Consider the following 57,671-nt stretch of genomic DNA (forward strand, 5'->3'; position numbering starts at 1 on the left):
ACCCGCATGAAACCGCTTCCCCATCAAACGGCCCTGCATGTCAACCAGACAAACCAATACCGTATCAATCTCGCCAGACGAAACCTCAGCCTTCAAATGCTCAAATGTCAGTGTCGCGCTCACGATGCGCCCTCCCTGATCGTGATATCGTTCAGCGCCGGTTCAAGCAGCGCCAGTATGTCCCGGGACATGTTGGCAACCTGTATTTCATTGCCCAAAAGATCATTGCGTACCTCGATCATCACATTGGCCAGCCCCCGGCTCAGCGCATGGAGACGGAGCGAATGCGTTACACCGTCAGCGGGGCCATAGGGCTGATTGCGTTCCGTGCGGCGATGCGGGATCTGATCCATGTGATCCAGCATTGCATCGACCAGACGGCTGTCCTCGTCATGGAGAAGTCCAAGTTCAACCGCGCGCGGCTGCCCAAAATAGACTGGCGTGAAGGAGTGAATAGTCACAACGACTGTATCCGGACCGCGCGCATCCAGAACCTGTGCAACTGCCTGACAGTACGGGGCATACACTGCCTGGATGCGTGCATCGCGTTGCGATTGATCGAGGCCCACATTGCCCGGCACTTCGATCAGTTCTGATTTCTCGGGCATTGCGCTTGCCGCCTCGGGCGGACGGTTGCAATCATAGACCAATCGCGAGACGGTCGAGGCCACGACCGGAGCATCAAGCGCTGTCGACAGCGCCCGTGTCAGCGCCATTGCGCCCGGATCCCAAGCAGCATGGCTGACGCGCGCGGATGCGGACAATCCCAAGTCATCAAACTCTGACGGAATGCGGTTGCTTGCATGTTCACACAGCAGAACGACGCGCCCAACGCCCGCCTGGTTCAGGATTTCGACCGATCCGGTCATCCTTTGACCTCGGTATCCGCATCCTGTTCCATCTGCGGCATTTCTTCGATCAGACGCGTTTCAAGCAACTGCCCATTGCGATACAAGATCGGATAGGCAACCGCCGCGATATGGCTGTTGAATTCGCGAAAGGCGCGCAGGGTTTCGAGGTGGATGTCACTGGTTTCAAAGCTTTCTGCGCTGCCATGTTGCAAGCGTTTAAGGTGGCGTTTGCGACTGTCACGCTCGGCCCGCTTGATTTCGGTTTTTTCCAGGCTCAGCAGACGCGCGCTTTCCAGATCGTCCGAGATCAGCACGTTCGAGGCCAGTTTCAGGTTGGCCACAATCCCCTCGTGCATTTCGACCAGCTCTGACCAACCTTCTTTCGAGAACGCGGCCCCCTTTTTGCGCATGTCATCCGCCAATGCCGTCAGGCGTTTGGCCACCACGTCGCCCGCGGTTTCCAGGCGAATGGCATATTCCATTAGGTCCCGCGCAATCTTGGCATTTTCCTTGCCGAACGCATCAGCGGGGATAGCCGCCACATATTGCCGGATACCAGAAAGGCAATCGTTCACATCAGTATCCATGTCCCGAATGGCCCGGATCTGCTCCTTGTCACCACTGCGATAGAGCTCCAGCGCAGGCCGGAACATCGAGCCAACCATATCGCTCATCCGCAGAAGCTCGCGTTTGAGGTTAGACAGGGCCTGATTGGGTCTGCTGAGGGAGTCGAGATCAAGTGCGCTGATCGGTTGCCCGGGCTGCGCGCTGCTTTCAGGACTTTTCGGATCGGGCAGCAGTTTTTCGAATGGCGCGCACAGCATGCCGCAGAACGGCAGTGCCAGAACCAGAAGCGAGGCGTTGAAAATCAGATGTGCATTCACCAGCATCTGCCCGCCTTGCAGATCGCCCAATACTCCGGTTCGCAGCGCCAGGTTGGCAGCAAACAGCGAGACAATTGACCAACTGCCCCGCAGCGCCAGATTAGCGAAGGGAATGCGCCTTGCAGACAGGGCCATGCCGCGTGTCAGCCAAACCGGGATGAAGGCGGACCCGAAATTAGCACCCAACACCAGCGAGAGCCCGGCGGCAAACGGGATCGCCCCGATTTGCACCAGGGTCACACACATCAAGATCGCAGCGACCGAAGAATGCATGACAAAGGCCAGCGCTCCACCGACCAGGAACGCTGTGATGTAATCACGCGCAAGATACTCGGCGGTGGCGGGTAGAAAGGCGCTGTCACGGATCGGGTCCATCGCCTCGCGTAGAAAACGCAGTGAGATCAGGATGAATGCGACACCCATCAGAATACGGCCCAACTGGCGCGGTTTCTTGGCCTCTGTCTTGACGAACAGATAGCCGCCGACCGCAAGCAGTAGCGGCACCAACCAATCCAGTTTGAAGGACAGAACCTGAATGATCAGCGCCGAGCCGAGATCGCCACCCAGAACCATCGCGAGCCCGGTCGGAAAGGCCAACATCCCGCCCGCCGCAAATCCGGAGGTCAGCAATGCAACCGCGGCCGAGCTTTGCAAGACGACGGCCATTGTAAGCCCTACCATCGAGGCCTGCACATAGCTGCGCTGCCCCGTCATCACCCGCTGAAACGATGCACCATAGCTACGCTCGATGCCCGTGCGCACCATGCGCACAGCGTAGAGCAGCAGCATCGTTGCACCAGCCAGACTTATGAGGAAACTGACAATCGCCATTCCGTTATCCGTTCACCAGATCAAGCAGCTCGGAATGCAGTTGCGGCGTGGCCGCCGATATGACTCGGCCGTCGGAGTTCAGACCTAGCGGCTTACCCTCCCAATCGCTCATGATCCCGCCCGCAGCTTCAACTACGGCGGAAACCGGCAGATAGTCATAAGGCTGCAGATCATAATCGATGACCGCATCAACATGGCCCATCGCAAGCAGTGCATGCGGGTAGCAGTCATAGGCAAAGCGTCGGGTCTGTCCCGAATTCATCAACCGATCAAACAGGGCCGGATGATCCCGGTAAATCTTGTCGCCTTCGTTGACGAAAAAAACTGCGTCGCTCAATTGGCGTGTAACGCTGACCGAGACAGGCTTGCCATTCAGTGTGGCCCCTTGACCTTTCATGCCGATCAGAAATTCGTTCAGGGCAGGCATGCCGATGACCCCCAATCGGGGAACACCATTCGTGAGATATCCCAACAGGAACCCAAACAACGGATGCCCCGACAGGAATGACCGGGTGCCGTCAATGGGATCTACAATCCAGACATTCTGCCGATCCTGACCTTCGAACCCCTGCTCTTCGCCAAAGATACCGTCATCTGGAAAGTTCTCAGCCAAATATTGTCGCACAACGGCCTCGACACCCTTGTCCGCCTGTGTGACCGGGCTTTCGTCCGCCTTGAACTCAACCCCCAAACGTCCCCGAAAGTACCCGCGCGCAGCTTGCGCGGCGATATTGGCGATTTCGGCGGCGTGAATCGCGATATCTGACGTACCTTCGGGCGTTGCAACGGTATTTGGTGGGGTTAGCATCTGTTTTTGTCCCTCATTGCAATGCCTTAAGCAGTATTCAGAGACGCCGTCATGGTACAGGTAAACTGGATGACTAACGGATCGCCATTGCACATGGGTGTTCCGGTTGTATCGTCACTCTGCGATGCTGCATTACGCAACATCTTTTAAGCATCAACGTCACAAAACCCCACACAGCACAGCAACATTAACCCACAAAAAACAACTTATTCAACCAAATTATTCCGTTTTTGGTTGATTAGCGGTTTCGTTTGTGGATTTTTGAGCGGTGGGTATCGCCATTCCGAGGCAAAGCAGGCAATACCGCCGCGTAGTTTTGGCAGGAATACACGCGCAGGGCCAAAGATTCGGTTCAGCGATCAGGAGCACCGGGATATGACAGACAAACACAACGTCCTGTTTATCATTACCGACCAGATGCGGGCGGATTGTTTGTTTGGGGCATTGGAGGCCCATGTTGACCTGCCTCACATGCGCGCATTGATGGAGGACAGTGTTTCTTTCACGCGGCACTTTTCCGTTACCAACCCCTGCGGGCCATCGCGCGCCTCATTGCTGACCGGGCAATACGCGATGAACCACCGGTCGGTACGAAACGGCACGCCCCTGCGCCACGATGCACCGACCATCGCCAGCGAGATGCGCAAGGCAGGGTATCTGCCGATGCTGTTTGGATATACCGACACATCACAGGACCCGCGCGTGTTTGATGCAAAAGACCCGGCGCTCAGGTCATATGAATTCCACATGGCCGGTTTTCAGGAAATGCTGGAAATGCGTTTGGAGATGTCATTCCCATGGCGTTCTCATCTGAAAAACCGTGGATATGAGTTCGAAAACTATATTGACGTGTTCAAACCGGTCGCACCCAATGGCGGCCAGCCTGCACTGAATGACCCGGCCTTCTACGCAGCCGAGGATAGCGATACCGCCTTTCTAACCGATCGGTTTCTGGAAACCATGCCGGCGTATGCGGATGATGACAGGGGATGGTTTGCACATCTGACCTACATTCGCCCGCATCCACCGCTGGTAGCCCCGGCACCATATAACCGAATGTATGACCCTGCCTCGCTACCATTGCCATCGCGACTGCTAACCGCCGAGGCCGAAGAGGCGTTGCATCCGTTTTTCGCTCCGGCACGGGCCAACAGCACGGTTGCCGGGTTTGTTGAAGGTTTCCCGGACCTTGAACCGACGGACGAGGTAGTGCAGACGCTGCGTTCGATCTATCTGGGTCTTGCCACGGAGGTAGATCATCATATCGGCCGCGTGGTTTCGTTTTTGAAAGAGACAGGGCAGTACGACAACACTATGCTGGTGGTCACCGCAGATCATGGCGAGATGCTGGGGGATCGGCACAGTTGGGGTAAGATGTCGGTTTATGATGCGGCCTATCATACACCCTTGATCGTGCGCATGCCCGATGGAGCCCGTGGTAAACGGGTCGAGGCACCCACGGAATCGATTGATATCGTTCCGACGATTCTCGAATGGATCGGGCAGACAATACCGGATTCCATGAATGGGCATTCGCTGTTGCCCTTCCTTCAGAGTGAATCCTCAACCCCGGCTGACTGGCGCCGCTATTCATTCTCGGAGCTGGACTTCGCTGATCCGCTGAACCCAACCCGCTGGCAACGCGATCTGGAAACGGGGTTAGAGGACAGCTGCCTGAGCATCCTGCGCGACGACCGGTTTACATTGGTTGAGTTTGCGGCTGATCTTCCGCCCATGCTGTTTGACGGTGAAGGGCAGGGTGAGATGGAGAACGTGGCAGAACATCCTGAACACGCCGCCACATTGGCGCGCATGACACGCGACATGTTGCGTCACCGGATGCGGAAAATGGACAAGACCCTGTCAAACTGGATGATCACCCCGGATGGTCCGCGCCAACCGTGACGTTCCTATATGGCTGAGGATCGTCAACCACCCCAGGTTACAGTCATCAGCATATCCTCGAACTCTGCGGTGTCGAAAAACAGCACGATCTCACCCGTTGGGCCTGCGGGCAACGGAACCGTCGCCAACTGACCAACCGCCAGATCGCCCAGTTCCGGACGGCGGGTCAATGTGTCCTGAACCACACCTCCGTCGCTGGTATCAGAACGATCAGACACCGTGATTGTTGCCGGAGCAGCATCCAGACTGCTTTCAGCAAAAAGATCGCACCGTTTGAGCGTCGTGAGGCGACCAGCCGACCAATAGGGATAGTGCTCGGGTCGGAGTGTCAGCCGCAGCTCGTGACGCCCACCCGCAGCGGGTGTTTCGCGGCGGAAGCGCGCCCATTCCGTCGGGAACTCGTGCCGCAGTGAGAATAGCCGCACATTGCCCACAGTCCCGTCTGCCGCGATATCGGCTTTCAGATGATCAACCGCCGCATTACGCACGGGTCCACCGCCATCCCGCGCAGTGTAGCGCAGGTGCAAGACGACGTCCGAGATCGTGTCATAGTCGAACTGTTGCGGATCGCCCTGCGTTGGGTCCGCCGGCAGCTCTAGCCGCCATTCGCTGACTGCGCCCACATTCTCGAATGGTAAATAGCGATCATCAGGCATGCCCTCGAACTGACCGGTTTCCATTTGAGCCGCACTGAACACATTGCTTTCGGCGCTGTGAATATCGGCGAAACGGTCGTCTTCGGGGCCCGTGCGAACATAGCCATCCCCGATATCCGGTCGTTGCCGGATGCTGCTCTTGAGATGCACGAGTTTCGCGTGGGTCCCAATATAGGGCCCGGACAGGCAGGGCAGGCTGAGCGCAACACTCTTGATCCGGCGGAAATAGTGGCCCGGCCCATCCAGATCGAACTGCGCCTCGGGGATTTTGAAGGTACACCGACCCGTGCGTCGTAGGTTGACCAGGGCCAGTGGATCGATTTGCAGCAGGCTGACATGTTTGGTCAGCTCGTATTCGTTGCGGTTGTGTTCATGATACGCAAGCTCCATCCGCTTGACGTCCAGCAGCAGCGCTTCGCCGGAAAGAAGCCCCTTGCGACCGCCATCCCAATAGTTGAACTGCACCAGAGTTTTCTGATCCAGCTCGGGCCGCATCAGTTCGGCTTTCATGGTCTGCTCGGCACGCCGCGCAGTATCGAAGGCAAAGCGGTAGTACTCGTAATACAGCTTTGACAACTCGCCTTGCAGCCAGCCATAGAGCTCTTCGTTGGTGTATTTGTCCTGCAAGAAATCGCGGGTCCGCTCTGTTAGACGGATTGCCTTCTTCAAGTTCAGGTATTCGCGATGCTGCGCCTGTTCCGCGATCAACGATGTCAGAATCTGACGCCCGATCTGCATCACATCATGGGCCGCCAGATTGTGCTGCAATATCCATTCGTCGGCGCGGCGTTCATAGGCGGCAGCGCGAGCCGCCATCCCGGCCTGATCACGGTTCCAATCCGCGATCATCCCGGATACATCCCCCGCGATCCGCATGACCGAGGACAGCACGGTTCCTACCTTAAAGTCGATGGTGCCACCGAGGCCCCAATAATGCAGGTCCAGTTTCGGGTCGGGGATCGGGGTAAGCGTTGCCGAGATCGAGTGGAATACCGATTTGGCCAGCGTTGTGTCCCGGGCTATTGGCAGCAGGATGTTAAGTTCTTCATTCTCTTTTTTCGACAGGTGAAGGTCTCCGTCCCCGGTTTGGCCTGACGTCTGCGCGCCATCGCCATCGCCCGGACGCTCAAGATCGGGAAACTCCAGCCGCTGAACCGGCACGTCATATTGCGCAACAAGTGCTTCGTAGGCTTCGTCGAAATTGGCCTTTGTCAGGGTCTGACGGGTCAACTCAAGGGTCTCGGGCGCATTTGGATCAGCTTCCTGACCCAGCAGGCGCTTGTAATAGTTCAATCGCTCAAGCGCCGCGCCACGACTGCCTATCAGCGCTTGCGTCGCTGCTTCGGTGTTTTTCCATTGCAGGTAACGCAGATCGACTTGCAGTTTCTGCAAGCTGACTTCGTGCCCCTGCCGCAACAGGGCTAGCGCCTCGGCGTCGCGTTTCTCCAAGGCGGTCAGCAACGCCGACCCGATATTTCGGACCTCACCAGCCAATTCCGCCGCCTTCTCGATCAACACGCGCGAGCGGACGGGGCTGACCGGTTGATTTAAGCCTGACACGACCGAGCCGATATCCAGCCCAGCCGCCGCCGCCTTGACCAGCATTCCGGGATCGATCGGCGGGTCGAACAGGGCAAGCGGACGAACCTGCCCTTCGATATCCATACAGTTGCGGATTTTGAACAGCCGGTCGGCAACCGTATCCCAATAACCCAGCAGCTTTTCATTATGCGGGATGCAGAAATACAACGTGCGGGCCATACCGAATAACGGCGCAGCGCTGTCGCTGGTGCCCGCACCTGTTGGCGTTGTGAAATTGAAGGGGAACGCGCCTTCAAGCTCGACCAATGCATTGCCCATCGGATCAAGCCCTTGCGCCCGAAGCTGCGCAAAGGTGCGTGGCGTGGTTGTTCCACCCGCAGGTGACCGCTGCGGCTTGTCGCCCAACAAGTTCGAGGCGAGCACATAGATCTGCAGCGCTTCCATGATGGCTTCGCGCGTGAATTGCTGGAACAGGTTGTCACCCCAGGCAATCAGATTGTCGAGGTACTTCATCACCACGTGCATCATGAATGAAATCGTCCGTGTGCGCGCGACTGCAAAGGGCTGAAATGGGGTGTTTCGCACCGCTTCATACCCATTTAGGATCGCTTCTTTCTCGGCCAGCTCCGCGTCGGTGCATTCGTCGTTTGGTTTGCTGAGCAGGGTCAACAACGTATCGATGGATTGGGCTTCGCCCTCGCGAAAGGCAAGGAAACGCCAATAGCGTGTGGGCACCGGTACATCGGGGTCATTCTCGGTCGGATCGAAAATCAGATGGAACCAGCGTTGCGCTTCGGCGAAACGTTGGGTCTTGGACAAGTGCACCGCAATGGTCAGCGGCACATGGAACATCAGTTCCCAATTGTAGTTGGCATAAGGCCCACCCATCCGCGTGTCGATTTCCTTCGGGAACGAATGGATGTCGATCTTGTCGGTTTCCTGCGGGGAATAGAGGGAATTGAAGAATGACTTGCGCAAGCTTTTGTGAAACTCCGGGGACAACATCCCGGGCACACCCTGTATGTTCAGACGCTCGATCAACTCCGATACAAAGGGGTGGAAGAAGTTTTCAAACGTGTAGTCCCAGTGTTTTTCATAGCTGATAAGCTTGATCTTCTGGGGGCCGAAAATGTCCTGATCAAGCAGGTGATGATAGCCGTAAGTGCTGATCTTGCTGGTATCCATGATCAAAGTCCTTTCCGGATCAAGTGCGACGCATGCGGACGGTGCTGCCCATCGGGCCGATGTCGCGGTCGCCAAAGCGGACCGTGCCACCGGTGCCCAGCGCTGTATGGACAAAGGCGTCTTCGGTCACGAATGCACGAAGAGTGCTCAGGTCGGCGCTGCCAAAGCCGGGGATTGCAGTCACCCGTTCAATCCGGTCGGGCTGCTCGGCAAGCGGCTCGAATGCCAGCACCATGGTATCGATTGTCGGGTCAACCTCGGCCACGCGGCCAAAATCAAGCCAAGTCACAACTTCAACGATCCGCTGTTTCGTGGACACGTAGAACACATGTCGCGGGTCGGCATAGAAGAACGGCGACTCCCAGGCTTCTCCATTGGTCGGGTGATGCGGCTGTGTGGCCTGATCGGGCGCCTTATTGGACAGCAACCGATGCGTGATCCCGTCATTGGAATAGATCGCTGTAAGGCGGTTTGACCCGGTCGACGTAATACGTTTCGGCAAGAAATGCGGCGCCTTCTTGGGTGAGCGCGTATCGGGTGTGCTAAACGTGTTGTACATAAAGAACGAAACGCCCAGCCAATCCTTGTACGAGATCGATATCCGCATCCCGTTGGTCCATGGGAATGAAGACAGGCGGATGCCCTTACGGAAATTGCGCATCTCTCGGGCTGGCACGTTTTCGCGCAGCAACAGGGGCTCATCAGGATCCGAACTGCGCGGCGGTTGCCACACGCCATCCACCCGTTCGGTCCAGTTCAGCATGACCTTGACGTCAAAGGTGGGTTCATCAACATCCATCAACGATGACGCCTCAACCTCGGCCAGCGGGCCTGATCCCGCGTTGGGTGTTCCTTGTGCCGTGTTTTCCGGCATCATCTTGATCCAGAACAGGAACAGACGATTGTTCCAGACCAGCGGCATGACCGGATTATCCTCGATATCCAGCGGGATTTTCTCCCACGCGCTCCACGAGCCGTAGGCACGGGTTCGGTGGTAATAACTGCGCTTGGCCCCGGCGGTCCGCCCGATGACGTGCAGCACATCGTCTGCTGCACCCGGATCGCCCTCGATCTGGTAGAGGCCGCATACTTCCAGCTTGGCGACCTCTTCCAGTTTCTGCAGATACCCGATCAGCGAGGTGGCTGCGCGTTCCTCGGTGATGTCACCCTGCAACAATTCACTCATCGCCTCACGGAAGAAGGGTGACTGGTCGTCGCGCAATTCCGGCTCCATCCAGTTTTCAGGGTACAGGAAGATTTTCCTGTTTGCCTCCCACACGCGATAGCGTTTCATCCATTCCCAGTGTTTCGACCTGAGGCTGGATGCAGCCACACGGGGTTCAAGGTTCATCAGGCAGCGCTCGGTAAAGATCTGTACCGAGGACAATGCGTGGCGAACCCGCGAAGTGAGCATGCACGGCTCCATCTGCACGTCCATCAGGAAGTATTCGAACAACTTTTCGGGCGTGTTGATATGCGCCGCATCCGGACGCCCGCGCAGATCGTGCAGGATATGCGCCACCAATGCATCACGCTGGCGCTTGCGCAGGCGGTCATTGATCGGTTGCAGGATTTTGAGCCAGTCATCCGGGCTGTAACGCGCACGAAGGGCGGCGCGGAAATTCCGCACAATGGGTCCGGTTGGGGCGGGTGTTGCGGCAGCGATAAGCGCTGTCGCCGGAATCCCAAGTGCCGTCAGCCATTCGGCGATGTCATGAAGCCGCTCCAGAACGGCCAGATCGCCAATATCGGCTGGGGTGAGTCCGAAATGTACCAACAGGGCGGCGATATCCACGGGATCCCAGCGCGTGACTTGGAACAACTCAGCCTCGGCGTCGGCTATGGCGAATGCTGGATTCTCGGCTATCGAGACCAGCCGGGCATTTTCAGGGGCATAAGCCGCCTTTAATCGCGCCATGCGCAGGTGTGCCGTTAGCACCCCCATCAGCGCGGCAGAGGTCGGATCATCAGGTGTGCCGGTGACGGGCAGGCTGTTTGGCCAGGCCGCACCCGCAATCTGCAAATCGCCATGTGTCGTCAGGTGCAAGACCTCAGCGACGTCAAGTTTCAGCGTTTCGGACAACCTGGCAATGCGGCGCGTGCGCAGGAAGGCCGCGCCCAGATGCGATACCGGATCAGCCGGGTAGAGATGCGAAGCGCCGATGACCTCAGTTCCTCGGCCCGGTGCACTCCAACGCAACGCCAGTCGGTCGGTCACATTGGCCACGCCCAGCGCGATTTCGACCAAAGTGCCTGCGCGAAGCTCGATCGCGTTGGTGTTTGACCATATGCCGCCCGCCTCGGTCAGAGGAACAGGTTCGCCTGCGATGCTGAGTGTCACGGTCGCGCCCGCATCAGCTTCGACAGCAATGTTGAAGAATCCGTTTTCAGGCGCTTCCAGATATCCCCGTAACCGGATCGAAATCGAAGAACCTGGTGTGGTTTGATTGTCTGGCAGCACTGTTCCAGTGGAGGCAAAATCAATCGCGCCAGATATGGTTTCGACCCGCGCAGGCGGTGCAGTGTGGGCCGGACCATCGCTGATTTCAGCACTCAGACCCCCGGATTCGAGCATCAGGGCATCCTCAAGCGCGGAGCTGGCCGGATCAGTCACCGCATGCAGAACCTCGGCCTTTTCGAACAGGACGGCTGCCAGATCAGCCTCAACCTCGATCGCGGTACCCAGAAGCTGCAGCGCCACCTGGCGTTTCCGTCTTGAGATCAGCTGCGGCAGGATTCCTTCAAGCAGGGCACGATAGGCCTCGGCCTTTGACGCAGTTGAGCTGCGGTATGCGTCGTGAAGCGGGAGCAGCTCGGTGAAGCGGGTGAAAAATGGCTGTGATTGTGCCTCGCTTGCATTGAACAAAGCGTCAATTGCTGGCGTGAAGGCAGCAGGTGTCCCGGCGACGGCCTGCAGGGCATCTCTGACAGTGGTCGACATGAGCCCGTTGAAAACCAGAACCTTGCGGAAATCGTCATAAGCGATTTGATCGGGCGCCTCGGCCAGGATCGCCGGCTCTAGCGCAGTGGCAGAATGGTCATAGGTAACCTCGGCCGAGGATGTGGCCTCCAGATATCCGAAGAACTGCTCGGTCGCTTCGGCCCCATAGACCAGAGCCATGTGGGACCGGGCAATACCGCCATCGGGATCGTCCACCAGAACAAAGTCATTGGTGATCGCCGCAAACCCTGCACGCAGATCGCGTGCCAGGGTCGTGATGTTTTCTGCGGGTGGTGTCGTCTGGCCACTTGGGTCATGGTTCAACAGCAGCGCCAGTGCTGTTTCCAGCGACAGGCCTAGCTCGGACAGGCGATGCACCAGATCGATAACCGTCAGCAGAGCGGGTGCAGTGGCGTCTTGCGGGCCATAGGGGTCAAGACCGGTGGCTTGAAGCAAACGCTCCAATCCCGGCACGCTTTGCTCAAGCGCGCGCGTCAACCAGCCGCGACGGTAGATTGCGCTGACCGTCTCGATGGTCAGGGGTGTCGTGTCATCGAACCCCAAAACAGCGACGATCCGGTTAAATTCCGGACCCGTCAATGAAAAGGCCGCGCGCAAGGTTTCAACCTCGGGCAGCAACAGGGCCGCAGGGTCTGTAAGCACACCGCCAAAACCATCTTCGGCAAAGGCGGGGTTTTCGCGAGCAGGTCGCTGGAACATTTCACGGAATAGCGCGGCGGTTCCATTGGTGCTGATTGGTCCAAAGAGGGCCAGGATCGGGCGCAGCGCGTCCTCGGGCCTTAGCTCCAGCGCATCAAGGGCCGACATGGCGATGCCCAACTGTGGCAGGAGCTCGGCAAAGCCGGCGTCCATGCGAGCCAGGTCCACCTGCGCGTCGGCGCCGCCCGGCATCTGGTTCGTCGGATAAAGCGCCGAGATGATAGCATCCGTGTCGGCAATGCTAAGTTCCAGAACACGCCACATACGGACGAACCGGTTAATCCGGATAAAGTCATTCCATTCAAGGCGGTTGGACAGCGGATCAGGGTCTGGGTGACGCAATTCAAGCGCGCTTAGGTCGCACATATCCGACGGGTCTTGCGGATTTGTAAGCACGATCAGACCCATGATCCGGTCGAAAGTAGTGTCATCAAGCAACCATGCCTCGATATCACCCCCAAAGCGTTCAGGCTCGACCCCTGCCGCCATCCGGCTTTGTAGTTCTGCGGAGTTGATCGCGCCGTCCCGGAAGGCCCGGATATCGTCGAAGCCCAGGCCAAGATGCTCAAGCTTCGGGATCAGCGCGGCTCCGGGGTTCACGAACTCGGTCTTTAGGATGTTCACGAGATCAACCGGCGTGATCTCGGTGCGGCGGCACAGGTCGCGCACGCTTTCCAAGCCATCACGCACTTCGGCTGCGCTGGCACCCGCATCAAAACCATAAAGCGAACGCACTGTCAGATCGGGTCGCGCTGACCCGGCAACCGCCACGCTTTCGGTCAGGACGGCGTTGAGACCGCGCGAGATGTTCAAGCGCTGCAGCCAGATGTCGCGCCATCCGTACGGTGTATCGTCCAGCGCGTCTGACGAACGCAAGTCGGCCATAACCCGATGTAAAGGCGCGTCGAAACGATTGAACAGGGCCTTCAGTGCCTCCAACGAACGGTCAAACGGCAGGGGGGCAGGGAATTGGGCGGTGGCCAGCGTGGCATAGGCGGCATCGCGCACAAATTGTGGACTGGCCAGCAACTCTTCAGGCGGTGTTTGACCATCGGTCGAATGACCCTGATATCCACCCAAAGACATGCCGTTGACAACGAAATGCTCCAGCACCTCGTTCACCAAGTCGATGTATGGCACAGGCGTCAGAGTGTTTTCGCAAGTCAGAGGCAGGTGTTGAATATCAGGCCGCCGATCAAGCAACACATCAAGTGGATTGGTGAAGCCGTTCGGAATCTCGGTCGCGGGGCGATCGAGAAACAGCAGAAGATCGACAAGATAGGCTGCGGGGCTGAGGACTGACCGGCAATGCTCGCATCCGCAATAATCCATCGAACCAAATAGCTCTTCTAATGTGGAGTATGCGAGCACATCGCCAAAATTGTCCGACCCGCCCGGGGTAGGGTTCAAAAACCCGTCAGCAGCGCCCACGCTGGGGCCGATCGCTGGCATCATCCGGTGAGTCATATAAGCGGTGGCCAGATTCAGAACCGCTCCATGAACCTGTTCGGCCTTGCGGTAGATCTGCATCGCGACGGCCTCGTTCAGAACGGCCTTGTGGGCGCGCAGGAACTCATCTTGTGGCAGCGCCACGACCGCATAGGCCGAATCCAACCCTGCAGCCAGCATGGTATTCATACTGCCGTCGTCGGGCGAGATCTGATAGACCCGCTGAATGCGTGAGATTTCGCGCACCACTTCTGGCGGTTCGTCCAGCGCATTTTTTGCAATAAAGCGCGCTACGGGCTGCTGACCTATCTGGAAGGTATCGGCATGTTTTGCGAGGAATTCATGAACGTTGTTCGACAACCCGGTATCGACCAATGGCGTCTCCTGCGCCCGGACCATTTCCGCAACAACCGCAGTCGGGAAAGACAGCCGCACCTGAGCGGCCATGAATTCTGCATAGTTGGCGCGTCTTTCGGCGGCATCCCGGCCCTGAACTGCCTCTGGCACGGGGTCGGTATCATCCATGATCGCGGCCCAGGCATCGGCTTTATGAAAACCCGCCTTCACTAGGCCTCCCAACGTACCGTCCGCATCGCCATCGGTGTCACGATGCAAGCGTTCGACCAGCTTGGAGTTGTTGAGCGTCAGATAGGCAAGCTTGCCATCGGTCTGCAAACGGGTGGCTTTGTCCTGACCCAACTTACCCTCTACCTCGGTCCAGAATGTATCGAGATCATCACCATGCGCCGCATGGAGCGCGGCAAAAGTTTCACGCTCGTCATCCCGCGTCAGCGAAAGTGCAAGCAAAGGCTGCATTCCGGCCAAAGCCCCGGGAGGGGGCGTATCCAGCCGCACGCGCGCGGAGACTTCGGTAAATCGGGCAAGGGAGGCATCTGTCTGATCCGCCAGTTTGGCGTCGATCAATCCTTCATCCAGCGCGGATTTCCAGATTTGCGCCACTTTAGCAGGGGGCGTGCGGAAAACCGCGGTGTCATCGGCGGGAACACCTGCACGTAAAAGCGCATAGAACAGGCCAGAGTCGATGCGTTGACCACGCCGTCCAGCGGTCTTGTCAGACAACTGTTGGGATAGCGACGCCAGTGCCACGGCGCGCGCGTCCCAACCTGTTTTATTGGCCAGATATGTGATGTCCTGACGGGTGTCGCTTTCTTCAAGTTTCGACAAGGCACCGTTGAACTGACCAGAGAGCGCCTTGGTCAGTGTGGCGTGTTCTGACAACAGTTTTGCGGCACTTTCAGCAGGCAGAACCACGGAAAGCTCGGAATCCGGTCCGGCGTCATATTCCACCGCCGAAGCGGCAACCACATCGTCATTCAAACGCACCTGCACCTGAAGGTCTGGTGCATCCTTGCCGCGCTTGGTGATCTGATCTCCGGCAAACACAATCTCGAAGGCACCGCGTTTACCGGTTGTAGCCTTCCCCAGTTCAACTTCGCCGCCGACACCTTTGTCGACAACAACAACAGCAAGGCCATCAACAGCCGCACTTTGCGCACTTATAACGCGACCGCTGACACGGTAGGTGCCAAAATCCGTCGGCGTGTCCAGTCGAGCGACCAGATCGTTAATCACAGCTGCCGTTCTTTTATCGACACTGCCGGTCGGGGACAGATCGGCCTCTTTCTGAACCAGGCGAACGGCTTCAGTGGTGCCCTTTCCGTAGGTCGGTGTGCGGCCATCCTTTTCGCGCGACACGATATCGGCCAGCGCTCGGCGCGCGCTGATATCATTGGCCAGCAGCAAGCCTTCACGCAGCAGTGCCAGCAAAGCGGATTGCAGATCGCCCACCGTAGCGCGGCGCATTCTGGGCTTTAGCGGATGCGTAACTTTGGTCATGAGGAGGTACCCTTTCTGACAACTGCGTTCACCATTTCAAATGGCCTTTGATGCCCTGGCCTTGCAGGATCGACATCGTGCCTGCCGCGCCCAGGCCAAGGTATCCAGCGGACCGTCGGAAGAAGCCGCCAACGCCGCCCTGACGATGGCCTGCGTCGATTTCGTCCACCCAAAAATCGGCCGCTTCGCGCGCGGCGGTTTTTTCGCCTTTGATTGCGGAGCGAGCTTCGGTTCCGGCCAGTGCAATTGAGCCGAAAGCTGCGAGCCCGGCGGCAAGGACCGATCCGGCACCACCACCCGTGACGAGCTTGCCCGACACCGAGACCACGTTGAGCGTGCCCGAGGCCGTGCCCTCGACCACATTTGCAGTGCCAACGCCGGTCTCGCCTTCGGCGATTTGAGTGATCCCTGTGCCAACCTGAATGCCGCTGGCCGCCATACCGATCACCATGAGCCCACGGCCCATGACCCCCAGGATGGCGCGGCCCCCGGACAGGGTGTGCGACACGGCCTTGCTGCCTTTCAGCGCCTTGGCCAATTTCGAGATCGAGGTGATCTTACCCGGTTTGTTCACCCCGCGTATGGTATCGAGCTGTTGTACCATAACCGCATTCTTCGGTGCAGCGCCGGGGCGATAGACCTGCACGGTGCCGTCAATCATACCAGTATTGGTGTTGAATGAGGTAAGCATACCGTTGCCCTGTTTCGGAATCTCGATCAGTGTCCAATTGCCATTGCCATGCGCCACGAGATGAGATCGAACCCCGGCAACTTTTACACCTTGGGCATGGGTGGTATTGACGTCGGCAAAGGAAACCATGGCACCGGGCGGATGCGTATGCGCGATGGCCGTTGTACCTTTGGGGATCGAGACTTCGGGTCTTGAGGCCGTACCTTTCAGTATCTTGAACGTGTTGTTTTCCTTGATCAGTGCAAATTCCTGAACGCTGCCTTCGGTGTTTCTGACATGCGTTGCCAGTTCATCAAGCGTCTCAAGACCCTTTTGCAACGAAGCAACTTCAAGTCCTCCGGCGGGTACTGAGGGCGGCGCCGTGCCCTCGGGATCGTTAAGCGTAACCGGGTTGTTATAAGCATAGGCATACAGGTTCAGCCCACCTTCGATACCGATGGGATCGGCACTGATCCATCGGCCAAGCCAGGGGGCAGCATAGCGCGCACCGTGGTGGGTGAGCCCGGTTTCGGCATCCCGCTCCATCGCTGTGTATCGGAACCGCTTCGGCCCCAGACCTGCAGTGGCAACGCCTTGGTAAGTGGTGCTGCCGAAGGGGCTGTATTCCTCGTAAGACAGAACTTCGCCGTTCTGATCCAGTTCAATCCCTACGCTGCCAACATGGTTGCTGTGCTGGAACCGAATGACACGGCTGACGGTGCTACCCGCGATCGTGGTCTCAACCAATGCGATGCGACCGGCTTCGTCACCCACATGCAGTGTCTCACGCGTACGCGGGTTTGCCCCCGTTTCGCGGACTATGTCGAACCCGCCCAGCGAGATTGTCTCGCGCCGGATAGCCCCTGCGACGGTTTCCGTCACCTTGCGGATGCGGGCTCCATCGGCGGCATAAACAAAGAAAGTGCGGTCCCCTTGGTGGGCCAGACCATCCGCATCATCGGGTCCAATCGCCTGACGGCGGCACATGCGCAGTTGGTTATCATGGTCCCATTCAATCTGATCCAGATGGGAAAGGCGCAGCATGTTGCCCATCGCATCATAGCCATCACCGCCCTGACTGATGATATCATTCACAGCACCGACCGATGTCTGAGTTAAGCGGTTCGAAGGTACCCCCGCAGACAGGGCACTGTCCTCACCATAGGTGTAAGTCCGCGTCCAACCGGGTGCCACGGGATCAGAGCCCCGGTGGCGCATCTCAATCAAGTTGCCCGCAATGTCATAGTGAAAACGCTCAAGATACCGGCCAAGGGCGAAACCATCACTGCGGTGTGGCAGCCGAGTTCGCGCGGCATCGTTATAGCTGTGGGCGCCGGGTGCGCCGCCTTGCTGGCCCAGATGTTCGCGGCCCGTCGCCTCGATCAATCGATGCAAGGCATCAAATGTATAGTCGTTAGAGGCATCAACACGGCGATTACGGAAAAAGATCTGCTGTTGCGCGCTGTCGCGGATGTGGGTCACGTGGCCAGACACATCGTAGATAATATGCTGCGCCTGCAAGTGGCATCCTGGCCAGCCTGCAACTGGCGGTGTCGGACAGTCCGAGCCAAAACCCGTTGCTTCGCGCCGGGTGATGATGCGTTCGGTGAGACGGGTCAACGGATCATGCAGGATTTCTGTTTCAACCGCGTTGCCATAGGTTATGCGTTCGCGGTCGCCCCAAGGGTTATATGCAATGCTTGAGACCACGGCATGATCCGCAGTGGCGGGATCCAACAAAGTGTCAGGTGCCGCGGGTCGTGCGTGCCAGGTGTCCACCCGATCAAGCCGCGAGGACGGGTTATAGCGGTACTGCACAACCTGGATGCGCGCGCCCGGCCCTTGCGGTTGCAGCGGCACCAGTTGAACCGGACGGTCCAGCGCGTCAAAGCGGGTTTGCCCTGCGAAAATCTCGGGCTCAGTCGCCACGGGTGCGGCCCAATCGAGCGTGGTGCGAAACTCCTGCGCCAGTTGCCGCTGGCTGCGGATTGGGTTGCCTTTGAAATCATGGGCCAGAATTTCCATCGTGCCGGATTGGTCGCGGCTGATCGCAATGCGTTTGCGGCGGTTCAGGGCTTCGGGTGTCGGCAGCGATTCTCCGTAGACCGTTTCATCGATCCGCAGCTCAGGAACCGCATTGATGCTTAGATGAGTGGCGATGGGTCGGCGCAATACATCGAATTCGTGGCGCAGCCGGTGGTCGCGCGCATCCCACGTAAACGCCGTTTCGCCATTTACATCCGATAGCCGCCAACGGGTACCGCCCTCCATACTGTCGGTCCGAATGGCGGTGCTGAGCATGTCGAAAGCGGTACGCTGAACCTCGCGCCCAAGCTCATCCCAGGTTCGGCGCGTATTGCCTTCGATATCGATTTCGGTCGCAACGCGGTGGAGTGTCTCGGTCGGTAGGGTGCCCGGGGCCGTGTTGCTGTAGAGAGTGCGGTTCGTGGTGAGGCGCGCGATCAGCGCACCACGGGTATCCGCCAATGCCCGCATCGGTGTGTCATCATAAAGCGCCGATTTCGATGCAGCCTCAGTGGCGCGCTGCCGGTCTTCGGGATCGGGGAAACGGGTCGCCAACGCCTGCGCTTGCGCCGGATCGGTGCGCAGCGCGTGCCAAGTGGGTAAATAGGCAGCCTGCGGCAACCTGCGGAAATGGTCGCCAAGATCGGGGTCTTGGGCGGGATCCGAAATCAGTACAGTATCGCCCGGGTCCCATGTCGTCTGGTCCCAAACAGAAAACCGGTGTTTGCTCCATGCATGATCGGGATTCAAAATCCCGATCTCTCTGCCCAATGCGTCGTAGAAGAAAATTGGGCTTACACCGATGCGGAGGTCGGACTCATAGGTCGGGCGATCTGTGAAGAACGGTTCGAACTGTCGAACAATATTGCCCTTGTTGTTACGCACTTGCCAGCCGGTACCAACCCAGCGTGGCGACGGCGATGCGGACATAACCGGCCGACCATCAGGTCCCAGCAGGATGTTCCCCGAGCTATCACGCGTTGGGACCGGACCGTCTTCGGCCTGAATCTTGCGTTGAATTTCCTGCCCCATCCCATCTGTAAAGGTAAGTTCGGCCAGGAACGGGGTGGTTTGACCCGGCAAAAGATCACTGTCGTGAACCTCTCGATGCAGGGAAAGACCGATGACGGGTGATGGGACAGGATCCCCACGAGAGTGATAATAGGCCCAGGGATCATAAACATAACGCATTGTCGCGCGCCCAAGTGCTGCCAGAGCTTCAGGTCCACGCGGATTAGTCAGCACTCGGGTGCGTGCTGCAGGCACCAGTGTCGGATCAAAGCCATCCAGCCTGTCACCTTCGTCGGGCCCATCGACCTTGCCCATTCGGGCCATGCCGGTCACGCGGCCATAGGCGTCAAAGACCACCTCGCTGCGATTACCGTTCTCATCGGTCAATACCGAGGCTTGCAAAACGCGATAATCCTGTCGGCGTTCGGTGATTGCGCCAGCTGGACCGGTCGAGCGTACCCCTGCCGACATGCGATTGCCCAATGCGTCCTGCGTTTCCTCGATCAGCAGGTCGAAAGCGTCATAGCGGGCTGTTGTTTCCGTAGGTGTCGTAGGCTGATGGAACGGGTCCCGCAGGCGATGTGGTCGAAAGAAATGCTGACGTGCAAATGCCAGCTCTTGCGCGGGCGTATCACCGCTTGAGGGCGACAAAAGCTGACGGTCCGATGGCCGCCACCACTGGCCGTCACCGTCAATCTCGGTGTATCCTGCCTGCGCCATCTCGGCTGCACCAACGCGGCCTCCATAAACCTGCGTGACAAGACCCGGCGTGAAGGCCAGTTGGAAGCTTTGATGGAAAAGCCCCAAACTGCCCATCTGGCCAAGCGGCAGTGGGCCGGTCAGCGTATCATCCCTGAAATACTGACGGCGGTGTTCGATCAGACGACGCTGCACCTGACCCGCGGTTGGGGTCGCTTCATAAGCAAGATCGGCTGCAGCGTTCGCCTCTGTCTCGATCTCATCAAAGGACAAACGCGTACCCGGCGCTGGGCTTAAGCCGGTAAGCTCAAAGCTTTGCTCTTCACATGAAACCGAGGCGCGGTAGGTTTGATCTGTCGCGATCAGGTCCGTGACGCGCCGCGTGTGTAATACCGCATGTAACTGCGCCTGACGCGCCTGATCTTCAGGCGTCAGCGTCGGATCAGGTGTTTGCCGGCCATACATGACATCGACGCGGCGCAGTTCAGTCCCAAACGGGTCAACCTCCAGTATGACCTGATGCTGAAGGCGCGGGTCATCGGGGATCCGCTCATAATGCGCGGTTAGACTTTCCCGGGCATGGGTCAGAAACACGGCATGACGGTTGAGTCCACGGGACTGCAGCAAATGCACAGTCTGCGTTTGCTCAACCACCTGATAGGGGTGACCATTGGGATAGCCGGGCTCCGCCCTGCCATCGAGCGCATAGGTTTCACGCCGCAGCACCGTGCCGCGAAGCGCGCGCGCAGCCTCGCGTGTTTCTTCGGTTGTCAATCCGGGTGGCAACACCGTGTCGGGCAAAAGCCGCCGCCGCGCTTCAACATCGTCGTCACGCCAAGCGGGTGCGCGCCAGTATTCCCCACGATCCTGCCCATCAAGCAGACCAGCCAAGACATCGGGCAGACTACCTTGGTCGAGATACACGCCGGTATGAAACCATGTTCTGGTCAGGACGGGCGGAACATGAGATGCCGGGTCTTCGTTTGATGCCAGTGGCCCCAGCGCATCTGACGAGAGCGCTGCGAATTCCTCGGTGTCCCATTGTTCGACCATGCCGAACCCGCGAAACTCGCGCTCGACCCCGTCGAAATGACCATGGTGAAAGGCAAAGCGAGATACGAACCGGGTTTGCGCCACACGATCATATGTGACGATGCGATCAACCACCTGCACCGGGAACGGCAGGCGCGTGGCCCAAGGACGTCCTTCATAAAGGTCTTGCAGGTAAAACCGCGACGACGAGGCATAGCGCAATTCGGTCTCGCCACCGAAATTGTTGACATATCGGGTCATGAGGTGCGGTTTTTGTCCGCCCATCAGATCGATGTAACGCAGAGGCTGACCTGCGTCGCGGGACAAAGTAGAGGACCACACAAGACAGGCGGTGCCCGTTCCAAATAGATCGAGCAGATCAACCGAAGTTTCGGTATCAAGCGGCGGCACATTCCCTAGGCGTCGACGCGGTGCAAGCCGGTTGCCAGACATGTTGAAATAGAGGTCGATACCTTCTGCACCCAGATAGACAATGTCGGTGGTGCCCGAGCCGTCGATATCCGTCAGGCGCAGGCGGCTGCGGTCGAACATTTCGGGGCGATCAAATTGTGGCGCGTCGTCCATCGCCACTTTGGTGCCGAAACGCCCATATCCGCAATTGGGCCAATAGGCGACTTCACCACAGCGGATACGAACCAGATCAGACAATCCGTCGCCGGACATATCCGCCAGAAAAATTGCAGCCTCCGGATCGGAAAACACAAGTCGGGGTCCGTCAGTGTCGTTCCATGGCTGCGCTTGCCTGCGCGCGGGGCCAAACCCGGCCTCGCCTTCAGAGGGGTGCCAGACAAAAGCGGTGTCCTCGGTCAGAAGAATGTCAGCAAGGCCATCGCCAGTCAGGTCAACCATCTTCATGCTGTCATTGGACGCATCTACATGTGGCCAATATTCAAACGCGCGGAAGTCGGACCAACCTGATTGCGCGTCGCGCTCATGGAACCCCGGGGTTGTCCGGTCCATTACCACCAGATCCGGGCGACCATCCCCGGCAAGGTCCATCCATTGACCTGACTCGGCAAATGCAGGCCGTTCGGCAACCAGCACGGGGGCAGCAAAGCGCGCCGTGCCATTCATTGGTCCAAGGTTGCGAGTGTAATGCCAGGCACCTGGGGTCGAAGTCAAAATTCCACCAACACCGTCACCGTCCAAATCAACCCAGTTTGCCGGATCGGTAAGTCCGGCCGGAGCACCTTCGGTCTGCTCGCGGTCAAGGCCGTGCACAATATCGTTCACTTCAGCTCGGCTATAGGTGAATTCCACCGGTGGAATTGCCTGTCGTCTGTAGGCGAGGAACGTGGCTCCGTTCACATCGAGCGGTGCAACCGTATCGTCCGGAGCGAAGCCCGACTGCGCGACCGCCATGAGGAATGAGCCATAACGCGTACTGCCGGGGTGCTGACGCTCGTCATCAGTGTCAGCACCGGGAGGGGTGAAATCGTCATAGGAAAACTCGGTTGTCTTCACGAGACCGCGATAGCCCGGTTCGCCCGTCGGCAGGTCGGGGATATCATGAAAGGTCAGAATTCGATGGCAGCGGCGATAGCGCCGAACCTCAAAGCCCGCGCGGTAGCTTGATGTGGGGTCCGGGCGCACTTGCCAATTTCGGCCGGGATTAGCGGATGCATGTACAAGCTCATGCTGAGCATCCGCCGCCACGTTGGGATCAGGTGCGATTGGCAACAGGTGGTCTTCGCCATAATCGAATACGACCGTGAACAGCCATCCACCTGCATTCACATCCGGATCAACCAAACGAGAGACTCGATTGCCGTAGCGGATGCGTTTCAGATACCGCTCGGCTGTGCGGGACCGATTGGCTTCGTGCGCCTGCGCCTGATCGATTCCAACTGCGTCTTCGGCGACATGCTCGTATCGGATGGCGTTGCCTTTGTCGTCAAAGGTCTCGGACAACAACCAGCGAAATACACGGGCGGGGTCGTCCGGGTCTGCCACCCTTGATAGGCCTGACGCGCCATAGATCGAAGTGACGTTTTCGCGCGACGTGACACGCCAATGCGCGATACCCGACGCCTCGTCTGTCCACCGCTCAATGCGGGCAAAAGTGCTTTCGATCCGTGGGCGGAACCTGTGGATGGTCACACCTGGAAACCGCGCGCGATCTTCCCATTGTGCCCCCTGAGAATCGAGCAGCGGCACCAGATCTTCAGACCCAGAAATCAGGAAGACATCCGATCTGGCGGCATCGTCGTATTGGGGCAGGCCCTTTTCCGTTTTGCGCGTGATCTCGGGCAGCGAAAGTGACCATCCAAAGCCGAAAATGCCGCTGCTGGTGCCAGCCTCATAGCTCAGTTGCAACTCTGGTGTGAAACCACCACGCCCGGGGCTCACAGGAACCGGAATCGTCAAGGACGCAGACCCGGTCACCGGATTCGAGGTGATCTTTTCACCAATACCAGAAATCGCGCCACCGCCTTTCGGCAGATTAAGCGACAGCACATCTTTGTTGGCGCCATTGTCACCTGAAATGGCGGATGCTTCCGACCTTTGAGGTCGGGAAATGGCAGTGGAGCCTAACATTCGGCCACCATAAATTCGTCATAAAAATATCAGCGCCACAGGGGCGCTTTACGTAAGGTAAGCAATCGGAAACCGCTGGGTCAATGCAATCAGATGGGATCGGCGATTGTCTGCCATACCGTTCTGGTTGTGTTGTTAAGCACAACCTCGCAAGCCTTGGACAAGGCTACGAAGTTTCATTGCGCCTGCAGCTTATCACAGGGGTTGCGGGACCTGCAGAAACAATAAACCAGTAGGGGTAAGGGCAGGGTTCGCGTGCGAATCCGGTTCATGCGGACAAGCTAGAATCAGCGATCCGACTAACGGACGCGCCTGAGGTAAACGTAATAGGCGCCATCACCGCCATGGCTTATATGTGCGGGTGTTACCTGCAGCACCGCTTGTGCAAGTGGCGGAATAGACAGCCAGTGGGGCACCTGATTGCGCAAGACCCCACGCGGTGTTGGAATGGGTCCCAGTTCGTCCCGGTCCTTGCCCTTGCCGGTTATGACCAACACCAGCCGTTTGCGCTGTGCCTGTGCGGTCAGGATGAACCGAACCAATGCGGGATGGGCTGCGCTCATGTGCATCCCGTGCAGGTCCAGCTTGCCTTCGGGCTTGAGCTTGCCGCGTTTCATGCGACCAAAAGACTTGGTGTCCATCTGCACCGGATTTGTCCGTAAACCTTCGGTGATCGATGGCTTCAGGTTATTCCGTGACGGTTTGGTTGGCGCAGTCTGACCCAGTTCAAAGGCTTCGATCCGCGCCTTGGGCGTTTTGGTCGGTTTGGGCTTGGGCAAGGTAGTGGGGTGCACAGTCTGAGGCAGTTCGGGGTGCAAACGCTCAGCCTGTTTGGCGACCTTGCGCCACAAATCGATCTCATCCGCAGTCAGTTTGCGCCGGGTCATCAGAACTCATCCGGTAACAGGGCGTAGGCCCTCTGGATCGGCAACAGCACAACCATACGACCGGGATCCTTCAAGCGACCGGCGGCCTGCCCGGCATCATCCCCTGTGCCAAAGAAAATGTCGGCACGTTGCGCACCCTTGATCGCCGATCCGGTGTCTTGTGCGATCATCAATCGGCGCAGCGGGTTTTTGCCATCCTTTTCTACCCAAACTGGCGCGCCCAAAGGTGTATAAGCCGGATCTGCCGCGATACTGCGCATCGTGGTCACTGAGCGGTTCATGGCGCCTAACGGCCCGAACTCGGGCGCGACACGCGTCACTTCACGGAAGAAAACATACGAAGGGTTGTGTAGTAACAGCTCAGCCCCGGCTTCAGGGTTTTTGCGTACCCAGGTCCGGATCATCTGCGCGCTGACCTGGTGCGCGCCCAGCGCACCCCGTCGGACCAGTTCCGCGCCGATCGAGCGATAGGGATGCCCATTCGCACCGCCATATCCAACCCGCAATGCACCGCCATCGGGCAGACGTATCCGGCCCGAGCCTTGAATTTGCAGAAAGAACAACTCAACAGGGTCATCGACCCACGCTATCTCAAGGCCCCGACCTGTCAGGGCGTCACCGGTCAGCAGGTCACGGCGACTGAGCCACTTGCCCGCCTCTCGCGCCTCGGGCGGCATCCGGTAGAGTGGATAGCGGTATTTATCAGTTGGGGTTTTCGACCCATCCAGTTCAGGTTCAAAATATCCGGTGAACAGGGCGTCATCGCCGTCTTCGACCAGAACAGGACGAAAGAACAGCTCGAAAAAAGCCCGCGCCGCGCCAGGTTCATAACTCTGAGCCACGCCACACAGCGCCTGCCAATCAGGATCGTCCAGATCACCGCAGGTGTTCAAAAAAACCGAAAGGGCCGCCCCGTGATCGTCGGCGGCCCAGCCATCGAGGTCATCGAATGACAGGATGGATCGCGTCGCCTCGGCTCCGGCGGCGCTGGCAGTGGTCATGACGACCCCCAGAAATAGCGACCGGAGCGCTGCAATCATGCGTCCGTGGCAACAAGCAGCCAGTTCGGATCGTCCGCGCCCATGACACGGGCAAAGGTCCAGCTGTCCTTTTGGCGTTTGACGGTGTTCGGGTTGCCTTCGACAATATCCCCGCCGCGATCGCGCACGACTGACGTCAGCTCACCGATAAAGCGCATGGTGATCTCAGCCTGATTGGTATCCTTATCGAAGGTCGCATCGACCAGAGTGGTTTCACGCACCCCGATGAATTCGGCTTCGATGGTCAGACCTTTGTCTTCGCGATCCGCAACAACTGATACAAAACTGTCGAATACTTCTTCTGACAGGAATGGCTGAATTTCGTCCAGATTGCCCTTTTCAAAACCCATAACGATCATCTCATAGGCGCCGCGCGCGCCCTGAACAAATTCGCTGACAGAAAAACTGGGTTCGACCCGCTTCATTGCGGCCAATGTTTGCGCCTGTTCACTGTCTTCGGCCACATGGTCGGTGATGTCGTGATCTGGCCCGCCTTCAATCACTTCGAAATCACGGCGCGCGCCATTGGTATCAGGCTGTTGCTGAAGGGGCGGTTTCTCAAAACCTTCGCGTGTACCCAACACGCTTTTCAAGCGCAGGATCAGGAAAATGGCAATTCCGGCCAGCACCAGAAGCTGGATCAGGGGTGAGTTCATTTCGTCCTCTTTTCAGAACCCGGGCTTTGTATACGCTGCCCTCTGCCACTATGTAGGTGACAGTCGGGGCCAAGTCCACAGCCCGGACCATGCTAAAGGATACCGCAAATGTACTTGTTCCTGGCTTTTTTATTGGTTCCGATCATCGAGATCGCCCTGTTCATACAGGTTGGTGGTCTGATTGGGCTATGGCCGACGCTTGCAATTGTTGTTTTGACCGCCGTTCTGGGCACGGTTCTGGTGCGGACACAAGGTCGCATGGCGCTGGCGAATTTGCAGCGATCCTTTGCCGAATTGGACGACCCAACCGAACCGCTGGCCCATGGGGCGATGATCTTGCTGTCCGGTGTTTTGCTGCTGACACCAGGGTTTTTCACCGATGCCATTGGTTTTGCGCTGCTTGTTCCCGGCATCCGGGTCGCAGTGTTCCGCTATCTCAAGTCCAAGGCGACCATCACGCATTTTCAAATGGGCACCGGCGCACAATTCAGGTCGGGGCCAAACCCGTTTGATCAGGACGATGTGATAGATGGCGAATTCACCGAGGTTCGCCCTCGCCAGAACTCCGGAAAGCCGTCGAAGTGGGTGGAAGGCCCGCACCAGCATTGAGCTATCCGGCCCAAATTGCTAAGCAGTGCCGAATTTCAATTCCGGAGAAGTTTCATGGCTGACGAAAGCCCTGCAGAAAACACCGCCGCACAGGCAGCCCCTCAGATCCAGATGCGCGTTCTGGGACAGTTCATTCGCGACATGTCCTTTGAAAACGTCATGGCGCAAAAAGGCGTCTCAGGCGACGTACAGCCCGAGATTTCAGTTCAGGTCAATCTGGACGCAAAGAAACGCACGACCGAGCACCAGTATGAAGTCTCGATCAAGCTAAAACTGACATCCAAGGCCAAGGGCCTGGAAGACGTCCTGTTCCTGTGCGAAATCGACTATTGCGGCCTGTTCCACGTGGAAGGTGTGCCCGAGGATCAAATGCATCCGTTCCTGATGATCGAATGCCCGCGCATGCTGTTCCCGTTCCTGCGCCGCATCGTCAGCGACATCACCCGCGACGGTGGCTACCCGCCGGTCAACCTGGATAACATTGATTTCGTGGCACTTTATCGCAACGAACTGGCGCGCCGTCAGGCCGCCGCTCAAGAGCAGAAAACTGACGCCTAAGGTTTTGGTCCGCGTCTGGTTCGAGTCAGGCGCGGGCCCACAGGGCGTTCTCGCCCAGCTTCTCGACAAATTTCTGATGCGCTGCGCGCTCATCCTCGGTGATCCGGGATGGCAGGGCATCGGGTCGCGCTGTCGGGCGCCATTCCTCACCAACGCCAGACGCTGCACTTGCCGACGTTGACAATCCAAAGTCGGGCTGACGGCCTCCGATCAGCTCCAGATACACTTCGGCCAGAATTTCCGAGTCAAGCAGCGCGCCGTGCAGCACCCTGTTTGAGTTATCGATGCCAAACCGGCGGCACAACGCATCCAACGAAGCGGGTGATCCCGGAAACCGCTTACGCGCAATGGCCAGCGTGTCGATTGCCTGATCCATCGGGATCAGCGACACCCCCATCCAGCCCAGTTCGGCGTTCAGAAACTTCATGTCGAACGAAGCGTTGTGGATCACCAGCTTGGCGTCACCCACGAATTCGCGAAACCCTTGCCCAACCTTGGCAAAGACAGGTTTGTCCTTCAGCGTGACTTCGCCTTTTTCCGGCGGGCGTGGGTTTTCCAGCAGGTCGGGGCCGATGCCATGCACACCAAATGCCTCTTCCGGCATAGAACGCTCGGGGTTGATGTAGACGTGATAAGTTTCTCCTGTGGCTACGTGGTTCCACAGCTCAACCGCGCCGATCTCGACGATCCGGTCGCCGCTTTCGGGATCAAACCCTGTGGTCTCGGTATCGAGTACAATCTCACGCATCTGCCAACCCTGCCCGTATCTGCCTGACGATATCCTGCACCTGCGCGCGAGCATGGTCCAGAGTATCCGTGACAATCACGAAATCCGATCGCGCGCATTTCTCTTCGTTTGGCATTTGCTTGGAGCGAATCTGCTCAAACTGCGCCTCATTCATCGTGCCGCGCGCCATGACCCGTCTTTTTTGTTCTTCAGCAGAGATTGAAACACAAGCAACAGCATCCATCGCCGCATCACCACCGGTTTCAAACAACAGCGGAATGTCGAATACCAAGATATCGGCGGACGACGAAGAACGAAATGAGGCGCGATCCGCCGCTACCAGAGGGTGTACGATTTTTTCTATTGTTTTTAGCGCGTCAGGATTATCCGCAATGATTTGCTTCAATGCATCCCGGCTGACCGCATCCTCGGCAATGGCGGTAGGAAACGTAATCCGCATGGGCTCAACCGCCGCACCGCCTTTTGTATAGAGCCGATGCACCGCAGCATCCGCATCCCAAAGCGCACAGCCTTCATCTGCAAGCATCTGAGCGGTCGTACTCTTGCCCATACCGATTGATCCGGTGAGCCCCAGCGCAAAACTCATGCCAAGGCCGCCGCGCGGGTTTCAGCGTCCACTTCGGGGCGAACACCGAACCAGCGTTCAAACCCGGGAACAGCTTGATGCAGCAACATTCCCAGCCCGTCGACCGTTGTACATCCAACCTCTTCCGCCTGTTTTAACAGATGCGTTTGAAGCGGCGCGTATACCAGATCGGTGACAACAGCGCCGGGTTGCAATCCATCCAGTGGAACGCGTAACTCTGGCTGCCCTTGCATACCCAAAGACGTGGTGTTCACGACCAGTTCTGCGTCTTCGATCACATTTCCCGCCTGCACCCAGTCAACGACCGTAATCCGTTGGCCGAACTCTTCCTTCAAATGATCCGCACGGGTGCGGGTGCGGTTGGTCAACAGGATTTCAGGCACTCCGGCTTCTGCCAGCGCTTGAAGCACCGCCCGCGCAGCACCGCCCGCACCAAATACAACCGCAGGCCCATCCTGCGGGTTCCAATCGGGCGCACCGCTGCGAAGATTGGCCATGAACCCGTAGCCATCCGTATTATCCGCGTGAATTGAACCATCCTCGCGGAATACAAGCGTATTTGCCGCCCCGATGACTGAGGCACGATCCGAGACATGATCCGCCAACCGCAAAGCAGCCTCTTTATGCGGTACGGTCACGTTGGCCCCAACAAACCCAGCCTTGGGTAGTGTCCTCAGAACGGTTTCCAGGTCGGCCGGGGCGACATCCATTGGGATGTAGTGCCCCACCAATCCATAGGTTTTCAGCCAATGCCCGTGCAGTTTTGGCGAGCGGGAATGTGCGATGGGTTGCCCAATCACGCCGGCCAGAGGAACGCGATGCTCAGTCATTGATCGATCACTCCCTTCAAGGCCAGAAAATTGAGCAGCTCTAACAGGGGCATACCCAAGACGTTAAAGTAGTCGCCGTCAATGGTGGCAAACAGGCGCACGCCTTCTTCTTCCAGTTTATAAGCCCCCACTGCGTGCCGAATACTGTCCCAGTTCCGCGCCACGTAATCACGTAAATAAGCATCCGAGCTGGCCCGCATCCGCAAACGCACCTGACCGACTTGCCGCCAGATGGGCTCACCATCCTGATAGATCACCGCCGCCGACAGCAACATATGTCGCTTGCCGCGCATTGCTTTAAGCTGCGCCAGTGCTTTTTCGGGTGTTTCCGGCTTCGACAGCATCTGACCTTCGAAATCCAGAACCTGATCGCAACCCAGAACCATAGCGCCGCGCACTTTGTCACTGATCTTACGTGCTTTCATTTCGGCAAGCGCATCGGCAACATCACGGGGCGAAGCTCCCTCAGCCATCAGGGCGCGTTTGGCTGTGTCTTCATCCACCCGCGCGATCTGAACCGAAAACGGGACGCCTGCGTTTCTGAGCAACTGCGCGCGGATCACGGACCCTGAGGCAAGGACTATGGGGACAGTCATGTGGAAAACCCCGTGTGCAAATCAATGAGTAGTCTCGAATGGTTTGTATGGCTTTCCGGTTGACACGCAACCCCGGGAATTTGGCGCAAGACTTCCCCGAGTCGCCCGGATCCTGTCCAGACGGGACAAGGATAAGTTGGAATACTCGGATAAGCATCCCGTCCCGGATTGTTCCAATGGTTATCCACAATTCAGCCTGAACTTTTATCTCATAATTTATTGTTATTAATCATTTTTTTACTTGATCAACAGATTCTGCGCCGATGTGCTTCACTTTTTCCACCTGGGGAAAAAGGCAGGACAAAAAAGTAATCCACCGAATTTGACCTCCCTACAAAACCATCATCCTTTTTCTTTCTTATTTTTTTTATTAGGAGGGGTTCAGGTAAGCCCGGAATACCCAATGACCGATATTCTTTTCGCAATATACCCTTGGGTGAAATCGCTGCACATCATGGCCGTGATTTCATGGATGGCTGGTTTATTCTATCTGCCCAGATTGTTCGTGTATCACGTTGAAAAGGCGCAAGCCGTAGAGGGTGCGCAACAGATTTTCTTTGAAATGGAAGAAAAGCTGCTGCGTGTGATCATGCGCCCCGCAATGGTCGTGGCCTGGATTTGCGGGCTGATCATGGTTTTCACGCCTGGTATTGTCGGATGGGATTGGAGCTGGCCGTGGGTCAAAGGCGCAGCAGTGATCGGCATGACATGGTTTCACCATTGGCTTATGGCTCGGCGCAAGGACTTTGCTGAGGGGCGAAATAAGCTGACTGGGCAGCAGTACCGCATGATGAATGAGGTTCCGACCGTTTTAATGGTTGTTATCGTTCTAGCGGTCGTTGTGAAGTTCTGAGGGCCTGTTTGACTCTTCTTAGGTAAGCGCTTATCTAACGCGTAACGCGCCCGTCCGGGCGAGGTATCTTCCGTTCTGAAATTCCACTCTGGTGCCGCGATCCAAGCGGCCGAGGTTCGTATCATCATGACAACTGAATCCCTGAATCTGGCCGATCTGAAGGCCAAAAGCCCCAAAGACCTTCTGGCCATGGCCGAGGAGCTTGAGGTCGAAAACGCCTCAACCATGCGCAAGGGCGAGATGATGTTTCAGATTCTGCGCGAACGTGCGGATGAGGGCTGGACCATCGGCGGCGACGGCGTGCTGGAGGTTCTACAAGACGGGTTCGGGTTTCTGCGCTCGCCCGAGGCGAACTATCTACCCGGACCGGATGACATCTATGTTTCGCCTGATATGATCCGCAAGCATTCGCTGCGCACCGGAGATACGGTTGAAGGTGAGATCAAAGCGCCCGATGAAAACGAGCGTTACTTTGCGCTGACCAACGTCACCAAGATCAACTTTGAAAATCCGGACAAGGCCAAACACAAGATTCTGTTCGACAACCTGACGCCTCTGTATCCGGATGAGCGTCTAAAGATGGAAATCGAAGATCCGACCATCAAGGACAAGTCTGCTCGCGTGATCGATTTGGTTTCGCCGATTGGTAAAGGTCAGCGATCGCTGATCGTGGCACCGCCGCGGACTGGTAAGACGGTGATCCTGCAGAACATCGCGCATTCCATCGAACAGAACCACCCGGAGTGTTATCTGATTGTCCTGCTGATCGACGAACGCCCGGAAGAGGTGACTGACATGCAACGCTCGGTGAAGGGTGAAGTTGTGTCTTCGACCTTTGATGAACCCGCGACTCGCCACGTGGCCGTGTCGGAAATGGTCATCGAAAAGGCTAAGCGCCTGGTCGAACATAAACGAGATGTTGTTATTCTACTCGATTCGATAACAAGACTTGGTAGGGCATTCAACACTGTGGTGCCATCTTCGGGTAAAGTTCTGACCGGTGGTGTGGATGCAAATGCCCTGCAACGGCCCAAGCGCTTCTTTGGTGCTGCGCGGAACATCGAAGAAGGTGGTTCGCTGACCATCATCGCCACCGCCCTGATCGATACCGGCAGCCGCATGGACGAAGTGATCTTCGAAGAATTCAAGGGCACTGGTAACTCGGAAATCGTTCTGGATCGTAAGATTGCAGACAAACGCGTGTTCCCGGCAATCGACATCCTCAAATCCGGCACCCGGAAAGAGGATCTGCTGGTCGACAAGGGCGATTTGGCCAAGACATTCGTTCTGCGCCGCATCCTCAATCCGATGGGCACAACAGATGCAATCGAGTTCCTGTTGTCGAAGTTGAAACAAACTAAGACGAACGGCGAGTTCTTCGATTCAATGAACACCTGACAAGGTGCTGGCACTGACGCGGGGGCTATCAATGGATACGATATTCGCCCTGGCCAGCGCCCAGGGCAAAGCAGGCGTGGCTGTGATCAGGCTTTCTGGTCCGCAGGCATATGCCTCCGCCAATGAGTTGTCTGGCGGGGGCCTGCCAAGGCGTGGAATGACAGTACGAACACTCTGCGCGTCGGATGGATCGCGGTTGGATGAGGGCTTGGTTCTGACGTTTCAGGCCCCGTCCAGCTTTACCGGCGAAGACGTGGCCGAGCTTCAGATTCACGGAAGTATGGCGTCAGTCAACGCTGTGCTGACCTCTCTTTCGGATATGGACGATCTTCGGCTGGCCGAACCTGGTGAGTTCACGCGTCGTGCACTGGAAAACGGCAAGATGGATCTGGCGCAGGTCGAAGGCCTTGCTGATCTGATTGATGCAGAAACCGAAGCACAACGGAAACAAGCACAGACGATTTTGGCTGGTGCTTTGGGCACATTGGCAGAAAGTTGGCGGCGTGATCTGATCCGCGCGGCCTCCTTGTTGGAAGCCGTGATTGATTTTGCTGATGAAGAGGTGCCGACAGATGTATCACCTGAGGTTCGGACGTTGATCTCTGGTGTGATGGCCGAATTGACCCAAGAAGCCAAAGGTGTTCGGATCGCCGAGCGCATTCGCACCGGCTTTGAGGTCGCCATAGTTGGTCTTCCGAACGCAGGAAAATCGACCTTGCTGAATGCGTTGGCAGGGCGGGAAGCCGCAATCACCTCAGAATATGCCGGGACAACCCGCGATGTAATCGAAGTTCGCATGGATTTGGACGGACTGCCTGTCACGCTGTTGGATACGGCTGGTTTGAGACAGACCGAAGATCACGTTGAAAACCTTGGAATTGAACTGGCGCGCAAGCGGGCAGAGGCCGCTGATTTGCGGGTGTTTCTGACGGATGACCCTGATCACTTAGGTGTGCCGAGGCAGACGGAAGACATTCATGTTCTGCCAAAATCTGACCTACGTGGGCCTTCTGCCGGCGGCATATCAGGGAAAACCGGGCAGGGGATTGACCAGCTGATAGACAACATATCGCGTGTATTGATAGCCCAAACTGCTAGTCATGGTATTGCAACGCGGGAACGCCATCGCGTTGCGATGACAAAAGCAGCTGACTCTCTTGCCGCTGCGCAAGCTGTTCTGGAATCAGGCCCAGATATGTATGATATAGCTGCTGAAGAACTAAGGACGGCCATTCGGTCGCTTGAGTCTCTGGTTGGCAGGATTGATGTCGAGACCCTTTTGGATGAAATCTTCGCAAGTTTCTGTCTGGGAAAATAGGGAGTGTTTCACGTGAAACATTCGAAATTTGATGTTGTCGTTATCGGTGCCGGACATGCAGGTGCAGAAGCCGCACATGCTGCAGCACGGATGGGTGCGAACACAGCACTAGTCACTCTTTCCGAACGGGACATCGGTGTCATGTCTTGCAATCCAGCAATAGGTGGGTTGGGCAAAGGGCATCTAGTCCGCGAGATCGATGCACTAGATGGCGTAATGGGGCGCGTGGCGGACCGTGCCGGTATTCAGTTTCGTCTATTGAATCGGCGTAAAGGACCGGCCGTTCAAGGGCCGAGGGCGCAGGCGGATCGAGCCCTTTATCGGGCAGCAATGGCGGGGGAAACGCAAAAACAAGACAATCTGTCGGTGATTACCGGGGAAGTGGTTGATTTCCTAATGGATGGCGACCGCGTCACCGGTGTTAAACTGGCAGATGAATCCGAGGTCCCCGCGCAGACAGTTATCCTGACGTCGGGTACATTTCTGCGCGGCGTGATCCACATAGGGGACGTTTCAAAACCAGGTGGCCGCTTGGGGGATCGCCCATCGATCAGGCTGGCTGAACGCCTTGATGCCTTTGATTTGCCTACGGCACGACTAAAAACAGGTACGCCACCGAGGTTGGACGGACGAACCATAAATTGGGATATACTTGAACGACAGGATGGCGATGCAGAGCCAACACTGTTTTCATTCATGTCCCAAGCGGTGACGGCGCCGCAAATCGCCTGTGGAATAACTCATACCAATGCTCAGACGCACGGAATAATCGAGAAAAATCTATCGCGATCAGCAATGTATGGAGGTCATATTGATGGTGTTGGTCCCAGATATTGCCCTTCAATCGAAGACAAAATCGTCCGATTTGCGGAAAAAGAGTCACACCAGATATTTCTGGAACCGGAAGGCGTGCGGGATCATACGGTGTACCCAAACGGGATTTCAACGTCTTTGCCCGAAGATGTACAAGTCGAATATGTCCAATCCATCATAGGATTGGAAAACGCGGTAGTCTTACAACCCGGATACGCGATTGAATACGACTACGTTGACCCGCGCGTTCTATCTGCGTCTTTGTCTGTGCCCGATGTTCCTGGTCTATATCTTGCAGGACAGATCAATGGGACCACAGGATATGAGGAAGCGGCCGCGCAAGGCCTCGTTGCGGGTTTGAATGCAGCTCTGGAAACACAGGGGCGTGCGCCAATACATTTTACACGCTCAGACAGCTATATTGGCGTAATGATAGACGATTTGACTACTCGAGGCGTTGCCGAGCCTTATCGGATGTTCACATCCCGTGCAGAGTTTCGCCTATCACTTCGCGCTGACAACGCAGATCAAAGACTGACCCCGATTGGCGAACAGCTGGGCTGTGTGGGTGAGCACCGCCGCAAGGTTTTTGCTGAGAAATCAGAAAAGCTTGTAAAAGCAAAGAATAAACTGACAGAGACCACATATACGCCAAAGCAAATTCGCGAAGCTGGTATCAGCGTAAATCAAGACGGAAACCGGCGCGATGGAATGGCGGTTCTTGCTTTTCCAGAAGTATCGTTTGAAGACATGGTTTTACTCGAACCCGATCTACAGAATACAGACGATGAAATTCGCCGTCAGGTCGAGCGCGATGCTTTGTATGCAAACTATATTGCGCGCCAACAACGGGATGTCGAAGCAATGAAGCGCGATGAGGCGCATGAAATTCCTCGGGATTTCAATTATTTTGCGCTTGATGGTCTGTCGAATGAAATGAAGCAAAAGCTATCGCAGGCGAAGCCTGCGAATATTGCGCAGGCGAGTCGGGTTGAAGGTGTCACACCTGCGGCTTTAACCCTCGTCCTGGCGAAGCTCAGGCGCGATGTGAAAGCCAGAAAAGCATGAGTTATCAGAACGCCGTTTCTGCGGAGGCTCTGGATGTTTCACGTGAAACATTCGAACGCCTGGTGATCTATGTATCTCTGCTTGAAAAATGGAACCCAAAAATCAATCTGGTTTCAAGAAATAGTCTTGAAGAGATTTGGATTCGCCATATCAAAGATTCAATTCAAGTTTTTCAGAACGCAGATCGCGTAGATCATTGGGTGGATTTAGGCAGCGGAGGCGGCTTTCCTGGCATGGTCTGCGCCATCATGGCAATTGAATTTGCACCTGAAACGCGTTTCACATTAGTCGAAAGCGACCAACGTAAATCCGCATTTCTTCGAAGTGTGACCAGAGAGAGTGGCGCCAATTGTTCCGTGATCTCTCGTCGAATTGAAGCCATTGATCCCTTGCATGCGGACGTGCTTTCAGCTCGGGCTCTGGCTGATTTGACCACTCTAATGTCATTTTGTGACAGGCATTTAAGTAAAAACGGTACAGCGTTGTTGCCAAAAGGCGCAACCTGGAAAAAAGAGCTGGAAGATGCGCGCAAAGAATGGAAATTCGAGGCTGAAGCCATTAAGAGTTCAACAGAACCCCAAGCCGTTATCCTGAAAATCAAAGGAGTTGCACGTGGTTGATCTGTCTCGTCCTGCTGGGCCTCGGATTATCGCGGTTGCCAATCAAAAGGGCGGGGTCGGGAAAACCACTACAGCGATCAATCTCGCAGCCGGATTGGCCGAGGCCGGATGCAAGGTTCTTGTGGTCGATCTCGATCCTCAGGGAAATGCCTCTACGGGTCTAGGGGTCGAAGATCGCGACTGGACGACATATGATCTTCTTCTCGACGATGCACCATTGGAAGCTGTGGTGCAGGAGACCGAGATCGGTAATCTTTTTGTGGTTCCGGCGACCGTAGATCTCAGCTCGGCAGATATTGAGCTGATCTCGAATGAAAAGCGCAGTTATTTGCTGCATGACGCGCTTCGACAGACTGCAATTGATGCCTTCAATCTGGACTTTGTGCTGATTGATTGTCCGCCGTCCTTGAACCTGCTCACCGTAAACGCAATGGTAGCAGCGCATTCCGTCCTTGTTCCATTGCAAAGTGAGTTCTTTGCGCTGGAAGGGCTGTCACAATTGATGTTGACCATTCGCGAGGTTCGTCAGACCGCTAATCCTGACCTCAGAATCGAAGGTGTTGTGTTAACGATGTATGACAACCGCAACAACTTGTCCCGTCAGGTCGAAAAGGATGCGCGTGACAATCTGGGTGAGATGGTATTTAAAACCAAGATACCCAGAAATGTGCGGGTCAGCGAGGCACCATCTTACGCGCTTCCTGTGCTGCAATATGATTCGGGTTCGCTTGGGGCGATGGCGTACCGGCATTTGGCCCGAGAGGTTATGCACAAGAACAACAAGATAGCCATTTAAGTGGCCGTGAGGAGGGCAACATGAATGCCAGGAAAGGAAAACCCCGAGGATTAGGTCGCGGGCTATCTGCGTTGATGGCTGATGTCGCACCAGAAGCTGACGGTCGGATTGTATCTGAACCCCGCCGTCCGGATCTCACGGTACCGATCGAAAAACTGCAGGCGAACCCAGATCAGCCGCGCCGCCGTTTCGCGCAAGAGCAATTGGATGAGCTTGCGGCCTCGGTCAAGGAAAAGGGTATTATCCAGCCGCTGATTGTCCGCAGCATCGATGGCGGCCAATACGAAATCGTTGCGGGTGAACGGCGCTGGCGTGCTGCGCAGATGGCGCAACTGCATGATATTCCAGTTATTGTTCGCGAATTTGATGACACCGAAGTGCTTGAGGTCGCGATTATCGAGAACATTCAGCGCGCAGATCTGAACGCGGTGGAAGAGGCGGCAGGCTTTAAGCAATTGATGGATCGATTTGGTCACACGCAAGAAAAGCTGGCCGAAGCGCTTGGTAAAAGCAGAAGCCATATCGCTAATCTGCTGCGTCTTTTGTCACTCCCATTGGACGTGCAATCCCTTGTAATAGAAGGAAAATTATCCGCCGGTCATGCAAGGGCGTTAATCACGGCAGAAAACCCATCGGAGCTGGCGAAACAGGTGGTTCGTGAGGGCCTTTCGGTGCGTGCGACCGAGGCATTAGTGAAAAAGCAGCAAGGTGGGACGGATAAGCCGGCTCCGAAATCCAGAAATCTGAATGCTGGGAAGGACGCAGACACCCGAGCACTTGAAAAGGATTTGTCTGCGATTCTGGCGATGAAGGTGACGATCAACCATAAGGCCGGATCTGAATCCGGGCAGGTTGTGTTGGCTTATGAGAACCTGGATCAGTTGGATGATCTGTGCGCAAAGCTCAGCCGTTAGGTCGGGTCCAGATAAAGAGCATCACAGCGCTGAGCACAATGGCCTGAATGATCAGGACGTGAGAAGGAACCGACAGTAGAACCGATAAGCCAAATACGGCGGCAACCGAAAGGGTGGCCGCCTTTTTTGCGCCGGGTCTGATTGCGCCAGAGCTTTGCCAATCGACGATCATGGGGCCAAAGGTTCGATGGCTCAGCAACCAGTTATGCAGCCGTGACGATGAGCGAGCAAAAAAGAACGCGGCCAACAGAAGAAATGGCACCGTCGGCAGCAGCGGCATAGCGACTCCGATCATGGCAAGCGCAACGCATAATAACCCCAATCCGGCCCAGAGAAATTGCATCTGTTACTCCAACAGCTCTCGGATTACCGCGTTGAGCACGGCGCGCCCGTTTGAAGTGGCGCGCAATTGATTGCGATCAAGGGTTAGCATGCCCAGATCGATCAGCGAATCAAGTTTGTCATGCGAAAGCTCTTCACCTGCAAGCAGAGTGTATCTGTCTATATTTAGGCCCTCGACCAAACGTAGACACATCATAAGGTATTCTGAGGCTTGTTCACGTTGGCTAAGCTCGAACCGATTGCTTTCGCCGTGCCCATTGGAGGCAGCCGTCAGCCATTTGTTTGGTGAAAGATGAGTTTCCGTCGCGAATTTCCGGCGATCCAGGGTGATCCGACCGTGTGCGCCGGGTCCAATACCGATGTAGTCACCATAGCGCCAATAGATGAGGTTATGCCGTGATTCCGCTCCGGGCCGGGCGTGGTTTGAGATCTCATAGGCAGGCAGCCCATGCGCTTCGCAGATTTCCTGCGTCGCCAGATACATATCCGCAGCGTTGTCATCCTCGGGCAAACCGCGCAGCTTGCCCAGGGCATAGCGATCACCAAACGCCGTGCCTTCCTCAATGGTCAGTTGGTATAGCGACAGGTGATCAACTGCCATCGATAGGGCTTCGGTCAGCTCAGCACGCCAGGCGTCCAGAGTTTGATGCTGGCGGGCATAGATCAGATCAAAGCTCACACGGTCAAAGCAAGAGCGCGCGATATCGAAGGCAGCGCGAGCCTCGGCAACCGTGTGAATGCGCCCCAGACGACGCAGGTCATCGTCGTTCAAGGCCTGAACACCCATCGAGATGCGGTTCACGCCCGCATCATGATAGGCCGCGAACCGCCCGGCCTCGACCGAGCCTGGATTGGCCTCAAGCGTGATTTCCATATCGTTGGCCGATCGCCAAAGGGCGCGGGCCTTGTCGATGATGGTGGCGACGGTCTCGGGGGCCATCAGTGATGGAGTTCCGCCGCCAAAGAAGATTGTGTTCAAAACCCGGTCAGGAGTTTCGATGGCCGAGCGGCTCAGTTCACTAAGATAACACTCAAGCCATTGTTTTTGATTAATATTCTTGGAAACGTGGCTGTTGAAATCGCAATAGGGGCACTTGGCCTCGCAAAAGGGCCAATGCACATAAAGGCCAAAGCCCCCGTTTCGCCAATCATCCGCCAAAGCAGCCTTTCACGAACATCTCCACCGCGCGCCCGCGATGGCTGATCTTGTTCTTTTCCCATCGATCCATTTCGGCAAAGGTAATGTCGTGCCCCTCAGGGACAAACATCGGGTCATAGCCGAACCCGTCCTTGCCACGGATCGGCCAAGTCAGGTGACCGGGCGCGACGCCCTCGAACACTTCGTCATGCCCGTCGGGCCAGGCCAGAACCAGAGTGCAGCGAAACTGGGCCATACGCGGGAGGGGGGCGTCTTTCGCCTCTAGCTCATTATGGGCGCGAGTCATCGCCATCAGGAAATCGCGGCCACTGCTGGTTTCGGCCCAATCGGCGGTGTAAACACCGGGTGCGCCATCCAATGCATCGATGGTGATCCCGGAATCGTCCGACAAGGCAGGTAGGCCGGTCGCCTTTGCAGCTGCGTGGGCCTTGATCCGGGCGTTACCGACGAAAGTGTCCTCGGTCTCTTCCGGTTCGGGCAGGTTCATTTCGCCCGCGCCGACAACCGTTACGCCAAAGGGCTCAAGCAGATGCGCCATCTCCTCGAGCTTGCCTTTGTTGTGGGTGGCGACCAGCAGTCGATCACCTTCGAACCTGCGAGTCATGCGGTTGCAGCTTTCTGGGCAGCAGCAAGTTCACCCACGCCTTTCTCGGCCAGGTCCATCAGTTGATCCATTTGCGCGCGGCTGAAAACGGATCCTTCGGCGCTCATCTGCACTTCGATCAGCTTGCCCGAGCCGGTCATGATGAAATTGCCGTCAACGCCAGCTTCGCTATCTTCGGGATAGTCCAGATCTAGCACGGGCTGACCGGCATAAATTCCGCATGAAACGGCGGCAACAGGGTCTAATAAAGGGTCAGAGATCACATCGCCTGTTTTCATCAGCTTGTTCACAGCCAGACGCAGCGCCACCCAACCGCCAGTGATCGAGGCACAGCGGGTGCCGCCGTCGGCTTGAATGACATCGCAGTCAACAGTGATCTGCCGTTCTCCCAAGGCAACCCGGTCTACACCGGCGCGCAAAGCGCGGCCGATAAGGCGCTGGATTTCCACGGTGCGTCCGCCTTGCTTGCCGCTGGCAGCCTCGCGCCGCATCCGCGTATTGGTCGCGCGGGGCAGCATGCCATATTCAGCGGTGACCCAGCCCAGGCCCGAGCCCTTTATAAAAGGCGGCACCCGATCCTCAATTGTGGCGGTGCACAGCACATGCGTGTCGCCCATCTTGATCAGGCAAGAGCCTTCGGCATGTTTGGTGAACCCCGTTTCAATTGAAACGGCGCGCATTTCGTTTAGATCACGTCCTGAGGGTCGCATGAGAAATCCTTTATCTGCTGGGTTGGGGATACCGTCCTGCGGCGTTACGATGCAAGCCCGATTGACCTTTCATTTGCCTGCGATTTAATGACGATCCAGCAGAGGGCCGCCGATGAGCGAAGCAAGCAAAATTCTGGATGAGATGAATGACCGGTCGCGCGAGGTGTTCCGGTTGATTGTCGAAAGCTATCTGGAAAGCGGTGAACCCGTGGGCAGCCGGACTCTGACGCGCACATTGTCCGAGAAAGTCAGTGCTGCGACCGTACGCAATGTGATGCAGGATCTTGAATTTCTGGGTTTGCTCGACAGTCCGCATGTCAGCGCTGGTCGAATTCCAACACAGCAGGGGCTGCGCATGTTCGTGGACGGATTGCTGGAAATGGGCGATCTGGGTGCGGATGATCGGCAGAAGCTGGACGAAACACTAGGCTCTAACGCAGGCGATGTGGGTGGTATGCTCGATCGCGTCGGCGCGGCGCTATCACACGTGACACAAGGGGCTTCGCTGGTTCTGACGCCAAAGCATGAGGCCGAGATCAAGCATATCGAGTTCGTCTCGCTTGGTCATGACCGGGCCTTGGTGGTTTTGGTGTTTTCGGACGGGCAGGTAGAAAACCGGCTGTTTACACCTCCGCCTGGACAGACGCCAAGCTCGATGCGCGAGGCGGCCAATTTCCTGAATGCACTGATCGAAGGTCGAACGCTTGGCGAAGTGCGGCGGCAGATGCTGTCACAGATCGACGCGCGGAAACAGGAAATCGATGTTCTGGCGCGTGAGATGGTCGAGAGCGGCATTGCCGCTTGGGACGGGGACGGCGGCGACTCGGCCCGGCTGATCGTGCGCGGGCGTGCGAATCTGTTAAATGAGCCGGGTCAGGCAGAAGAACTTGATCGAATCCGCACCCTGTTTGACGACCTTGAACGCAAACGCGATATCGCCGAATTCCTTGAATTGACCGAAGAAGGCGAAGGTGTGCGCATTTTTATTGGCTCTGAGAACAAACTTTTCTCACTTTCGGGTTCCTCTTTGGTGGTGTCTCCATATATGAACGCTGATCGTAAGATAATCGGTGCGGTTGGGGTCATTGGACCCACACGTCTGAATTACGGGCGAATCGTACCAATCGTGGATTATACGGCGCAACTGGTCGGCAAGCTGATTTCCGACCGGAGCTAGAGGGTAAGAGATGGCAGAGCCCAAGAACGAAGATTTTCTGGACGACATCATGTCCGCCGAGGCGGAAGAGTTTGCCGAGGATTTTGCTGAGATCAGCGATGAGGCGCTTGAGGTCGATCAACTGCGTGCTGAGCGCGATGATTACAAAGACAAGTTCATGCGTGCGCTGGCCGATGCCGAAAATGCGCGCAAGCGTGGCGACAAGGCGCGTCGGGATGCGGAACAGTATGGCGGGTCAAAACTGGCCCGCGACATGCTTCCGGTTTACGACAATATGAAACGCGCGCTTGAGGCCGCGACGGATGAGCAGAAAGAGGTTGCTGCCGGCTTGCTGGAAGGTGTCGAGTTGACCATGCGCGCGCTGAAGGATGTGTTCCAGAAGCATGGGATTGAGGTGATTACGCCTCAGGTCGGGGACAGGTTCGACCCGAATGTGCATGAGGCGATGTTCGAGGCCCCTGTGCCCGGAACCAAGGCCGGCGACATCATTCAGGTGTCGGCAGAAGGCTTCATGCTGCACGACAGGTTGTTGCGACCGGCGCAGGTTGGGGTGTCGTCAACGCCCGCAAGCTGAACAGTTCCTGGGTCAACCGGGTTCGAGGCGGTCAGGATCTGGCCGCCTCTTTCAGTTTGTAGATCAAGTCCAAGGCTTCGCGGGGGCTGAGTTCATCTGGAAGGATGGTTTCCAGCATATCAGCAACGGGCGAGGTTTTTGGCGCAGGGGGAGGCGGCGGCGCAGCTGAAAACAGGGGCAGATCGTCGATCAGTGCTTTCTGCTTACCGCCTTCACGTTCGGTTTTTTCTAATTGATCCAACACGATACGGGCGCGGTCCACGACCGAGGCGGGCAAGCCAGCCAATTGTGCAACCTGGACGCCGTAAGACCGATCGGCAGCGCCTTTATGTACCTCATGCAGAAAGATGACTTCACCCTCCCATTCTTTGACTGCAACGGTCGCGTTTTCTACACCGTTCAGACTTCCAGCGAGTGCAGTTAATTCGTGGTAGTGGGTGGCGAACAATGCGCGGCATTGGTTTGCCGCGTGTAGGTGTTCAAGTGTGGCCCAGGCGATGGAAAGGCCGTCATAGGTGGCGGTGCCCCGGCCGATCTCGTCCAGGATGACGAGCGCGCGGTCGTCGGCCTGATTCAGAATAGCTGCGGTTTCGACCATTTCGACCATAAAGGTCGAGCGGCCCCGCGCCAGATCGTCTGACGCTCCGACGCGGCTGAACAATTGACTGACTAATCCGATTTGCGCCCGTTCCGCCGGAACATAGCTGCCCATCTGCGCCAGTAGGGCGATCAGCGCATTCTGGCGCAGGAAGGTTGATTTACCGGCCATGTTGGGACCGGTTAGCAACCAAATTGCAGCGCCTGCATCGGCGCTCAGATCGCAGTCGTTAGCGATGAAAGCATCGCCGCTTTGCTGCCTCAGGGCATGCTCGACCACCGGGTGACGGCCTCCTTTGATGTCGAATGCGCGTGACCCGTCGACCTTTGGACGGCACCAGCTTTCGCCGCGAGCCAGATCGGCGAGTGCAGTGGTTAAATCCAGCTCAGCCATCCCGCGCGCGGCCTGATTTAGCCGTGCGGCAATATCCAGAATAGCCCCAGAAAGCCTTTGATAGAGCCGTTTTTCGATCTCTAACGCGAGATTTCCGGCATTCAGAATCTTTGTTTCGATCTCGGACAGCTCCACTGTGGTGAAGCGCACCTGATTGGCGGTGGTTTGGCGGTGGATATAAGTCTCGCTAAATGGCGTGTTCAACATTTTCTCGGCATGGGTTGCCGTGGTCTCGATGAAGTAGCCAAGCACATTGTTGTGTTTGATCTTCAGTGACGTGATGCCGGTATGCTCCGCGTATTTCTGTTGGAAACCTGCGATGACCGAACGGCCTTCGTCACGCAAGGTGCGCGCTTCGTCCAATTCGGTATCAAACCCGGGGGCGATAAAGCCGCCATCGCGGGCCAGCAAGGGTGGATCGGCAACCAATGCTTCGTCCAGCAAAGCCAACAGATCGTCAAATCCGACAAGGTTCTGGACGGCAGTGGCCAGCAGAACAGGCAGATCCTGTGAGGCACAGGTTTCGGCGATTGTTGCGGCTTGTTCCAATCCATTGCGGATAGCGGCCAGATCACGCGGGCCGCCTCGATCCAGCGAAAGACGAGACAGAGCGCGATCCAGATCGGGTGTTTTGCGTAAAGCTTCGCGCAGATCTGAGGCGATCAGGCTATCTTCGACCGCTAAAGATACCGCGTCCAGTCGGGCGTGGATCACATCCAGATTACGCGAGGGGCTGGACAGTCGCTGTTCCAGAAGTCTTGCGCCACCTGGCGTTACTGTTCGGTCGACCACGGACAGCAGCGACCCGGCGCGCCCACCAGACAGCGACCGGGTCAGTTCCAGATTGCGTCGCGTTGCGGCGTCGATCTGAACCACGCGATCCTCGGATTCCTTCAGGGGAGTTTGCAGCAGGGGCAGTTTGCCCTTTTGCGTGATCTCCAGATAATCGATCAGCGCGCCCATGGCCGAAACCTCGGCGCGCCCGAAGTTCCCGAATGCATCCAGAGCGCCCACGTGAAACAACCCGCAGATGCGTTTCTCGGCTGCAGCGCTGTCAAAACTGGCGCGTCCGACAGGCGTAAGCGATACGCCAAGGTCCATGACGGTTTCATGCAGCTTTTCCTCGGACCCATCGGCCACGATCAGCTCAGATGGGGCCAGCCGAGCGAGTTCGGGGCTCAACCGGATTGACGTCAGCGGCATCACGTGAAACGCACCGGTTGAGATATCGGCCCAGGCCAGTGCGGCTTCGTCCCGAACCTCGGCATAGGCGGCCAGAAAGTTGTGCCGCCGCGCCTCTAGCAGGGCATCTTCGGTCAGTGTGCCGGGCGTCACCAGACGCACAACACCGCGCTTTACCACCGATTTAGAGCCTCTTTTCTTGGCTTCCGCCGGGCTTTCCATCTGCTCGCAGACCGCGACGCGGAATCCTTTGCGGATCAGGGTCAGCAAGTAGCCCTCGGCAGAATGCACCGGCACGCCGCACATCGGGATATCGTCGCCATTGTGTTTGCCGCGCTTGGTCAGCGCGATATCCAACGCCTCAGCCGCGTTCACCGCATCCTCGAAGAACATCTCGTAGAAGTCACCCATGCGATAAAACAGCAGGGCATCTGCATGAGCCTCTTTGATCTCAAGGTACTGCGCCATCATCGGCGTGACTGTGGACAAATTCGGTCCCCTTCTGGCGTGTTCCGGGCGCGACCTTACAAATCCCGCATCTTCAGTAAAAGGTGAAAACTCATTCTCGTTGAGGCGCGGCCCCGCCTGCGTTATGAGGCAAAAGCCCCAAAGTCATGGAAACGACCTGTAAGATGCCCAAAGCGAAGATCACCAAAGAAGAGGCGCTGGCCTTTCACCTAGACCCGACCCCCGGCAAGTGGGAGGTGCAGGCCACCGTACCCATGACCACGCAGCGCGATCTTTCGCTGGCCTACAGCCCTGGCGTTGCGGTTCCCTGTGAAGCCATCGCTGAAGCACCAGAGACGGCGTATGACTATACAAACAAAGGCAATCTGGTTGCCGTGATCTCGAACGGTACCGCCGTTCTGGGCCTTGGAAATCTGGGTGCGCTGGGCTCAAAACCGGTGATGGAAGGCAAATCGGTCCTGTTCAAGCGGTTCGCTGATGTGAACTCGATCGATATCGAGCTGGATACCGAAGACCCTGACGAGTTCTGTCGCGCTGTGCGCCTGATGGGTCCGACCTTTGGCGGTATCAATCTGGAAGATATCAAAGCACCCGAATGTTTCATCATCGAACAACGCTTGAAGGAAGAGATGGATATCCCGGTCTTCCACGATGATCAGCATGGCACAGCAGTGATTTGTGCGGCGGGCCTGCTTAACGCATTGCACATCTCGGGCAAAAAGATCGAAGATGTAAAAATCGTCCTGAACGGGGCTGGCGCTGCAGGAATTGCCTGTATCGAACTGCTCAAGGCCATGGGTGCACGGCATGAGAATTGCATCGTCTGCGACACCAAAGGCGTGATTTATCAGGGCCGGACCGAGGGCATGAACCAGTGGAAGTCGGCCCATGCCATCACGACTGATCTTCGCACTTTGGAAGAGGCCATGAAGGATGCGGATGTATTTCTGGGCGTGTCGGTCAAAGGGGCGGTGACACAAGACATGGTCGCCAGCATGGCTGACAATCCGGTGATTTTCGCCATGGCGAACCCTGACCCGGAAATCACCCCGGAAGAGGCGCACGAGGTGCGCGTTGATGCGATCGTCGCGACGGGCCGTAGCGATTATCCGAATCAGGTGAATAACGTTCTGGGTTTTCCTTACCTGTTCCGCGGTGCGCTGGATATTCATGCCCGTGCGATCAATGACGAGATGAAAATCGCCTGCGCCCATGCTCTGGCGCGATTGGCACGTGAAGATGTTCCGGATGAGGTTGCCATGGCCTATGGCAAGTCGCTGACTTTTGGGCGCGACTACATCATTCCAACGCCTTTTGATCCGCGCCTGATCCACCGTATCCCGCCTGCGGTTGCCAAGGCTGGTATGGATACCGGCGCGGCGCGACGTCCGATCATCGATATGGACGCTTATGAGCTGAGCCTGAAATCCCGCATGGACCCGACGGCCAGCATCCTGCGCGGCTTGAACGCGCGGGCGCGTCAGGCGCAAAGCCGGATGATCTTTGCCGAGGGAGACGATCCGCGCGTATTGCGCGCGGCCGTAATGTACCAACGCTCGGGCTTTGGTAAGGCTCTGGTTGTGGGCCGGCCAGACGACGTAAAGGTAAAGCTCGAATCCGCTGGTCTTGGGGACGCGGTGCGTGAAATTGATGTGGTGAATGCCGCCAATACCGCGCATCTCGAGGCCTATAAGGATTTTCTGTATCAGCGCCTGCAGCGTAAGGGCTTTGATCACAAAGATATTCACCGCCTCGCTGCACGGGATCGGCATGTGTTTTCGTCTCTGATGCTGGCGCATGGCCATGCGGATGGTCTGGTGACCGGGGCCACACGCAAGTCGGCGCACGTGCTGGACCGTATCAACCATGTGTTTGACGCCGATGCCGCCCATGGCGCGGCTGGGGTTACCGCGTTGCTGCACAAAGGACGGATTGTCTTGATTGGTGATACGCTGGTGCATGAATGGCCGGACGAGAACGATCTGGCCAATATCGCTGAACGCGCCGCAGCCGTGGCGCGCCACATGGGGCTAGAGCCCCGGGCGGCCTTTGTCAGTTTCTCGACCTTCGGTTACCCGGTGTCTGAACGTGCTGAGAAGATGCACCGCGCCCCGGCGGTGCTGGACGAGCGCGGCGTCGATTTCGAGTACGAGGGCGAGATGACGGTTGATGTCGCCCTGAATGTTGATCAGCAGGAAGCCTATCCGTTCCAACGTCTGACCGGACCAGCCAATATCCTGATTGTTCCTGCACGACACTCGGCCTCGATTTCGACCAAACTGATGCAGGAAATGGGCGGCGCCACCGTGATCGGCCCGATCCTGTCCGGCGTCGACAAGCCGATCCAGATCTGTTCGACGGTCTCGACCGCAAATGACATTCTGAACATGGCCATCCTGGCCTCCTGCGATATCGGGTAAATCATGACAATCTGGAACCTTGGCTCAATCAACGCGGATATGGTCTATGCCCTGCCGCATTTGCCCGAAGCGGGTGAGACACTGGCGGCCAGTGGGCTACAGAGGTTTCTGGGTGGCAAGGGCGCCAACATGTCTGTGGCGTCTGCACGAGCCGGATCGCGGGTATCCCATATCGGCGCGGTGGGCTCGGATGGCCTTTGGGCGCGGGATCGGCTGACCGAGTATGGCGTTGACACGCGGCATATTGCCGAGGTGGATGTGCCGACAGGTCACGCCATCATCGCAGTAGATGCGCAGGGTGAAAACCTGATCGTTCTGTATCAAGGCGCCAACCATGCCATCTCGAACGACCAACTTGGGCAGGCGTTGTCCTCGGCTGTTTCAGGTGATCTGCTGGTGATGCAGAACGAAACCAATGCGCAGATTGAGGCCGCTAAACTAGGTTGCGAAATGGGGCTGACTGTCTGCTACGCCGCCGCCCCATTTCAGGCAGACGCAGTTCAAGCGGTTCTACCGTATCTGGATTTTCTGATCCTCAACGAAGTCGAGGCCGAGCAATTGCAGGATGCAACGGGTCTCGCCCCTTCAGACCTGCCGATCGAACATGTGATCGTCACCTTTGGCTCAAAAGGTGCGCGCTATTATCAGCAAGATCATCAACCCCAAGCGTTTCAGGCCCATAAGGTCAACGCTGTGGATACCACCGGGGCAGGTGACACATTCACCGGCTATGTGTTGGCTGGAATGGACCGGGGTATGCCGATGGCGCAGGCGATTACCCAAGCAAACCGTGCCGCGGCCCTGATGGTCACGCGGCACGGCACTGCAGATGTCATTCCTGATCTGAAAGAGGTGCGCGAAGCGCAGTTTGACTAGGACCCCGCAAAGGGCGCTTCGTTGCCCCACAATTGTTTGACCCGCGCATCGCGACCGCAGGCTTCGCGGTAGGCCTTATAGGCGTTCTTTTGGCGCTTGGGGCCAAAGCGGGTCAATACCAGCTTGCTACCCTTGTAATAATCCTGGTGATACGCCTCGGCTGGAAAAAACGTTCCGGCTTGCAGGATCGGCGTGACCACAGTCTGCCCCAGCGCGTTTTGTGCGCTGGTCTTGGCTTGCTGTGCCTGCGCCTTTTCCCCTTTGTTAGAGACGAAAATTGCTGTGCGATAGCTGTCGCCGCGATCGCAGAACTGGCCGCCCGCATCCGTGGGATCGACTGAGCGGAAGAACATGTTCAGCAAGGTTGCACGGGAAACGCGGGCGGGATCGAAGGTGATCTGGACCGCCTCGTAATGCCCCGTTCCGCCTTTTGAGACCTGATCATAGGTGGGGCTATCCGTCTTGCCACCGGTATAGCCCGAGACCGCGCCGATCACGCCGGGCACGGATTCGAAATCGGATTCCACACACCAGAAACAGCCACCGGCGACTGTTAGCGTTTCAGTGCCAGCGGCCGGAGCAGGTAAGGCGCGCAGCATTGCTGCCAACAAGATCAGCACAAAAAGAAGTGAAGGTTTCAGGCAATCAAGGTAAGTGATCCGGGTCATGGCAGGTCTCCTTCCGAAACCAAGCTGCCCGCAGATTTTTGCGCTTGCAATGCGCTGACATGATTTGTCACGCGCTGGTGAGACGAGTTTATCAGCCCAGCAGTTGCCCCAGCTTCATCGCAACACCCATGTTGCCCGAGATTTTCAGCTTGCCCAGCGCAACCCCGGTCATTGGGTTCAGCTTACCGGTCAGCAACTTAGAGAGGTTCTCGCGCGAGATGCGGATGGTGCAGTCTGTGTCCCGATCCTGGGTTGAGGCAGTATTCTCCGCCAGAACGATCACACCCTCATCACCACAATCGAACTTAAGCGATCCGTCAAAGCTTTTGCCGTTCAAACCCTTTTGAATTCCGTCGGCGATGTCTTGCAGCATTATCCGTCCTTCCCTGGTTGACGTTTGCGTAAAGACAATTTCCTGATCCGAGCAAGCCCGACCCGACGGAAACCGGGCAAAGAAAAACCCCGGTGCCTGATCAGACACCGGGGCCAGATCTAAAATTCTGAACGCTTACTTGCTCAGCCGTTTGTCACGCGCGGCCAGAAGCTTCAGGCGCAGTGCGTTCAACTGGATGAAGCCTGCCGCATCTTTCTGGTCATATGCACCGGCGTCTTCCTCAAAGGTCACGTGCGCCTCGGAGTACAGCGAATGATCCGACCAGCGGCCCACGGTTGAGGCAAGACCTTTGTACAGTTTCACGCGAACGGTGCCGGTGACATGCTCTTGCGACTTGTCGATGGCCGCCTGCAGCATCTCACGCTCGGGGCTGTACCAGAAGCCGTTATAGATCAGCTCGGCATATTGCGGCATCAACTGGTCTTTCAGGTGCATCGCGCCACGGTCCATGGTGATGGATTCGATGCCGCGATGGGCCTCCAGCAGGATGGTACCGCCAGGGGTTTCATAGATGCCGCGCGACTTCATACCGACAAAGCGACCTTCGACCAGGTCGAGACGGCCAATGCCGTGCTTGCCGCCATATTCGTTCAGCTTGGTCAGGATGGTGGCGGGGCTCATCGCCTCGCCATTGATGCTGACCGCGTCGCCTTTTTCAAAGCCGATCTCGATGAATTCCGGCTCGTTCGGCGCATCCTCGGGGTGGACGGTGCGCTGATAGACATAGTCTGGTGCCATATCGGCGGGGTCTTCCAGCACTTTGCCCTCGGACGAGGTGTGCAGCAGGTTGGCATCGACCGAGAACGGGGCCTCACCACGCTTGTCCTTGGCGATCGGGATCTGGTTCGCCTCGGCAAATTCCAACAGCTTGGTACGGCTGGTCAGGTCCCACTCACGCCACGGCGCGATCACCTTGATTTCGGGATTCAGTGCGTAAGCAGCCAGTTCAAAACGAACCTGATCGTTGCCCTTGCCAGTCGCGCCGTGGGCCACAGCGTCAGCACCGGTCGCTTCGGCGATCTCGACCAGACGTTTCGAGATCAGAGGGCGCGCAATCGACGTACCCAGCAAATACAGCCCTTCGTACTGTGCATTGGCGCGGAACATCGGGAAGACGAAATCGCGGACGAATTCCTCGCGGATGTCTTCGATATAGATGTTCTCGGGTTTGATCCCCAGCAGCTCGGCTTTCTTGCGGGCGGGTTCCAGTTCCTCGCCCTGACCCAGATCGGCGGTGAAGGTCACGACCTCACAGCCATACTCGGTCTGCAGCCATTTCAGAATGATCGAGGTATCAAGGCCACCGGAATAGGCCAGAACAACTTTCTTGGGCGCGGACATCTGATTTCCCTTTGTACGTAGAACGACTGGCCCCTAGCGGGTTTTGGACGTGGGGGCAAGCGGCGTGCATTGACGCAGGGCGGGAATTGCGGTGAAACGGGCGGATAGAGAACAAGGATTGGTTGAGAGGGCGGTTTCATGCTGGGGCTGGAGATTTTCGTACATTCGGTGAAGATGGTTTTGAGGAACCTGACGCAGGCGCTACAGATTTCAGTCGTACCGGCGCTCATTGGCGGCTTTTTAGCCATCGGCCTGTTCTTCCTGTTTGGCATCCCTTTCGAAGAATTCAACAGTGAAACCAATGGCTTCCCTGAAGGCGTAACGGCCGCGTCCTTCACCGGATTTCTGCTCTGCCTTATGGCCGTTGTCTTTGGGGTCATGCTGTGGATTGTCGTGTCGTGGCACCGTTTCGTTCTACTTGAGGAATATCCAAGCGGTTTGGTTCCGCCTTTCAGGTTCGACCGTGTGCTCGCCTATTTCGGACGCCTTCTGATGCTCGGCCTAATCGCTCTTATCATCATGATACCGGGAGCGCTGATCATGGGCATGATGGCGCAATCCTCTGTGGCGCTGGGAGTTCTGGTTTGGCTGGGTTTGATCATCTTTCTCACGATCGGATTCTATCGGGCCTCCCCGATTTTACCCGGCGCAGCGATCGGAAAACCAATAAAGCTGTCTGAAGCGTGGCAAGCAACCTCGGGCGCAAGCGGAGCCATCGCACTTCTGGTTGTCTTGTCCATTCTCTTCCAAATATTGCTTCAGCTACTGGCGTCTTTGCTGCTTTTCGTCCCGATCATAGGTGTCTTGATTGTCTTGTTTGCGAGCATGCTGATCGTCCCCTTGATCAATGTCAGTATCCTGACGACGATCTATGGTGTGTTCATCGAAAAGCGCGAGCTGGCCTAAGCCCGTACACATATGTATTCCTTGCCCTTTCGACGATGATGGGGCAGGGAATCCAACATGACTGATTTCACGACCCGCGCCCGCGCTGCCGAAAAGGCAATGCGCTCAGTGTTTCCGGCAACTCCGTTGCAGCGGAACGCCCATCTGTCCGACCGTTACGGCGCGGATATCTGGCTCAAGCGCGAAGACCTCAGCCCGGTGCGGTCGTATAAAATCCGCGGTGCGTTCAATGCGATGCGCAAGCAGCAGGGGCAGGACCTATTCGTTTGCGCCAGCGCTGGCAACCATGCGCAGGGCGTGGCCTATATGTGTAAGCATCTGGGTGTGCGGGGTGTGATCTTCATGCCGGTGACCACGCCGCAGCAGAAGATCCAGAAGACGCGCATTTTCGGCGGCGACAATATCGAGGTTCACCTGATCGGTGACTATTTCGATGACACGCTGGCTGCGGCGCAAAGCTGGTGCGCAGAACAGGGCGGATATTTCCTGTCTCCGTTCGATGATGCGGATGTGATTGAGGGGCAGGCCTCATTGGCGGTTGAGATCGAAGAGCAATTGGGCCGAGTGCCCGATCATGTAATTCTGCCGGTCGGCGGCGGCGGTATGTCTTCGGGGGTGGCGACCTGGTTCGGGGACCGGGCGCATTGCCTGTTCGTGGAACCGGCCGGCGGGGCGTGTTTGCGCGCGGCGCTGGCAGCGGGGCACCCGGTGGCGCTGGATCATGTGGATACATTTGTCGATGGCGCAGCAGTAGGCCGGATTGGTGAGAAACCGTTTGAATTGCTGAAATCGCGGCATCTGTCGGATGTGCTGACTTTGTCCGAAGACCGCATCTGTACCACCATGATCGAGATGCTGAATGTCGAGGGCATCGTTCTGGAACCTGCCGGTGCGTTGGCGGTTGAGGCTGTGGGTGACGTGCAAAGCTTTGTGCGTGGCAAGACGGTGGTCTGTGTCACCTCGGGCGGGAACTTCGATTTCGAGCGTTTACCAGAGGTCAAAGAACGTGCGCAGCGCTATTCCGGGGTGAAGAAATATTTCATCCTGCGCCTACCGCAGCGCCCCGGTGCCCTGAAAGAATTTCTGGGTATTCTGGGGCCCGAAGACGATATCGCACGGTTCGAATACATGAAGAAATCGGCGCGCAACTTTGGCTCGGTCCTGATCGGAATCGAAACGCGAAAGCCTGAGAACTTCATGCGCCTGTTTGCGCATCTGGATGAAGCCGGGTTCACTTATACGGATATCACCGAAGACGAGACGCTGGCACAGTTTGTGATCTAGCGCAGGTTTTCGGCCAGACCGGCCTGAAACAGTTTTTTCGACTCGTCGTAGGCCGCGATAATCGCCAGCAAATCAACGGCGGCGCTTTCACCTGCGGCTGCGCGTCGCTCACCGTCTTGGCACAGTTTCGAGAAACTATCAAAGCCAAGACTCAGCGCGCTGCCCTTCAGGAAATGTAGGTTCTGTTCGATCTCGGAGCGGGCAGTGTCATCGCGTAGCTTAGTGATAACTTCCTGAACCTCGTCCAAAAAGATTTCGACAACCTCGGTGAACTCGTCTGCGCCGACTTCATCACGTAACTGTCTGACTCTGGACCACTGAATCATGCCACCCTCTTGCGGTTGCATATTGTTAGACCGTCGCGGGTAAAGATGGGGTTAAATCGCGGCCATTTGGTTTTTCATAGGATGTTAAGCTGAGAGGCATAGCGTTGCGACAACTGGAGAGTTGAGCAAGTACAGGGACTTCATGGTGCCGGATGCCAGTCAAGTAGAGGCCCGGGTCGAGCTGGATTTTGGCGCGATCCGCAAGGTTCTTGTTGTGGACGACAGCCGTCTGCAGCGGCGCATTCTGGTGGCCTCGCTAAAAAAGTGGGGATTCGAGGTTCTTGAAGCCGACAGTGGTGAAGCCGCGATAGAGCTTTGCACCTCGGACCCACCTGATCTTGTTCTAAGCGACTGGGTCATGCCAGGTATGGGCGGGCTTGAGTTTTGTCGCGCCTTCCGAGAGCTGGACAGTGAGCAATATAGCTATTTCATTCTTCTGACCTCAAAAAGCGAAAAGCAGGAGGTCGCGCGCGGTCTGGATGCTGGGGCAGACGATTTTCTGATCAAGCCGCTTGAGGCTGATGAGCTGCGTGCTCGCATATCGGCCGGGGCGCGTATTCTTGACATGCAACGCGAATTGTCCCGAAAAAACCAGTTGATCGAAACAGCGCTGAACGAACTGAAGCTTGCCCATGATGCGATCGATAAAGACCTGATGCAGGCGCGCAAAATTCAGGATTCGCTGGTGCCTGAATTGAAGGGGACCTTTGGCAACTCACAGGTCAGCCTGCTTCTGAAACCCTGTGGTCATATCGGTGGTGACCTGGTGGGGATGTTCTCGCCCGGTGTCAATCGGCTGGGGTTCTACAGCATCGATGTCTCCGGCCACGGGATCACCTCTGCGATGATGACGGCACGGCTGGGCGGGTATCTGTCCAGCACGCATTTCGATCAGAACATCGCGATGGAGCGTCGTTTCAATAAATTCTACGCCCTTCTGCCACCCGAAGAGGTCGCGTCGTTGCTCAACTCGCGTCTGATCGCCGATGCCGGGATCGAAGAATATTTCACCATGGTCTATGCCATCATCGATCTGCGCAACGGACATCTGAAAATGGTGCAGGCCGGACACCCGCATCCGCTGTTGCTGCGCCGTGATGGTAAAACCGAGTTTCTGGGCGAAGGCGGGTTGCCCATTGGCCTGCTGCCTGAGGCGCAGTTTCAGCAGACGGAAACCTATATGCAACCGGGCGACAAGCTGCTCTTGCATTCGGACGGGTTCACCGAATGCCAGCTCGCCGACGGCAGTCTGCTGGATGATGACGGGTTGAAGGCGATGGCTGTTGAATGCGCCGCCGATCACGGTGGACCGGAATTCCTGGATGACATGTTCTGGCGTCTTACACAGGTGATGTCACCGGACAGCGGAATTGCGGATGATGTCTCTGCAGTGTTTTTTGAATATAACGGACCTTAAAGCCCATGCAGGTGGCGCTGGGCGAAATGGGCGTCGCCCTCATTGCCCAACAGATGAACGGCATCTGCGGTCTCCATCCAAATGGCCTCGTGAAAGTCTTCGGTCGGAGGGCCTAGGCGTCTGACCGGGTGGGCGCGGTAAATCAGGCAGACCTTCTCGGCCCACAGATCGTATTCCGGCATGTAGGTATATCGACGAAACGCACCCACTCTCCGGGGCGCGGCGATCAGCCAGCCGGTTTCTTCGTAAACCTCACGGTGAAGCGCTGTAATGGGTGATTCCCCCGGATCGATGCCGCCGCCCGGCAGCTGCAGATCGGGTCCGGGTTCCAGCTGACAGGTCAGCAGCAATCGGTTGCCTTGTGGCAATAGGGCATAAACGCCGGCCCGCCGGGTGTATTTTCGCTCTGCCTCGGGGCTTTCACCGAACCGTCTGATCATGTAAGGCCCCTTTCAACCCAAACTGTTCAACCTATATGGTGGCGGTATGCCAACCTGTGGCGCTTAAGGAAACCCCATGTCTATTGGAACCAAAATCGCGTGGGACGATACCGTCCTGCCCTTTCAACTCGATATACCCGACATGCGAGGCCGCGTGGCCCGGCTGGACGGCGTGTTGGGCGGCATCTTGAAACAGCACGACTACCCCGAGGTGGTCGAGGCGCTGGTGGCCGAGATGGCCCTGCTGACTGCATTGATAGGGCAAACGGTATCGCTGCGCTGGAAGCTGTCTCTGCAGGTGCAATCCAAGGGCGCGGTGCGGATGATCGCAACCGATTATTATGCGCCACAGGTCGAGGGCGAACCCGCGCAGATCCGCGCCTATGCGAGCTTTGACCGCGACCGGCTGACCGATGCAGCCCCTTTCGATCAGGTGGGTGACGGGTACTTCGCCATCATGATCGACCAAGGTGAAGGTACACAGCCTTATCAGGGCATCACCCCACTGGCTGGGGGATCACTGAGCGCGTGTGCGGAAGCCTATTTCGCGCAGTCCGAACAGCTGCCGACCCGATTTTCGTTGAGCTTCGGCAAATCGACCGAACCCGGTGTCGGTGAACACTGGCGCGCTGGCGGGATCATGCTGCAGCACATGCCCAAAGCCTCGCCCTTTGCGGCTTCCGGGGAGGGCAGCGGAGAGATCCTGTCTGCCTCGGATCTGGTGGATGGTGAAGAGGGCGAGAACTGGGATCGCGTCAACATCCTGCTCGACACCGTGGATGATCTGGAGATGATCGGGCCATCCGTTGCGCCAACCGACCTTCTGGTGCGTCTGTTTCACGAGGAACAGCCTCGCGTCTATGATGCACAGCAGGTAAAATTCGGTTGCACTTGTTCCGAAGATCGCGTGCGCCAAAGCCTGTCGATCTATTCGGCGCAGGATATTGCGACAATGACCACGGACGAAGGCACCGTCACAGCAGACTGCCAATTCTGCGGTGCGCACTATGTGCTGGACCCTGCGACCGTCGGGTTCGAGGCCGAAGGCCCGGATGGCGCGTGATCTGATCACAGACCTGACCGAGGCGCTGAGCCGTGATGGGTCCGGGTCCAGTGACTTTGATCTGAACCCGGAAACGGTGCTGCCGGCGGGGCGCAAACTGCGCCCTGCGGGCGTGTTAGTGCCTGTTTCTGTGACCGGAGACGCACCGCGATTGATCCTGACCAAACGCTCTTCGGCGTTGAAACACCATCCGGGCCAGATCGCCTTTCCGGGTGGAAAACAGGATGAGGGCGACATCGACGTTACTGCGACAGCTTTGCGCGAAGCACAGGAAGAAATTGGTCTTCCGCCAGAATTACCCAGTATTCTGGGTCATCTGCCGACTCATGAAACCGTGACGTCCTTTTCGGTCACGCCGGTTGTTGCGATCCTTGAAGCCAGTTTTGAACCAGTCGCCGAACCGGGCGAGGTGGATGAGATCTTCTTCGTTCCGCTTGCGCATGTCCTGAACCCAGAGAATTATGTCGTCGAGTCGCGCCGTTGGCGTGGCCAAAGACGGTATTACTATGCTGTGCCCTATGGCCCCTATTATATCTGGGGTGCGACGGCACGGATGCTGCGGGGATTGGCTGCGCGGATGAGTGAATGAAGCGGATCACAGAAGATTGGTTAACCGACCAAGCCACGCAGGATGTATGCACCGCCCTGACCAATGGCGGGGCGCAGGCGCTATTCGTCGGAGGTTGTGTGCGCAATGCTCTGCTGCAGGCGCCGGTTTCTGACATTGATATCGCCACAGACGCTGGGCCGGAACACGTCGTGGAACTGGCGCAGAAAGCTGGGCTGAAGCCGATACCAACAGGGATAGACCATGGCACCGTGACGATTGTCAGCAAAGGTATCCCGCACGAGGTCACGACGTTTCGCCGTGACGTCGAAACGGATGGTCGGCGTGCTGTCGTCGCCTTTTCCGACAAGGTCGAAGAAGACGCCGCGCGTCGTGATTTCACCATGAACGCGCTTTATGCCAAACCTGACGGCACAATCCTTGATCCGCTGAACGGTTTGCCGGATCTACAGGCGCGTCGCGTACGGTTCATCGGGGAGGCCAGTGATCGCATCCAAGAAGACTACCTGAGATCGCTCAGATATTTCAGGTTTCATGCTTGGTACGGGGATGCGGACGGTGGCTTTGACCCCGCTGCACTGGATGCAATAGCTGCAAATTTGGACGGGTTAGAGACACTTTCGCGCGAACGGGTCGGGGCCGAGATGCTTAAACTGCTCGCTGCGCCTGACCCCGCGCCGTCGGTGGCCGCCATGCGCATCACTGGCGTTTTGGCGCAGCTTTTGCCCGGGGCTGATGACCGGGCGCTGGCGATCCTGATTCAGCTGGAACAAGACGCCCATGCAGCGCCCGAAGCGATTCGTCGTTTGGCCGCGATTGCATCGCCCGAAGTGGCCAAAACCCTGC

The 57,671-nt window shown here is 57.1% G+C and carries 43 protein-coding genes (1 of these 43 running past the window's edge); 20 read left to right on the forward strand and 23 right to left on the reverse strand.

The genetic code is table 11. The features are described 5' to 3' along the window. Positions 1 to 119: 119 nt before the first annotated feature. From ACR0KC_RS20100 to ACR0KC_RS20110, 3 genes are read right to left on the reverse strand one after another with little or no spacing between them, the layout of a single operon-like run. On the reverse strand, positions 120 to 869 hold the full coding sequence (locus tag ACR0KC_RS20100) for an N-formylglutamate amidohydrolase (protein WP_480707492.1): 750 nt from the start codon (positions 867 to 869) through the stop codon (positions 120 to 122). Continuing rightward, the gene (locus ACR0KC_RS20105; RefSeq protein ID WP_480772187.1) at positions 866 to 2,566 is read right to left on the reverse strand and encodes a Na/Pi cotransporter family protein; all 1,701 of its coding nucleotides are present in this window, start codon (positions 2,564 to 2,566) and stop codon (positions 866 to 868) included. Before ACR0KC_RS20105 ends, ACR0KC_RS20100 begins: the two co-directional genes overlap by 4 nt. Positions 2,567 to 2,570: 4 nt before the next feature. After that, positions 2,571 to 3,374, reverse strand: coding sequence for an inositol monophosphatase family protein (locus tag ACR0KC_RS20110; protein ID WP_170408817.1), 804 nt, complete (start codon positions 3,372 to 3,374; stop codon positions 2,571 to 2,573). Between the two features lie 375 nt (positions 3,375 to 3,749). Here ACR0KC_RS20110 and ACR0KC_RS20115 point away from each other — a divergent pair, with 375 nt between their 5' ends. Next, a complete protein-coding gene (locus ACR0KC_RS20115; RefSeq protein ID WP_480562828.1) occupies positions 3,750 to 5,279 on the forward strand; it encodes a sulfatase-like hydrolase/transferase in 1,530 nt (509 codons plus the stop codon). Positions 5,280 to 5,302: 23 nt separating this feature from the next. On the opposite strand, the gene ACR0KC_RS20120 is transcribed toward ACR0KC_RS20115, so the two are convergent. The 6 genes from ACR0KC_RS20120 to ACR0KC_RS20145 form a co-directional block, all read right to left on the reverse strand. Then, entirely contained in the window at positions 5,303 to 8,662 is a 3,360-nt protein-coding gene (locus ACR0KC_RS20120; RefSeq protein ID WP_480772188.1) for a Tc toxin subunit A-related protein, read from the reverse strand. A gap of 19 nt (positions 8,663 to 8,681) precedes the next feature. Then, positions 8,682 to 15,629 carry a neuraminidase-like domain-containing protein gene (locus ACR0KC_RS20125; protein WP_480772189.1) on the reverse strand — a complete coding sequence of 2,316 codons (6,948 nt, stop codon included), beginning with the start codon at positions 15,627 to 15,629 and terminating at the stop codon, positions 8,682 to 8,684. 28 nt (positions 15,630 to 15,657) lie between these two features. Continuing rightward, positions 15,658 to 23,625: a SpvB/TcaC N-terminal domain-containing protein gene (locus ACR0KC_RS20130; RefSeq protein ID WP_480772190.1), complete on the reverse strand. Its 7,968-nt coding sequence runs from the start codon at positions 23,623 to 23,625 to the stop codon at positions 15,658 to 15,660. A gap of 299 nt (positions 23,626 to 23,924) precedes the next feature. After that, the gene (locus ACR0KC_RS20135) at positions 23,925 to 24,512 is read right to left on the reverse strand and encodes a Smr/MutS family protein (RefSeq protein ID WP_480772191.1); all 588 of its coding nucleotides are present in this window, start codon (positions 24,510 to 24,512) and stop codon (positions 23,925 to 23,927) included. After that, positions 24,512 to 25,552 (reverse strand): murein transglycosylase A, encoded by a 1,041-nt coding sequence (gene mltA / locus ACR0KC_RS20140; RefSeq protein WP_170408811.1) that lies wholly within the window; start codon positions 25,550 to 25,552, stop codon positions 24,512 to 24,514. The genes ACR0KC_RS20135 and mltA overlap by 1 nt, the downstream gene beginning before the upstream one ends. Further along, on the reverse strand, positions 25,549 to 26,208 hold the full coding sequence (locus ACR0KC_RS20145) for a Tim44/TimA family putative adaptor protein (protein WP_170399461.1): 660 nt from the start codon (positions 26,206 to 26,208) through the stop codon (positions 25,549 to 25,551). The genes mltA and ACR0KC_RS20145 overlap by 4 nt, the downstream gene beginning before the upstream one ends. Before the next feature lie 108 nt (positions 26,209 to 26,316). Between ACR0KC_RS20145 and ACR0KC_RS20150 the strand changes: the two genes are divergently transcribed. Both ACR0KC_RS20150 and secB read left to right on the forward strand, forming a co-directional pair. Further along, entirely contained in the window at positions 26,317 to 26,817 is a 501-nt protein-coding gene (locus ACR0KC_RS20150; RefSeq protein ID WP_170399458.1) for an FxsA family protein, read from the forward strand. Positions 26,818 to 26,871: 54 nt separating this feature from the next. Beyond that, the gene (gene secB / locus ACR0KC_RS20155) at positions 26,872 to 27,375 is read left to right on the forward strand and encodes a protein-export chaperone SecB (RefSeq protein ID WP_170399455.1); all 504 of its coding nucleotides are present in this window, start codon (positions 26,872 to 26,874) and stop codon (positions 27,373 to 27,375) included. Positions 27,376 to 27,400: 25 nt separating this feature from the next. Here secB and dnaQ read toward each other — a convergent pair whose 3' ends face one another. The 4 genes from dnaQ to ACR0KC_RS20175 are packed head-to-tail and all read right to left on the reverse strand — an operon-like array spanning position 27,401 to position 30,135. After that, entirely contained in the window at positions 27,401 to 28,123 is a 723-nt protein-coding gene (gene dnaQ / locus ACR0KC_RS20160) for a DNA polymerase III subunit epsilon (protein WP_170515530.1), read from the reverse strand. After that, positions 28,116 to 28,709: a dephospho-CoA kinase gene (gene coaE, locus ACR0KC_RS20165; RefSeq protein WP_480707496.1), complete on the reverse strand. Its 594-nt coding sequence runs from the start codon at positions 28,707 to 28,709 to the stop codon at positions 28,116 to 28,118. The genes dnaQ and coaE overlap by 8 nt, the downstream gene beginning before the upstream one ends. Further along, complete coding sequence (locus tag ACR0KC_RS20170; RefSeq protein ID WP_170515525.1) at positions 28,706 to 29,539, reverse strand: shikimate dehydrogenase; 834 nt, start codon at positions 29,537 to 29,539, stop codon at positions 28,706 to 28,708. The genes coaE and ACR0KC_RS20170 overlap by 4 nt, the downstream gene beginning before the upstream one ends. Beyond that, entirely contained in the window at positions 29,536 to 30,135 is a 600-nt protein-coding gene (locus tag ACR0KC_RS20175; RefSeq protein WP_480707497.1) for a Maf family protein, read from the reverse strand. Before ACR0KC_RS20175 ends, ACR0KC_RS20170 begins: the two co-directional genes overlap by 4 nt. A gap of 403 nt (positions 30,136 to 30,538) precedes the next feature. On the opposite strand from ACR0KC_RS20175, the gene hemJ reads away from it, so the two are divergent. The 7 genes from hemJ to ACR0KC_RS20210 all read left to right on the forward strand — a co-directional run bounded on the left by hemJ (position 30,539) and on the right by ACR0KC_RS20210 (position 37,915). Then, on the forward strand, positions 30,539 to 30,988 hold the full coding sequence (gene hemJ, locus ACR0KC_RS20180) for a protoporphyrinogen oxidase HemJ (protein ID WP_480707498.1): 450 nt from the start codon (positions 30,539 to 30,541) through the stop codon (positions 30,986 to 30,988). 126 nt (positions 30,989 to 31,114) lie between these two features. Further along, positions 31,115 to 32,386, forward strand: coding sequence for a transcription termination factor Rho (gene rho, locus ACR0KC_RS20185; protein ID WP_170399438.1), 1,272 nt, complete (start codon positions 31,115 to 31,117; stop codon positions 32,384 to 32,386). 31 nt (positions 32,387 to 32,417) lie between these two features. Next, complete coding sequence (gene mnmE, locus ACR0KC_RS20190) at positions 32,418 to 33,704, forward strand: tRNA uridine-5-carboxymethylaminomethyl(34) synthesis GTPase MnmE (RefSeq protein WP_480707499.1); 1,287 nt, start codon at positions 32,418 to 32,420, stop codon at positions 33,702 to 33,704. 12 nt (positions 33,705 to 33,716) lie between these two features. Further along, positions 33,717 to 35,585 (forward strand): tRNA uridine-5-carboxymethylaminomethyl(34) synthesis enzyme MnmG, encoded by a 1,869-nt coding sequence (gene mnmG, locus ACR0KC_RS20195; protein ID WP_480772192.1) that lies wholly within the window; start codon positions 33,717 to 33,719, stop codon positions 35,583 to 35,585. Then, positions 35,582 to 36,205 carry a 16S rRNA (guanine(527)-N(7))-methyltransferase RsmG gene (gene rsmG / locus ACR0KC_RS20200; protein ID WP_480772193.1) on the forward strand — a complete coding sequence of 208 codons (624 nt, stop codon included), beginning with the start codon at positions 35,582 to 35,584 and terminating at the stop codon, positions 36,203 to 36,205. The genes mnmG and rsmG overlap by 4 nt, the downstream gene beginning before the upstream one ends. Further along, a complete protein-coding gene (locus ACR0KC_RS20205) occupies positions 36,198 to 37,001 on the forward strand; it encodes an AAA family ATPase (RefSeq protein WP_170466742.1) in 804 nt (267 codons plus the stop codon). The genes rsmG and ACR0KC_RS20205 overlap by 8 nt, the downstream gene beginning before the upstream one ends. Positions 37,002 to 37,021: 20 nt before the next feature. After that, positions 37,022 to 37,915 (forward strand): ParB/RepB/Spo0J family partition protein, encoded by an 894-nt coding sequence (locus tag ACR0KC_RS20210; protein WP_170399423.1) that lies wholly within the window; start codon positions 37,022 to 37,024, stop codon positions 37,913 to 37,915. Here ACR0KC_RS20210 and ACR0KC_RS20215 read toward each other — a convergent pair. The 4 genes from ACR0KC_RS20215 to rph are packed head-to-tail and all read right to left on the reverse strand — an operon-like array spanning position 37,905 to position 40,730. After that, positions 37,905 to 38,258 (reverse strand): YbaN family protein, encoded by a 354-nt coding sequence (locus tag ACR0KC_RS20215; RefSeq protein ID WP_480707503.1) that lies wholly within the window; start codon positions 38,256 to 38,258, stop codon positions 37,905 to 37,907. The two genes, ACR0KC_RS20210 and ACR0KC_RS20215, sit on opposite strands and share 11 nt — an antisense overlap. A 3-nt stretch (positions 38,259 to 38,261) precedes the next feature. After that, positions 38,262 to 39,416 carry a radical SAM family heme chaperone HemW gene (hemW, locus tag ACR0KC_RS20220; RefSeq protein ID WP_480571637.1) on the reverse strand — a complete coding sequence of 385 codons (1,155 nt, stop codon included), beginning with the start codon at positions 39,414 to 39,416 and terminating at the stop codon, positions 38,262 to 38,264. After that, positions 39,406 to 40,020, reverse strand: coding sequence for an RdgB/HAM1 family non-canonical purine NTP pyrophosphatase (rdgB, locus tag ACR0KC_RS20225; RefSeq protein WP_480707504.1), 615 nt, complete (start codon positions 40,018 to 40,020; stop codon positions 39,406 to 39,408). The genes hemW and rdgB overlap by 11 nt, the downstream gene beginning before the upstream one ends. Further along, the gene (gene rph / locus ACR0KC_RS20230; RefSeq protein ID WP_170399411.1) at positions 40,017 to 40,730 is read right to left on the reverse strand and encodes a ribonuclease PH; all 714 of its coding nucleotides are present in this window, start codon (positions 40,728 to 40,730) and stop codon (positions 40,017 to 40,019) included. Before rph ends, rdgB begins: the two co-directional genes overlap by 4 nt. Positions 40,731 to 40,842: 112 nt before the next feature. Here rph and hrcA point away from each other — a divergent pair, with 112 nt between their 5' ends. After that, positions 40,843 to 41,907: a heat-inducible transcriptional repressor HrcA gene (hrcA, locus tag ACR0KC_RS20235; protein WP_170399408.1), complete on the forward strand. Its 1,065-nt coding sequence runs from the start codon at positions 40,843 to 40,845 to the stop codon at positions 41,905 to 41,907. 10 nt (positions 41,908 to 41,917) lie between these two features. Beyond that, positions 41,918 to 42,481 (forward strand): nucleotide exchange factor GrpE, encoded by a 564-nt coding sequence (locus ACR0KC_RS20240; protein WP_170399405.1) that lies wholly within the window; start codon positions 41,918 to 41,920, stop codon positions 42,479 to 42,481. A gap of 31 nt (positions 42,482 to 42,512) precedes the next feature. Here the strand turns inward: ACR0KC_RS20240 and mutS are convergent, their stop codons facing one another. Continuing rightward, a complete protein-coding gene (gene mutS, locus ACR0KC_RS20245; RefSeq protein WP_480791481.1) occupies positions 42,513 to 45,125 on the reverse strand; it encodes a DNA mismatch repair protein MutS in 2,613 nt (870 codons plus the stop codon). 161 nt (positions 45,126 to 45,286) lie between these two features. Here mutS and ACR0KC_RS20250 point away from each other — a divergent pair, with 161 nt between their 5' ends. Together ACR0KC_RS20250 and ACR0KC_RS20255 are read left to right on the forward strand one after the other, a co-directional pair. Continuing rightward, the gene (locus ACR0KC_RS20250; RefSeq protein WP_170664236.1) at positions 45,287 to 47,542 is read left to right on the forward strand and encodes an NADP-dependent malic enzyme; all 2,256 of its coding nucleotides are present in this window, start codon (positions 45,287 to 45,289) and stop codon (positions 47,540 to 47,542) included. A 3-nt stretch (positions 47,543 to 47,545) separates the two neighbouring features. Then, positions 47,546 to 48,418, forward strand: a complete 873-nt coding sequence (locus ACR0KC_RS20255; RefSeq protein ID WP_480707506.1) for a ribokinase — start codon at positions 47,546 to 47,548, stop codon at positions 48,416 to 48,418. Here ACR0KC_RS20255 and msrA read toward each other — a convergent pair. The 3 genes from msrA to ACR0KC_RS20270 all read right to left on the reverse strand — a co-directional run bounded on the left by msrA (position 48,415) and on the right by ACR0KC_RS20270 (position 50,821). Then, the gene (msrA, locus tag ACR0KC_RS20260) at positions 48,415 to 49,086 is read right to left on the reverse strand and encodes a peptide-methionine (S)-S-oxide reductase MsrA (RefSeq protein WP_480707507.1); all 672 of its coding nucleotides are present in this window, start codon (positions 49,084 to 49,086) and stop codon (positions 48,415 to 48,417) included. The genes ACR0KC_RS20255 and msrA overlap by 4 nt on opposite strands. A gap of 91 nt (positions 49,087 to 49,177) precedes the next feature. After that, a complete protein-coding gene (locus ACR0KC_RS20265) occupies positions 49,178 to 49,459 on the reverse strand; it encodes an SCP2 sterol-binding domain-containing protein (protein ID WP_170408793.1) in 282 nt (93 codons plus the stop codon). 135 nt (positions 49,460 to 49,594) lie between these two features. Beyond that, positions 49,595 to 50,821: an argininosuccinate synthase gene (locus ACR0KC_RS20270; RefSeq protein WP_170426327.1), complete on the reverse strand. Its 1,227-nt coding sequence runs from the start codon at positions 50,819 to 50,821 to the stop codon at positions 49,595 to 49,597. A 138-nt stretch (positions 50,822 to 50,959) separates the two neighbouring features. On the opposite strand from ACR0KC_RS20270, the gene ACR0KC_RS20275 reads away from it, so the two are divergent. Beyond that, positions 50,960 to 51,727 carry a hypothetical protein gene (locus ACR0KC_RS20275; protein WP_170613548.1) on the forward strand — a complete coding sequence of 256 codons (768 nt, stop codon included), beginning with the start codon at positions 50,960 to 50,962 and terminating at the stop codon, positions 51,725 to 51,727. Between the two features lie 57 nt (positions 51,728 to 51,784). Beyond that, positions 51,785 to 53,011, forward strand: coding sequence for a threonine ammonia-lyase IlvA (gene ilvA, locus ACR0KC_RS20280; protein WP_170399362.1), 1,227 nt, complete (start codon positions 51,785 to 51,787; stop codon positions 53,009 to 53,011). Here the strand turns inward: ilvA and ACR0KC_RS20285 are convergent. Further along, complete coding sequence (locus ACR0KC_RS20285; protein WP_170426321.1) at positions 53,008 to 53,337, reverse strand: Hpt domain-containing protein; 330 nt, start codon at positions 53,335 to 53,337, stop codon at positions 53,008 to 53,010. The two genes, ilvA and ACR0KC_RS20285, sit on opposite strands and share 4 nt — an antisense overlap. Positions 53,338 to 53,479: 142 nt before the next feature. Here ACR0KC_RS20285 and ACR0KC_RS20290 point away from each other — a divergent pair, with 142 nt between their 5' ends. Then, positions 53,480 to 54,754, forward strand: coding sequence for a SpoIIE family protein phosphatase (locus tag ACR0KC_RS20290; protein WP_170399510.1), 1,275 nt, complete (start codon positions 53,480 to 53,482; stop codon positions 54,752 to 54,754). On the opposite strand, the gene ACR0KC_RS20295 is transcribed toward ACR0KC_RS20290, so the two are convergent. Beyond that, complete coding sequence (locus tag ACR0KC_RS20295; RefSeq protein ID WP_480707510.1) at positions 54,751 to 55,194, reverse strand: NUDIX hydrolase; 444 nt, start codon at positions 55,192 to 55,194, stop codon at positions 54,751 to 54,753. The two genes, ACR0KC_RS20290 and ACR0KC_RS20295, sit on opposite strands and share 4 nt — an antisense overlap. Before the next feature lie 76 nt (positions 55,195 to 55,270). Here ACR0KC_RS20295 and hslO point away from each other — a divergent pair, with 76 nt between their 5' ends. The 3 genes in view from hslO to ACR0KC_RS20310 are tightly spaced (each overlapping or abutting the next) and all read left to right on the forward strand, a layout consistent with a single transcriptional unit that may run on beyond the window. Then, entirely contained in the window at positions 55,271 to 56,257 is a 987-nt protein-coding gene (hslO, locus tag ACR0KC_RS20300; RefSeq protein ID WP_170399357.1) for an Hsp33 family molecular chaperone HslO, read from the forward strand. Next, positions 56,247 to 56,846 (forward strand): CoA pyrophosphatase, encoded by a 600-nt coding sequence (locus ACR0KC_RS20305; RefSeq protein WP_170399354.1) that lies wholly within the window; start codon positions 56,247 to 56,249, stop codon positions 56,844 to 56,846. The genes hslO and ACR0KC_RS20305 overlap by 11 nt, the downstream gene beginning before the upstream one ends. Next, positions 56,843 to 57,671, forward strand: the 5' portion of a protein-coding gene (locus tag ACR0KC_RS20310; RefSeq protein ID WP_480772196.1) for a CCA tRNA nucleotidyltransferase. 326 nt of this gene lie beyond the right edge of the window; the window shows 829 of its 1,155 coding nt (coding positions 1-829); it begins with the start codon at positions 56,843 to 56,845; its stop codon lies beyond the right edge, outside the window. Before ACR0KC_RS20305 ends, ACR0KC_RS20310 begins: the two co-directional genes overlap by 4 nt.

Source organism: Ruegeria sp. CF3 (assembly GCF_056537365.1).

Coding starts and splice junctions, on each gene's coding strand:
- ACR0KC_RS20100 (WP_480707492.1), bottom strand. CDS start 869: ATGACCGGATCGGTCGAAATCCTGAACCAGGCGGGCGTTGGGCGCGTC.
- ACR0KC_RS20105 (WP_480772187.1), bottom strand. CDS start 2,566: ATGGCGATTGTCAGTTTCCTCATAAGTCTGGCTGGTGCAACGATGCTG.
- ACR0KC_RS20110 (WP_170408817.1), bottom strand. CDS start 3,374: ATGCTAACCCCACCAAATACCGTTGCAACGCCCGAAGGTACGTCAGAT.
- ACR0KC_RS20115 (WP_480562828.1), top strand. CDS start 3,750: ATGACAGACAAACACAACGTCCTGTTTATCATTACCGACCAGATGCGG.
- ACR0KC_RS20120 (WP_480772188.1), bottom strand. CDS start 8,662: ATGGATACCAGCAAGATCAGCACTTACGGCTATCATCACCTGCTTGAT.
- ACR0KC_RS20125 (WP_480772189.1), bottom strand. CDS start 15,629: ATGACCAAAGTTACGCATCCGCTAAAGCCCAGAATGCGCCGCGCTACG.
- ACR0KC_RS20130 (WP_480772190.1), bottom strand. CDS start 23,625: ATGTTAGGCTCCACTGCCATTTCCCGACCTCAAAGGTCGGAAGCATCC.
- ACR0KC_RS20135 (WP_480772191.1), bottom strand. CDS start 24,512: ATGACCCGGCGCAAACTGACTGCGGATGAGATCGATTTGTGGCGCAAG.
- mltA (WP_170408811.1), bottom strand. CDS start 25,552: ATGATTGCAGCGCTCCGGTCGCTATTTCTGGGGGTCGTCATGACCACT.
- ACR0KC_RS20145 (WP_170399461.1), bottom strand. CDS start 26,208: ATGAACTCACCCCTGATCCAGCTTCTGGTGCTGGCCGGAATTGCCATT.
- ACR0KC_RS20150 (WP_170399458.1), top strand. CDS start 26,317: ATGTACTTGTTCCTGGCTTTTTTATTGGTTCCGATCATCGAGATCGCC.
- secB (WP_170399455.1), top strand. CDS start 26,872: ATGGCTGACGAAAGCCCTGCAGAAAACACCGCCGCACAGGCAGCCCCT.
- dnaQ (WP_170515530.1), bottom strand. CDS start 28,123: ATGCGTGAGATTGTACTCGATACCGAGACCACAGGGTTTGATCCCGAA.
- coaE (WP_480707496.1), bottom strand. CDS start 28,709: ATGAGTTTTGCGCTGGGGCTCACCGGATCAATCGGTATGGGCAAGAGT.
- ACR0KC_RS20170 (WP_170515525.1), bottom strand. CDS start 29,539: ATGACTGAGCATCGCGTTCCTCTGGCCGGCGTGATTGGGCAACCCATC.
- ACR0KC_RS20175 (WP_480707497.1), bottom strand. CDS start 30,135: ATGACTGTCCCCATAGTCCTTGCCTCAGGGTCCGTGATCCGCGCGCAG.
- hemJ (WP_480707498.1), top strand. CDS start 30,539: ATGACCGATATTCTTTTCGCAATATACCCTTGGGTGAAATCGCTGCAC.
- rho (WP_170399438.1), top strand. CDS start 31,115: ATGACAACTGAATCCCTGAATCTGGCCGATCTGAAGGCCAAAAGCCCC.
- mnmE (WP_480707499.1), top strand. CDS start 32,418: ATGGATACGATATTCGCCCTGGCCAGCGCCCAGGGCAAAGCAGGCGTG.
- rsmG (WP_480772193.1), top strand. CDS start 35,582: ATGAGTTATCAGAACGCCGTTTCTGCGGAGGCTCTGGATGTTTCACGT.
- ACR0KC_RS20210 (WP_170399423.1), top strand. CDS start 37,022: ATGAATGCCAGGAAAGGAAAACCCCGAGGATTAGGTCGCGGGCTATCT.
- ACR0KC_RS20215 (WP_480707503.1), bottom strand. CDS start 38,258: ATGCAATTTCTCTGGGCCGGATTGGGGTTATTATGCGTTGCGCTTGCC.
- rdgB (WP_480707504.1), bottom strand. CDS start 40,020: ATGACTCGCAGGTTCGAAGGTGATCGACTGCTGGTCGCCACCCACAAC.
- rph (WP_170399411.1), bottom strand. CDS start 40,730: ATGCGACCCTCAGGACGTGATCTAAACGAAATGCGCGCCGTTTCAATT.
- hrcA (WP_170399408.1), top strand. CDS start 40,843: ATGAGCGAAGCAAGCAAAATTCTGGATGAGATGAATGACCGGTCGCGC.
- ACR0KC_RS20240 (WP_170399405.1), top strand. CDS start 41,918: ATGGCAGAGCCCAAGAACGAAGATTTTCTGGACGACATCATGTCCGCC.
- mutS (WP_480791481.1), bottom strand. CDS start 45,125: ATGATGGCGCAGTACCTTGAGATCAAAGAGGCTCATGCAGATGCCCTG.
- ACR0KC_RS20250 (WP_170664236.1), top strand. CDS start 45,287: ATGCCCAAAGCGAAGATCACCAAAGAAGAGGCGCTGGCCTTTCACCTA.
- ACR0KC_RS20255 (WP_480707506.1), top strand. CDS start 47,546: ATGACAATCTGGAACCTTGGCTCAATCAACGCGGATATGGTCTATGCC.
- msrA (WP_480707507.1), bottom strand. CDS start 49,086: ATGACCCGGATCACTTACCTTGATTGCCTGAAACCTTCACTTCTTTTT.
- ACR0KC_RS20265 (WP_170408793.1), bottom strand. CDS start 49,459: ATGCTGCAAGACATCGCCGACGGAATTCAAAAGGGTTTGAACGGCAAA.
- ACR0KC_RS20270 (WP_170426327.1), bottom strand. CDS start 50,821: ATGTCCGCGCCCAAGAAAGTTGTTCTGGCCTATTCCGGTGGCCTTGAT.
- ACR0KC_RS20275 (WP_170613548.1), top strand. CDS start 50,960: ATGCTGGGGCTGGAGATTTTCGTACATTCGGTGAAGATGGTTTTGAGG.
- ilvA (WP_170399362.1), top strand. CDS start 51,785: ATGACTGATTTCACGACCCGCGCCCGCGCTGCCGAAAAGGCAATGCGC.
- ACR0KC_RS20285 (WP_170426321.1), bottom strand. CDS start 53,337: ATGATTCAGTGGTCCAGAGTCAGACAGTTACGTGATGAAGTCGGCGCA.
- ACR0KC_RS20290 (WP_170399510.1), top strand. CDS start 53,480: ATGGTGCCGGATGCCAGTCAAGTAGAGGCCCGGGTCGAGCTGGATTTT.
- ACR0KC_RS20295 (WP_480707510.1), bottom strand. CDS start 55,194: ATGATCAGACGGTTCGGTGAAAGCCCCGAGGCAGAGCGAAAATACACC.
- hslO (WP_170399357.1), top strand. CDS start 55,271: ATGTCTATTGGAACCAAAATCGCGTGGGACGATACCGTCCTGCCCTTT.
- ACR0KC_RS20305 (WP_170399354.1), top strand. CDS start 56,247: ATGGCGCGTGATCTGATCACAGACCTGACCGAGGCGCTGAGCCGTGAT.